The organism is uncultured Desulfobulbus sp., assembly GCF_963662935.2.
Classification (GTDB): Bacteria; Desulfobacterota; Desulfobulbia; order Desulfobulbales; family Desulfobulbaceae; genus Desulfobulbus.
In genome coordinates, this window is the sequence record NZ_CAXXTL010000002.1 from 634,386 (window position 1) to 692,056 (window position 57,671).

A 57,671-nucleotide genomic window follows, 5' to 3' on the forward strand; every position below is an offset into this window, starting at 1 on the left:
TCCGGCGTCCTTTCCATGAATGCACGAAAATCAGCCACCTGCTGATAGGCCTGAAAGAACCCTGCCACGTCCTGATCGGTATGGTCATGGGGCGGCACTGTGGTGAAATCTTCCGGCAACTCGCCATTGTAGACCAGGAGATGACGGTAACTGACGCCGGGATACAGGGCAAGCCGATCGTTGCCGCATTCGGCCTGCAGGGCTGCAATCAACTTCCGGCTTTCCTCAGTGGTGATGTGGCCGCTACTATAATCAACCATGATCATGCGGCCATCACCCGGCCTATCCACATGCACCAGGTTGCACCGAAAGGCGATCTCCTCAGGTGCCAGCTCCACCCCCAGACTGGCCGCCTCAAGCGGCGCCCGGCCGGTATAGTACCGTTCCGGCTCATACCCCATGAGGGAGAGATTGGCGACATCACTTCCCGGAGGATACCCCTCGGGCACTGTCCGCACCAGCAGCATTTCAGCCTGGCGGGCGAGACGATCCATGGTCGGGGTCGCGGCAGCTTCAAGGGGAGTCTGGCCGTTCAGAGATGGAATGGCGACATCACCCATGCCATCACCGATCAACAAAATATATTTCATAGTGTCACCGAAAGTCCATCCCAAGGGAGAGATTACTCCTCCTCGAGAATCCGGATCTTGACCACCGGCGCGGTAACGGTTTTCAACTGGCCGATCTCGCTCAAAGCGCCGCTCACCGCTGATTCCTTGGCGCTGTGCGTGACGATGACCAGAGGCACGGCGCCGACCTTCTTGCGGCCCTTCTGGATCACCGACTCGATACTGATCTCATATTTACAGAGAATACCGGCAATCGCCGACAGAACGCCGGGCTGGTCCAGGACGGTGAGCCGGAAATAATAAGGTCCATACAGTTCATCCATGGGCGTAATCCGCCGGGGCTGCATCTGCTCGGGCAGGTAGGACAGTGCCGGCACCCGGCCGATCGAGCCGCAGGCGATGTTCCGGGCTATGTCAACCACATCGGCGGCCACAGCACTGCCCGTAGGAATCATGCCAGCGCCCTGCCCGTAGAGGAGAACGTTACCGACAGTGTCGCCCTGGAAATGGATGGCGTTGTAGGCACCGCTGATCGAGGCCAAAAGATGGTTCTGCGGTACCATGGTGGGATGAACACGGGCCTCGACATGGTCGCCATGGTTGCGGCTGATGGCCAGCAGCTTGATCCGGCAGCCCAGTTCACGCGCCAGTTCGATATCCATGGGTTCGATCCGGGAGATGCCCTCGGTGGCGATCTGATGATGGGTGATCGGCGTTCCATAAGCGATGGTCATCAGAATAGCGAGCTTATGGGCCGTATCGATGCCTTCGATATCATAGGTGGGATCGGCCTCGGCAAACCCGAGCTTCTGCGCGTCCTTGAGCACCTCGGCAAAGGGGACGCCCTCATCGGTCATGCGGGTGAGGATGTAATTGGCGGTGCCGTTCATAATCCCCATGATCGAGAGAATTTTATTGGCAACCAACCCTTCTTTCAAGGCCTTGATCACCGGGATGCCGCCGCCGACGCTGGCCTCGAAGCCGACCTCGACCCCCATCTTGGCTGCTGCCGCGAAAATGTCAGCGCCTTCCTGGGAAAGCAGGGCCTTGTTGGCGGTCACCACATGCTTGCCGGCGGCTATCGCCTGCATGACAAAGGTTTTGGCCGGTTCAATGCCGCCGATCAGCTCGGCGATGATGTCGATTTCCGGATTATTGATCAGTTCCATGGCGTCCCTGGTCAAGGGAATATCACTGAACCGCTCCGGTAAAACGGTGGTGCCGTGATCGGCGATACCCGCCAAGCGGATCACCATTCCGGTGCGCCTGACCAGCCGCTCCCGCTGCGACAGCAGCACTTCCGCCAACCCCTTGCCCACAGTGCCAAAACCAATCAATCCGACCTTGATTTCCTTCATACCTGTCATCACCCGAAAAAATTGAAGAAGAGACGTATCTGGGCCATTTTCTACCCTCTTTCCCGCGCCTTGTCAAAAAGTATGCTCCGGCCAATCTCTGCTCAAGAATAATCCTCTGCCCGTTCCCGCGTATTACGCATCCGAGCCAAGGTTGTTGTCCGAGCAATAACCCGCTGAATTATTGGCATAAGCCGCAGCTATCACTTCCCTTGATTGCAACCATCATTTTTCGTGGCACATTCATCCAAGGTACTGTATATTCATCGCCCTGATGAGAGGTCATTCATTTTCCGACCCTTTTTTTAGGTAACTATATAAAGATGTTATCCAATCATTCTTTGAATCTAACATGGAGGAAGCCGGCATGAACATCCTTACTTTCGGTCCGAACGGCAGCGGCAAAGGCACCCAGGGCGCCATCGTCAAAGAAAAATACGGCATCGATCACATCGAATCAGGTGCCATTTTCCGCGAGCACATCAAGGGCGGCACCGAGTTGGGCAAAAAAGCCAAAGCCTTTATTGACCGCGGCGACTTGGTTCCCGACGAACTCACCATCCCGATGGTGCTCGAGACCTTGGGTAAATCGAAAGAAAAAGGATGGCTGCTCGACGGCTTTCCCCGCTCTTTGGCCCAGGCGGAAGCTTTGGACAAAGCCCTGAAGGATGCGGGCATGAAACTTGACTATGTTCTCGAAATCACCCTGGATCGGCAGATTGCGAAAGATCGCATCATGGGCCGTCGCCTCTGTGCCAACGATAACAACCATCCCAACCACATCGCCTTTGAGGCCATCAAACCGGTTGAGAAGGATGGCAAACTGGTCTGCCGCGTTTGCGGCGGCGAGCTTTCCGCCCGCGCCGACGACCAGGATGAAGAGGCCATCAACAAGCGCCATAACATCTACTACGATGAAACCACCGGCACCATGGCCGCCGTCAACTACTTCAAGGGCTTGCCCGGCTCTGCGGTGATTTCCGTTGATGGTTCCAAAAACATCAAGGAAGTGTCCGAACTCATCATGAAGCAGTTGCCGTAACCTTCCCATCCATTCGTTGTCAAAAACGTTTTCGTGCCCTCGGGTGCGAAAACGTTTTTTTGTTTGACAGCCTCCTGTTTTCCTTTATGGTTGGAAACATGAAAACACTCCTTTCGACCAATCTGGTCCAGTCCATCATGGCCAAGGAGGCCTTTATTAAAGAGGCCGCTGACGATATCATCCGACTGACCGAGTGGATACGGGAGGTGTTCGAAGATGGCGGCAAGCTGCTTATTTTCGGCAATGGCGGCAGCGCTGCCGACGCCCAGCATCTGGCGGCCGAGTTCGTCAACCGCTTCCTTATCAACCGGCGGCCTTTGCCCGCACTCGCCCTGACCACCGACACCTCGGTGATCACCTCTATAGCCAACGATTTTTCCTACGAGTTGATCTTTGCCAAGCAGATCCAGGCCTTGGGCAAACCCGAGGATTTGGCCCTGGGCATTTCCACCTCCGGCACCTCGGCCAACGTGGTCAAGGCCATGCAGACGGCACGGGACATCGGCATGAAAACCGTGGCCCTCACCGGCGGTACCGCTCGCCCGGGAGGCGACCTGGCCGCCATCTGCGACATGGTGCTCAATGTTCCCTCGGACTCCACCCCCCATATCCAGGAAGCACATCTCTGGGTGGAGCATGTGCTCTGTGAAATCGTCGAAAAACAAATGTTCGGCGCTTCCTGATTCCCTCGATCGGTCCCTTCCACTTTCGCAACAACCATGGCACCCTATCCTCCCCTCCCTCTTGATTTCAGCGGCTTGCACACCTATTCGGTCCATGGCCGCCACTCCAAGGTCAGTGTCGATGACTTTGCCACTCCCGTGTATCCGGGAATGACCGTGCGCCAGCTCCTCGCCGCCCTCCCCGCCCAGTTGGCCGGTATCGATTTTCCGGATCTGGTCCAGCGGATCGGCGAGGCCCATCGCCAACGCCGGCCGGTGATCCTCGGCATGGGCGCCCATGTGATCAAGGTGGGGCTCAATCCGATCCTGATCGACCTGATGCGGCGGGGCATTATCACGGCACTGGCTCTCAACGGTGCGGGCATCATTCACGACGCTGAGATCGCCATGGTCGGCCGGACCTCGGAGGAGGTGGCCGATGTCCTCGGCGCCGGAGCCTTTGGCGCAGCCAAGGAAACCGGGGAAGTGCTCAACGGAGCTATCATCGCTGGGGCCGAGCAAGGCATCGGCATCGGTCAGGCCGTGGGTGAAATGCTCTTGGCCAACCGTTTCCCCCACAACGACATGAGCTTGCTCGCCATGGCCGCTCAGCTGGAAGTGCCGGTGACCGTCCACGTGGCCATGGGCACAGACATCATCCACATCCATCCATCAGTTAACGGTGCGGCGATCGGCCAGGCTGGCCACCATGATTTCCGGGTTTTCTGCCGGCTGGTGAGCGAACTGGAGGGCGGTGTCTATCTCAACGTCGGCTCAGCTGTGCTCCTGCCCGAGGTTTTCCTCAAGGCCCTGACTGTGGTTCGCAATCTCGGCCATCAGGTTAAGCGGTTCACCACCGCCAATTTCGATTTTATCCGCCACTATCGCCCGGCGACCAACGTGGTCCACCGCCCCACCCTGGAGGGCGGCAAGGGGTTCCACTTCACCGGCCACCATGAGTTGATGCTGCCACTCCTGGCCGCCGCCCTTGTCGATGAAATTGACAAATAACCATACGGGCGGTATATGGCCGCTACCGTACTTATCAAAGATCGCTAGCCGCCATTGCCACAGGACCGGTGCATGAGAACATTGCTGCGCATAGGGACGCGCGCCAGCCTGCTGGCCGTCACCCAATCCACCTGGATCAAGAACCAGATTGAACACGCCCATCCTGGAACCCAGGTCGAACTGGTGAAAATAACCACCAAGGGCGACCGTATCCTCGACGTACCGCTGGCCAAGGTCGGCGGCAAGGGTTTGTTTGTCAAGGAAATCGAGGACGCCCTCCTGGCCGAAGAGGTTGACCTGGCCGTGCATTCGATGAAGGATGTGCCCACCGAACTGCCGGCAGGGTTGCATATCGGCATTATCCCGGTGCGTGAAACTCCCAAGGATGCCTTGCTTTCGGTCAAATATGCCTCCGTTGAGACGCTTCCCCAAGGAGCCACTGTCGGCACCTCCAGCCTGCGGCGTAAATCGCAGCTGGCGGCTATGCGGCCTGATCTCAACATTGTCGATCTGCGCGGCAACATCGATACCCGGTTGCGCAAGCTCGACGAGGGTCTCTTTGATGCCATTATCCTGGCCGGGGCCGGGCTGCATCGCCTGGGCTTGGAGCATCGGATCACCACCCTGCTGGAACCGGAGCAGATGCTGCCGGCCATCAGCCAGGGCGCGCTCGGGATCGAGCTGCGCCGTAACGACACCGAGCTGTTTGCCGGGCTGCAATTTCTCCACCACCGCACAACAGCGATTGCCGTTGCCGCCGAACGTGCCTTCCTTCTACGTCTCGAAGGCGGCTGCCAGGTGCCCATCGGTGCCCATGCCACCCTCTCCGGCACCACGATTACCCTGACCGGATTGATTGCCGCTATTGACGGTCGTCGCATCCTCAAGGAAACAGCAACCGGCCCGCTGGATCAAGCCGAGGCACTGGGCCTCTCTTTAGCCGACACGCTGCTGACCAAAGGCGGCAAGGCTATCCTCGACGCGGTCTATTGCGCCGAATCCCCGGCAACGAAATAACCTTTTTCTTCTTTTCTCACAGACGACGGACACCGTGACAACAAACGATTCCCCCCTGCAACCGGCAAACGGCAAAGTCTATCTCGTCGGTGCTGGACCCGGCGACCCCGGCCTGATCACCCTGCGCGGTAAATACCTGCTGGAACGTGCCGAGGTGGTGGTCTACGACTACCTGGCCAACCCCAAACTGCTCAGTTATGTGCCGAAAAACGCGCAGTTGATCTATGCCGGCAAAAAAGGCGGCGGCCTCCATGCCTTTACCCAGGAAGGCATCAACAAACTCCTGGTCGAGCTAGCCAAACAGGGCAAGATGGTAGTCCGCCTCAAGGGCGGCGACCCCTTTATCTTTGGTCGGGGCGCGGAAGAAATTGAAGAGCTGGTTGGCGAGGGTATCGAGTTTGAGGTCGTTCCCGGCGTCACCTCGGCCACCGCCGCCGCCACCTATGCCGGTATTCCCATCACCCACCGCGAGTACACGGCCTCGGTGGCTTTTGTCACCGGCCACGAGGACCCGACTAAGAAATTCTCCAACATCTCCTGGGATAAACTGGCAACCGGTGTCGGCACCATTGTTATTTATATGGGGATCAAAACCCTGCCGAGCATCACCCAAAAACTGATCGACTTCGGCCGCTCCCCGGAAACCCCGGTGGCCGTGGTCCGCTGGGCCTCGACCCCGCAGCAGCGTTCGGTGGTCGGAACGCTGGCCACCATCTGTGATGTCGTGGCTCAGGCCGACATTAAGCCGCCGGCGCTGGTTATTGTTGGCGAGGTGGTCAAGCTGCGCAGTACCATCGACTGGTTTGAAAAAAGACCGCTGTTCGGTAGGCGAATCGTCGTCACCCGGACCCGCGAGCAGGCCAGCGACCTGGTGGCCCTCTTGGAGGAACATGGCGCCGAATGCCTTGAGTATTCGACCATCCACATCGAGCCGGTGGACGATTACCGAATTATCGACCGAGCCATTGCCGAGATCGCCGGGTATCAATGGCTGCTGTTCACCAGCCTCAATGCAGTCACCTATTTTTTCCAGCGGCTGGCCCATCTTGAGTACGACAGCCGTCATCTGGCTGGGACAAAAATTGCCGTGGTCGGCAAGGCTACCGCTGAAGAACTGTTGAAGCACGGTGTTAAGGCCGACCTCCTCCCTGAAAAATTCACAGGAGAAGGGTTGGCCGAATCCCTGGTCAAGACCGAAGTCAAAGGCTGCCGTATCCTCTTGCCTCGGGCTCTGCGGGCCAGCGAAATGCTGCCGGAGATGCTGACCGACGCCGGGGCCGAGGTCACTATCGCTCCGGTCTACCGGAACGTGCCGCCCCAGGGACCCAAGGAGGAGTTGCGTGATCAACTGCTCGAGGGTTCTATCGACCTGGTCACCTTCACCAGCTCTTCCACGGTGACCAATTTTCTCACCATGATCGATGCCGCCAACGACGACGAACTGCACCGGCTGCTTGACCAGGTGACCATTGCCGCCATCGGACCGATTACCGCGGAAACGCTGCGCGAACGCGGCCTGCGGGTGGACATCCAGCCCGAGCGGTACACCATCAGCGACATGGTGCAGGCAATTGTTGCCCACTACAAGGACAAACCGCGCCAGATTGCCTGACCCCCGCTGTTGCCGGATTCACCTGCCCTCAGCGAAGGCCTCCCCACCGCCGGACTCCCAATCCGGCCGTTCGCCAGAGGAACTGGATGACCAAGCCCTCCTCTGCTCCACCTGTGGCGCGGAGGTCACCCACCCGGGGCAGAGTATCACAGTCAACGGCCACCACAATCATGCCTTTTTCAACCCCGCCGGCATCGCCTTCGAAATTCGCTGTTTCAGCCAAGCGCCGGGTGTCGTTTCTCAGGGTGATCCTTCTCCTGAGTTCACCTGGTTTCCCGGTTCCAGCTGGCAAATCGCCCTCTGCGCCACCTGCTACACTCACCTCGGCTGGCTGTTCACCAACGGCAGGTCGTTTTACGGCCTGATCGCCGCCCATCTCATCTAAATCCATTATGTCTAAATCAAGCGAAACGAGAAATCTCCGCCAATAACGAGACTCCTCCTCGCTGTGCTCGTCGAAATTGACATCCGAGTAGATGCAACAATTCAGGATTCACATCGCGGGCCTGGACTGCTCTTTCTTCTCGTGTTTTTCCCTGAAGAATAAGTTTTCTCTTTCCTTTTTTTGTAAAACACATGAAGTTGAGAAAGTCGTGTCGTTCTACCGCACAACTGTTGAGAAACCCCTTTTGTTCTTTTGCAACCCCTTATCCACCCGTAACAGGAGCGCCCACCGTGAACGTTATTCTTTCGCGCACACCCTCTTCCGCCAGGGGCAGAGCCCGCACTTTGGCGGTCTCCCTTGCTGTTTGCTGCTGTTTTCTACTCATCGCCCCATGGACAGGCCAAGCCGCAGCCAAAACAGCCGCACCGGCAAAACGGCAGGCAATCGTCCTCCCGTTCGACGTCGAAATCCCCGGATCCTACGCCTACCTGAAAAACGGGCTTGCCAGCACCCTGGCCAGCCGACTCGCCTCCCGAGCCAATATCGCCGCCGTTGCCCAAGGCTCTGCGTCCGAACAGATGGCCAAGGCGCTGAAATCAGGAGACCATTCGGCTTTTGCTCAGCAACTCCGCCAATCCGGTGCCGACTACCTCATCATAGGATCGCTGGCGCCCAAAGGCGGCCAATTTGAGCTGACCAGCTATGTTTTCTCCCAGGCCTCCGGCCAAGCACCCAAAAAGTTCCTCCAGAGCTTCAACGCAGTCGACGATGCCATGACCGCGGTCGATGAGTTGGCCTGGGACATCAGCGGCGCGGTGTTTGGCAATGCCCGCCCCGAGACTATCGCACAAGCCGGAACCAAACAACCCGGTGGGATGGCCGCCTTTCAGACCGCCCATCCCGACCGCGCCTACCTCGACGGCCAGTTCGCCGGCATGACCACCGGGCTCGAAGCCGGCGGGCAATTCGAACTGGCGAGCAGTTTTCGCAGCAAGAACATTCCGGTAGAAACGATGGACATGAATGCCGGTGACTTGGACGGCGACGGCAAGGAAGAGGTTGTCCTGCTGACCAAATCCAGCCTGATGATTTACCGGTATGAAGACAGCCAGTTCCGCATGCTGGCCACCGTCAATCTGCCCAACCACCTCCGCTACCACTCGGTTACCCTGGGCGATCTGAACAAGAACGGCCTCCAGGAAATCTATATCAGCGGCAGCAACCAGGATCTCCCCGACTCTTCCGCCCTGGAATGGAATGGCAAAAAGGTGACGTTCCTTTTTGAACATGTCCGCTGGTATCTGCGGACCATGACTTCGCCGCGTGAGGCGCCGGTGCTGATCGGCCAGAAGAGTCTGGCTGGCAACCTGGAGAGCGGCGATATCCAGCAGATGAGCCTCAATACAAAAAATACTCTGACCGAGGGCCCACGACTGAACCTGCCCAAGGGGTTAAACATCTTTGATTTCGTCCTGGCTGACCTCGACGGCAGCGGCACCAAAGTTGTTGTCGCCATCAGCAACAACAACCGATTGCAGCTGTACGATTCCGCCGGTTCCGTACGTTGGACCAGTCCAGATACTTGCGGCGCCAGCAACAACTTCTTCGGCACCCTCACCAGCGCCAACAATTCGATTAATTCAGAAAAAGAGACCGCGTGGGTACGAACGCGCATAGTGGTCGCCGATCTCGACGGCGATGGGATCAACGATGTTCTGGTCGGCCGCAACCGCTTGGAAACCGTCACCTTCATGCCCAACCTTCGCTATTTCGACGGCAGTTCTCTTGCGGCTTTTAAATGGGACCGCTTCAGCCTGGTCCGCATCTGGGAAACCAAAAAAATTCCCGGCTACATCACCAACTACCAGGTTACCAACGCTGACAAGGGGAGCATGGAGTTCAGGGTGCTCTTTGCCGAGGCTGAGACCAATTATCCTTTTGTCTTCTGGAGTTCGGCCTCCACCTATCTCAACAGCTACACCCTGCGGGTAAAAACGGTTAACCAATGAGCGTTCGCAGCCGGTTGACAGGCTCACTACCAATGGGCCACTGACTTTTCTCAATGGAATGATTGTATCCACCAAGCCTGTCGAAGAGAGGAATAGCCATAGTTAAAAGGCTATCCCGGCGATCCGAAGATGGGCTCGATATGTCGACAAACACTCTCAGTTAAAATTTTTTTACTGCGGGTAAAAAAAACTTGACGACTAGGTAAAGTTACTCTATCGTGCAACCATAGATGATATGTCTAAAAGGTTTCTCGCGGTTGGGGAAACTCGCAATCAACAACTGATAAAAAGGAGAGGAATATGAAAAAAGTACTTTTGGCAGGTGCGGCCTTGATGCTGGTGAGCGGCATTGCCTCCACCGCCTCAGCCGCTGCAGTGACACCCGGCGTTGTCCTCACTGGAGATGCCCGCGTGCGTATGGGGTACAAAAATGACGCCTATGATTTCAACGACAGCAACGCCGATGGATCCCAGACCAATATGGATTCCCGATTACGTCTCAATATCAAAGGCACAGCTGCCGGCGGTGCCTATGCCTTTGCTCGGATTCGGATGATGGAAAACTTCATGGGAGACATGGACACAGATATCAGCCAAATCAATTCCCAGACACAAAACAACATTTGGGTCGATCAGGCTTACATGGGCATTCCGTTCAATGATACGATCACCCTGGAAATGGGTAAATATCGTTCCACTTACGGTCCTCTGCCGCTAACCTACAACTTCTTCTACGATGACGTCAATTCGTCCGGTGCCCGCGGCATCATTACCGTTGGCGATGTCGTCATCAATCCGTTCGTCGAGTGGATGGATGAAGCCCAGAATGCCACATTCACCACCGTCAGCACCATCGACCGGACAGAAGACAACGATGAGATTCGCTTCGGTGGCCACGTCAAAGCAAAAATCAACAAAGATTGGACCATCGGCGGCATGCTGGGTTACCAGGTGGATAACCGCACCGAAAATACTGGTAGGCTTAATACAGCTGGCACCGCAGTAATTGCTGCCGACATGAATGAGCCTAACGAAGGTTTGTTTGGGTCAGTTTATGTTAATGGGAAAAGTGGTGCATTCGGACTCGTTGGCGAATTGGGCGTTACCGATGGCGACATGAATGGTTTCAACAATTGGCGTGAAGATGGCAACTGGACCTCCAGAAGCTACATGACCACCTTTGGTGTTGTACCCTCCAACAACCAGATCTATGGTGACGCCGATTCGATCGGATCCAATGACACTGGTTTTGGTGGCTACGTTTTCCCCAATTACACCATAGACAAGTTGAACATAGGGCTGAACATTGGTTTCACCCAGAACGGCTTCATGCCTGACCGGGCCTTTGGATTTGTTATGCTCGGCGGCACCGACAACAGCTGGATCACCGCACAGCAAATTGGCGCTACCGGTGACTGGACGTGGGGTGGATTGGTCGTTTCATATCAACTCAATGAAGCGCTCAAACTGACCGGAAATTTGGTTTATGCTGACATTAATCCTTGGGAAGAAGCTGGTGACGGCCCAGGATTTGGAACAGCTGCCGCTACCTCTGCAAATACCGTAGCCCTTGATAGTGCATGGGAGCTTTCAGCAGTTCTCCAATACACGATCAGCAAGGGAATGGATGTATATCTTTCAGCTGGTTACTTGGATCCAAGTTTGACCTATATCAACCCCAATACCGCTCCTCTCGCAGAGGATGCAGCTTTTGGTGCTTTAACCCGATTCGAGCTTAAGTTCTAAGATTCTATAGAACAGCATCAGTCGTAAAAGAATAGGTGTGCCGGAAAATTTTCCAGCACACCTATTCTTGTTTTTTTTTGTTAGTCTTCTCAGCCCCCACCTATCGTATTACCCCACCCCAGGCAAGATAATCGTCGCCTGCATCCCCTCGTTGTTGCCGCTTTGCAGGGTCAAACTGCCGCCGTGGTCCTCGACTATCCGCTTGACCAGGGTCAGGCCCATGCCGGTGCCGATCATTTTTGTGGTGAAAAACGGATCAGCGGCCCGGCCAATGCGGCCGTCCTCCATCCCTTTGCCGGAATCGCGAATAACAATCCGGACCTTTTCCTCCTCCTGCCGCACTTCGATGACCAACTCACCGCCTTGAGGCATGGCCTCGACACTATTGCGGATCAGGTGCACCAGGGCCTGCTGAATGAGTCGGGAATCGATATCGACCATGATATCGCTGGCCGGGGACAGCAGAGTTTGGCGGATTCCCTGCTCTTTCAAGGCCCCGAAATGGAGCAGCAGTGACTTGCGAATCAGCGGCAGCAGAGAGGTCCGTTCGCGAACCGGTTTGACCTGCTCGACAAAACTAAAGAGATTTTCCAGGGTTTTTTCAATTTTTTCCGCTTCGCTGGCCATCATGGCCAGAAACTGCAGCCACTCCTGGTTGTCAATTTTTCGGGCGAGCAAACGGGCGGTGCCGCCGATGGCAGTGATCGGATTGCGAATACTATGGGCCAATTGGGCCGCCATGTGACCGAGAGCCGAATACCGTTCCGCCTCAACCAGCAAGTTTTTATTTTTTTGCAGTTCGCCGGTCACCTCTTCCAATTCCTCAACCTTGCGCTGCATGGCCATATAGAGGCGGCAATGTTCAATAGCTAGGCTGGCCTGGCTGGCAAAGCTCTCCAGGGCATGCACCCTCTCCTCGCTGATGGGACTGCGATCAACTAAATGGTCGGCAATAATCACGCCCAACGCCCGGCTGGGCGAGAACAGCGGCACGATCACAAAGGTGTCTTCCTGGAGCAATCCCAGCAGCTCAAGCGGCACCGGATAGGCACACTGGCCGTTGATCACATTGATCGATTGCCGGCTGCGCACCGCCCTGATCAGAATATGGTCGCTCTCTTTCGCCTCGACCTGCAGGGCGCCAACGATCCGATTGACCTCAACATCCCCCCCGTTTTCGTTGCTCTGAATGCGGGTAAAGAGGTCGTGCAGCCCCAGTTCCTTTTCTTTGACGTCACGCCAGATGCGGCTCCCGTCCTCTCGGTTTCCCGGCCCGATCGCCAGGCGACCCACCAGACGTTCACCGGATTCGTCAAACAAGGCGAGGAAGGCGCGGTTGAACTGCAGGCCCTCTTCAGCCGTGATGCCCACCAAAATGGCGTGGAGGATCTCATCCAGCACGGTCATGCTGAGATAGGCAGAATTCATTTTCATGGCCAGTTCATGGGCCAATTGAATGCGGAAGGTCGCCTGTTCGATTTGCCGCTGGTACTGGCGGTTGCGGATCGTCAATCGCCGTTTTTCCAGAACCCGGCGCAGGGTCGTCAAGAGATCGGTGAACTGCACCGGTTTGGTTAGGTAGTCGTCGGCTCCGTACCGGAGACAGGCAAGCGCCGTCTGCAGGTCGGTAACAGCGGTAAGCATGATCACCGCCAGATCGGGATGTTCCCGTTTCAACTCGGGCAACAGCTTCGTGCCGTCCGCATCGGGCAGGCCAATATCAAGCAGTACCAGGGCAACCTTGTGACTGGCAAGCTGGCGGTGGAGCTCGTCGGCGGTGCCGGCGGTGACCGCAGCGAATCCCTGTTGTTGGAGAAAGTCTTGCAAAAGCAAGACAATATCGGGGAAATCGTCAACAATGACGATACATTCTCCCCCCTCGAGTAACTCATCCTCGGCCACGGCCAAGGGGGGCGTGGAGGATTGCCGTTCAATCATATCTCTCCCTTGTGGTCGAATATTTCTATGCATATGCTGGTAGATAGATTTTGTTTTACCCATGATAAAAACAGGTGTCAAGCCGCCAGCCCCGCCATTCTCGGATTGCCTCCTTTTCCAGGCCGTGGTAAGGACTGAAAAAATTCCCCAATAGGCAGGTTATGACGCATCACCAATCCAAACAAAGGCGCACCCAGAAGTGAGCGATGACGAGTTGCTACGGGTTATTGCCGATTTTCTCTCCCTAGGTCATGTGGACAATATTGTGGCCATGTTCCGCCAGGAGCCATGCTACCTCGCTTGGACAGGGCAGCTACTCGAGGACGAGCGTTTCGCGGTCCGGCTTGGTGTATCAGTGCTCTTTGAACACCTTGTTGAACTCAGCCCGCACCTTCTCCCCCTTGCCGTGCCGGGTTTGATCGGACAGCTACGCCATCCTGTTGCCTGGGTACGAGGCGAAGCGGCCAGTGTACTCGGCCTCGTCGCCACCTCCGAGGCATTGACCGCCCTACCGGCTTTGCTGCACGATTCGTCGCCTCAGGTGGTTGAAATCGTGCGTGATATTTTGGAATCCCCCTCGCATGGATAGGTTTTTCGGTCCACAAGGGGTCCTGGCCGCCCGTCTCGTCCCGTATCAATTCCGTCCCGGTCAACTGGAGATGGCGCAGGCGGTTGCACAACTGCTCGATACGGCAGAAGAGATTCCGTCTGATCAGGCCACGTCCCTGGTGGTCGAGGCGGAAACAGGCCTGGGCAAGACGCTTGCCTACCTGATCCCTGCAGTCCTCAGCGGCCACCGCGTGGTGGTTTCCACCAACACCCGCAACCTCCAGGACCAGATTCTCCAGCGGGAAATCCCCCTGATCCGAGAACATATCGCCCCGGATCTCAAAGCACTGTGCGTCAAGGGGCGGCAAAATTACCTCTGCCTCTATCGCTGGCGCCAACTGCAGGCCAGCGGCCAGGCCGATCTCGTTGCCGGTGGCGAGGAAAAAACCGTCGATGAGTGGGTCGGCGAGACGGTGCACGGTGACCGTTCAGAACTGAGCTGGATCGCTGCCGGATCACCCTTTTGGCAAAAAATCTGCTGCCTCTCGCATTTTTGCTTGGGTGCCAACTGCCCGGAGGCAACTGGGTGTTTCCTCAACCGGTTGCGCCGGGACGCCGCCGCCAGCCGCCTCCTGATCGTCAACCACCACCTGCTGTTTTCTGATCTATCCGTTCGCCGGACCGGGTACGGCGAGGTCCTGCCGAGGTACGAAACCGTTATCTTCGACGAGGCCCATCATGTCGAAAATGTGGCGACCACCTTTTTCGGTTTCACCTTTTCCCGCTATCAGATCCTCGATTTAACCGGTGACGTGGAACGCAGTGGAGAGGCCGATCTGACCGGCGCACGGCGAGAAGCGGTCCTCAATGCGGCCAACCGGCTCAACGGGACCATTGAGCGGTTTGTGACCTCCTTTCCGATGCAAAAAGGCCGCTTTCTCCTCCAGGGACTACTCTCCGAACATCTCGAAATCAGGACAATACGCGAGGATCTCGCGGCAGCGCTGGAACATTTGGGCCTCTGCCTCGAGGAAATCACGGCCACTGAAGGCCCCTGGCAACAGTACGCCGACCGCGCCCGAGAACTGGCGGCGCGTCTGGAGTTGATCACCGTCGAGCAGTTTGACGACTTGGCTCCGGAGGATGTCCATCACACCCACTGGTACGAACGGAGCGACCGTAACCTGACTCTGTACGCTACGCCGATCGATGTGGCGGCAGAGTTGCAATCAACGCTCTTTTCCCTAGTCCGGCACTGCATTTTCACCTCGGCGACCCTGACCACCGGCGGCAACTTCCACTATTTTTTTGAACGCCTTGGCCTGCCGCCGGAGACGCCCACCTTGTCGTTGGCCTCGCCCTTTGACTACCGCGGCCGGACACTCCTCTACATCCCTGGCTCCACTTTTCCCCAACCCACAGCGCCAGACTATCCGCAGGCTCAGCACCAATGCATGGAAACACTCATTACCCATGCCGGCGGCCGAACCCTGGCCCTGTTTACCTCACTGAGCGCCATGGACCACGCCCATCGAGCCCTCCGCGACCGCCTGCCCTATCCGCTGCTCCTTCAAGGTTCGGCCCCACGGCGGGTGCTCCTGCGACAGTTCAGCCAAGAAACCGACTCTGTGCTCTTTGCGGTGGCCAGCTTTTGGGAGGGCGTCGATATCCCGGGCGAATCCTTGAGCCTGGTCATTATCGACAAATTACCGTTTGAAGTCCCAAGCGACCCTGTTATTATGGCCCGCACGAACCGGATAAAGGCCCTGGGCGGCAACCCGTTCAACGATTTCCAGGTGCCGCGGGCCATCCTGACCCTACGCCAGGGGGTAGGCCGGCTGATGCGGACAGCCGACGACCGTGGCGTCATCGCCATCCTCGACCCCCGGCTGTTCACCAAAGGATATGGGCGTCAATTTCTCAGGAGCCTCCCCCCGAGCCCCGTCACCCGGGAGTTGGAGGACGTTGCGGCTTTTTTTATCAACCAGCACGCTATCCAGCGATAGGCGCTCCACCGGAACAATCAAACAACCGCCATGAACCCACCCGAAACCGAACACACCTTGGATTTGCGCGGCGCGTCTGCTGCAATCGCCGTCCGGGTCGAGAAAGCAATGCACGGCGATCTGAAAACTTCGCTGGCCGATTGCGATCCGCTCCTGAGTGAAGTTGTGCACTATACTCTTTTTAATGGCGGCAAACGCGTCCGCCCCCTGCTCACCGTGCTCTGCTCACGATGCTGCGGCCGGGATGACGACGACCTCTATTTGCTAGCGGCAGCCTTTGAATACCTGCATGTGGCGACCCTGGTGCACGACGACGTCATTGACCGAGCGGCACAGCGACGTGGGAAAGAGACGGTGGCCGCCCGGTACGGGCTTGCGGCCGCCATACTGGCCGGTGATTGGCTCCATGCCCGCAGCATGCACCTGATCGGCAAACTCGCGGGGCACGAAGGGCTGGAAATCTTCTGCCGGGCCACGGCCTCCATGGTCAACGGCGAATTCGAACAACTTCGCCACACAGGCAACATCGAGACAAAAGAACACGACTACTTCAGGGTCATCCGCCAGAAAACCGGCAATCTCATCGCCTCCACCTGCGCCATCGGTGCCCTCTTTGCCGGAGCAGACCGCCGCCACCAACAGGCCCTGGCAACCTATGGCGACAACATCGGAATCGCCTTTCAGGTGGTTGACGATCTCCTTGATTTTCAGGGCGATGCCCAAACCACCGGCAAGCAAACCGGCAATGACTTCGTCGAGGGTAAAATCACCCTGCCGCTGTTGCACGCCCTTGATGGGGCCAGTGAAGAAGAGCGGCAAACCATTGACACCCTCATCCGAGGTGATCGGACACAATCCGAGGCCTACCAACGTCTCATGGCTTTCATCGGCCGGCATGAAGGTTTCGCCAGTGCCGCCCGCACCGCCCAGCAGCACATCGCTCTCGCCATCGATGCTCTGGCCCCTTTCTCCACGCCGGACAACGAGGACATAAACGTCACCCTGTTGCAGGGGTTGGCCGATTATATTATCGCCAGAAACAAATAACCGGCCCCGTTGTGCTCTTCCCCCTGTCCCGCCAATCCGCAGACTGCTCGATACTGTTCGTTTTCCTCCTTATTTTTTTTCTGACCGGTTGCCGTTCCCCCGAACAACCCACGGAAAAAAAAGAGGCTGATCACCCAACGGTTCAGACCGCAGCGGAGCCGTTGTCCGTCTCCGCACCCCCGATCGCTCCCCAGCCGCTACCGGTGCCCGCCCCGCCTGCGGACAACGTACAGACAGCAAACCCGGTCGTCGGGCAAGAAGAGGGGGGCGCTCCACCAAACAGGCCCCCCCGGCCGCTGGTCGCCATTATCATCGACGACATGGGCTATAACCGGCAACTCGGCTATCAGTTTCTGCAGTTTGGGGCAAATCTTAGCTTTTCCTTTTTACCGCAAGCGCCTTTCACCGCAGAATTGGTGGAAGAGGCCTTTCATGGCGGGCACGATGTACTGGTTCATCTGCCCATGGAACCAAACGATGAGAAGTTGCGGCTTGAGCCAACCGCTTTATTGGTCAAAGACAGCCCGGAGCGGATCAGACAGAAAACAGAGGCGATGCTGGCGGCGATTCCCCATGCGATTGGCGCCAACAACCACATGGGCTCGCGTTTTAGTGAAAGCGGCCCGGGGATGCGGGTGGTGATCGAAACCCTGAAGGCTCGTTCCCTTTTCTTTGTCGATTCCTACACCAGCGGAGCCTCGCGAGGATTAAAAATAGCACGCCAACTGCATCTGCCTTTCACCCGGCGCCATTTATTTCTTGATAACGTTCAGGATGCGGCTGCAATCTGCCGTCAGATCGACCTCCTGGTCAACTTGGCATATCGCCAAGGCCAGGCTGTTGGCATCGGCCACCCGAACCAGGCTATGTTCGCGGCTCTATCTCAATGCGGGGACGATTCTTTCCAGGGAATTGAGATGGTTGGGGTGCATCGGCTGATGCATTAACTCTCAGGGGTGGGACTGCATCGAAACAATCGAGAACAGCTGACTGATCGAGCCAGCTGTTAGGCCTGCAGATCGGGAACCAAAAAATTGATGTGCTCCTCCTCTCCTGCCATTTCCACGACTTCACCGGCGCCATGCTGTTGCAGCCAGGCCACGACCTCAACCACCAGATGCTCTGGCGCCGATGCTCCGGCGCTGATCCCTACCCGATTGACGCCCGCGAGCCATTGCGGATCGATCTCACCCGCGTGGTCAATTAGGTAGGCTGGCGTTTGCCGCAACTCCGCTACTTCCCGGAGCCGGTTGGAGTTGGAGCTGTTTTTTGAGCCGACGATAAGAACTAGGTCCACCGCATCCGCCAGTTGCCGCACCGCCCCCTGGCGGTTGGTAGTGGCATAGCAGATATCTGTCCGCTCAGGCTCGGAGATCAGCGGAAACCGGACGCGCAACGCCTTGAGCAGTTCCGCGGTGTCATCAACACTGAGCGTGGTCTGGGTGACATAACCGACCTTGGCCGGATCGGTGACACGGAGGCCCGGGATCTCGACAGGTTGGGAAAGCACATGCACCGGCCCCTCAGCCTGACCGCAGGTGCCCTCAACCTCTGGATGTCCCTTGTGGCCAATCACCAAAACATCGTACCCTAGCGAATGCAGGCGGATCATCCGCCGATGTACCTTTGAAACCAACGGACAGGTGGCATCAATGGTCCGTAGCCCAAGTTCCTTCGCGCGCTCCTCAATGGCCCGAGAGACACCGTGGGCACTGAAAATAGTGACCGCGCCCCGGGGAATTTCCTCCAGCTCTTCGACAAAGACCGCACCTCGCTGCCGCAGTTCCTCGATCACATGGGTGTTGTGGACAATTTCATGCAGGACATAGACAGGTGGCTGATACCGCTCCAAGGCCTGGTGCACAATGGCGATCGCCCGGTTGACTCCGGCGCAAAAACCGCGTGGGTTGGCAAGAAGAAGTTCCATGAAAGTTCGTAGGGGTGAAATAGAAGGGTCTGTTTAGCCGGCAAAGACGGGTGCGGATCGAATCAGGTTTCAATTCTCAAGCTTTTTCAATGCATCGCTGACGGCAAGCGGATAAGGATGATTCTTCCGGAGAAAAACCGGCATGTTGTTGCGCGCTTCCCTGGCAGCTTCCAGGCTGTCATACATTCCATAATAAACAAAAATGGCGGGGGGAGTATTTTTTTTACGCAGAACATACAACTGGTCACGTATGGGATAGTATTCGTCCTGAATAAACGTATTGGTGACACTCGCTTGGGCCTGGTCGGACACCAGCATCATCAGTTGAATGGTGTAATTACCCTTGTGAATCCCGGCCAGCCAACTGGCGCTGGCCGCCAGCCGCTCCCGGAAAATCTTTTCGCCGTCTCGTTTTTCCGCACCTCCAGTCGAGGCTGCGCGGACCCCTACCGAACCAGAGACGGACGATGCGACCTCCGTGCTTGGCGAGACAGCCGCCTGGTTCCCTGCCATTTGAGTCGAGGGCGGTGGTTCCTTGCCGCTCCTGCCCATGAGCAGAAAGCCAATTAACAGCACGGCCACCACTGCTCCGGCGAGCGCCCCAGTTAGAAATTTATTATACTGGAGCAACTCGTAGATTTCGATGATCTTGTTTTCCAGGCGGAACCCGTTCTCAGTTTCCGGCTCCTCGGGTTCAACATGGTCGAGCAGCACCATGAATGATTTTTCCGTGCAAGATGCCTGCAACGCTTCCTCGGCAAGGATATTTGTCTTCCGCACGTTGCCGCGGGACACTTCGAAGATTTGAGCTACCGCTGCCTCGGTGAAAATTTCATCATGCTGCTCGCGGCTCATACCGGCGGCATTGAGACGAAAACGAAGATACTGCCGAGTTTCGTTTTCAGTGAGGTCCTCCAAAAAATACCCTGAATGAATATCAACAGTGGTGCAAAATACGGTAAGTTGATCCAGGTTGGCCTCCAACTCCGGTCGTCCGGCGAGGAGAACGGTCAAGTTCTGACTCTCCTTGTCACCGATATGCCGGACCAGCCGTTCCAGGGTGGCCAAAAAAAGCTTTTCCGCCTCATCAATGATCAGCACGACCTTGATCCGCTCGGATCGTTTCCAGTCTAAAAGCCGCTGAAACTCCTCGAGATACAGTGCCGGATCGTGTTTGCCTCGCGGGTCCATGCCCAGATCAATACAGGCAACCTGCAACAGGTCGTCAAAGGAGCCGACCGGATTTTCAACATGGATCACTTCGTATTCAGAGGGCAGCCGATCAACAATCAGCTGACAAATGAGAGTCTTGCCTGCTCCTTCCCGGCCAACCAATTTGATCAGTTGTTTTCCGGCAAGAACATCAAGAATGAGCGACTGGCAGATTTCCTCACGCTTGGCGCCTGGAAAAAAGACCTCGGGGTCCGGTTCTTCCGCAAAAGGGGAGTGGGTGAGATGAAAATGCTCGCGATACATGCGTCTCTACGGAACCTCTTGGGTGGGGGAAATCGGCAGTAACATTTGCCTTGTGGCCGAGCGGTGGCCGTCTCTGCAACACCACGCGGCACGGCACGGCCAATGGCAATACAATGCCGTAAAAACAGAAACAAGTCAATTGATTATCAATGAGTTAGTTGCTTCTACGAATGGCGCTCCGACAAAAAATGATTGTTGCCGGATCACCAATTCAACCAGAGCCGCTCACTGTGCGCGCCCGACATTTCCGCATTTCCGGAACCAAACGTCCCCTGCTTACACGCTCGCATCAAAAACAATAAAAGAGCGCAAAATCAGAAAGAAAATAAGACAATCTCATTCCTCCCGCCCGAAGCCTGCCTGTAATTCCTGTTTCCCGGACCAAATCGCCTGTTTTTTTCGATAAATCGGAAAAAACACAGAGACTAGCGGCCCCATTTACGCAACCTATTGTTTTTATATCGAATTAAAAATGGCACAACAAGTGCATAATGGTAGTCAAAACGTGGGCATTAAATTTCAGAACAGGTTCATCTCAACTCGTTCTTTATATCCACAAGCGGACGAGGGTTAAAGGCAAAAACACACAGGGTTGCCAAGCCACAAATTATAAAACATGGAGAAGATCATGAAAAAAACAATTAAATTCAGCTTGGCAGTGGCAGCAACTCTTCTGCTCAGCAGCAACGCGATGGCTTTACCTTCAGCAGGACAATCCGTAAAATTGTTCAACGGAGTCAATGGCACAACCAACGGGGGAGAATTCAATGTTGATGTCGCAGGGAATTCAATTGCAGTAGACTACACCAGCTTTTGCTTGGAAGTAAATGAATACATAAATTACAACACCCCTTACCACATTGATTCCGTAGCGGATTTTGCAGCAAACGGCGGGGTAGGTGGCGCCACAGATAAAAAAGATTACCTCGACCAAAAAACCAAATGGGTTTACTGGAATTATATCCAAGGGACTTTTGGAAAAAGTGACGTAATTGCCAACGCTGTACAAAGTGCAATCTGGTTTTTAGAGGATGAAATAGATGGGTTGGGCGATTACGCGACTACTGTTAATGATTGGTTAACAAAAGGAGCGGAGAAGGGTTTCACAATTGACGGTATCGTTAAAGTTATCAATCTCTCTGATTCCAATGGCGTCTTTAAGCAGAGCCAGATTATCGGCGAAGCCGCCCCCGTCCCCGAGCCCACCACCATGCTGCTGTTCGGCACCGGTCTTGTCGGCTTGGCTGGCATCGCTCGCAAGCGGAAAAATAGCTGATTTTTTTCACCCATCTGCTGGACACAAGGTAAGCCTTCGGGCTTGCCTTTTTTATTTGCCGTTGTAGGATTCCGGGCGCAAGATTTTCTTTCTCTCCACCCGGATTCGCATGCCTGTTTTTCGCCTGGCCCACAAACCGATCTTTCCCGCCCCTGAACTCGCCGAGCCCGACGGCCTCCTGGCCATTGGTGGCGATCTGAGTCCGGTCCGACTGATCACAGCCTACAGTCAAGGCATCTTCCCCTGGTTCTCTGTTGGTGACCCAATCCTCTGGTGGTCACCAACACCACGGCTGATTCTCTTCCCTGAAGAGTTCCACCTGCCCAAACGACTGCAGCGCACCATCAGAGCGGGGACCTTCACGGTCACCGCCGACACCGCCTTTACAGACGTTCTGGCCGGTTGCGCCAGCGCCTCCGGACGTTTGGAACACGGCACCTGGATTACCCCGGAAATGCAGCAGGCCTACGGTCATCTGCATGAGCTCGGTTTTGCCCACTCCATAGAATGTTGGGTGGATGGTCAGTTGGCCGGCGGCCTTTATGGCGTCTGCCTGGACCAGATATTTTTTGGCGAATCGATGTTTACCCGCGTCACCGGCGCCTCCAAGGTGGCCTTGGCAGCCCTGGTGCGGCAGGCCCAGCGGCTCGGCATTGCCATGATCGACTGCCAGATGACCACCGAGCATCTGCTCCGCTTCGGCGCCAGAGAAATTTCCCGAGAACTCTTCCAAACCCTGTTGGACGAGCACATCGATGGTTGTTTGCCCCAAAAAAAATGGCGCCTGCCCTAGCCGATAAGAAAAAACGGCCGAAACAAACGCCCTCGAAAACACCCCCCTCTCTCCCTGTCCGGTCGGCTCAGGCCACCCGCCCCTGCATCAGCTACTCAATTCATTGAGCGGGTCCCGGCAACGCCCGACCGAACCTCATTGCTCCAGCTCAAACTCGTAGCGGAGACCGGACCGGGAAAAATGCCGGTCAACCTTTTTCAGGCCGTACAAATTGGCGACCTGAAAATTCACCTCCCAATCACCCACCAGTGTTGCCCCCTTCCCCAGATAGACGATATCGATCACCTTCATTTCCTCGGGCGCGACGGAAAGCAGCATGAACAGGCGGTTTCGGGTCGCCTGCATAACAATGATCCGCTGATTTTTCTCGATCCTCGTGTTTTTTAGCTTCCAGCGGACCTCCACAGCATCTTCCCGCTGGAAATTGATTTTCTGCAGCTGGCTGCAGTCCTTGCGGTGCAGCGAAAGGCCGCGCTCGCTGAGCAGACCGATCACACCCTTGTCAAGCGGACCAGGCTTGCAGCAGGCGGACGATTTGATCACCACCGGATCGAGTGTCGTCAAGTCGACCCGGTTGAAGGCGCCGGTGGGCTGAAACAGGGTTGGCCGGCCAACGTAGAGCCCGTTCCTAATCTCATAGATCAATTCCCGCAGCCGAACCCTACCCTCACCCAGTTGCAGGAACAAATCGTCCATGGAATCGATATCGAAATAGGCAAGAACATCGGTCATCCCCTCTTTCTCGACCACCTCAAAAGGTACGCCATATCGCCGCAGTTCCTGAGAAAGCAGCGAAGCGCCGATCTGAGAGGACACCGCCTCCCGCCGGAGACGAAAGGCCTTGGAAAGCTCGGACCTGGCCTTGGGTGTCTGGCAGAGGGTCTGCAAGGCGGGGTCGAAATTGACCTGTCCCTCCTGGCGGATAACCTTAATGACGTTGCCGTCGCGGAGTTGATGGTTAAGCCCGACCTTCTGTTTGCCAATCATGCCGCCAACACAGGTGTGGCCGATGGCGGTATGGACCCGGAAGGCAAAATCAAGCAGGATCGAATTGATTGGCAGGCAGATCAGGTCCCCCTGAGGGGTGTAGGTATAAATTTCCTTGCGGCCACTGGCGGCAATCATGTCCCGGTAGCTGACCGAATCGTCATTGCCGAGAATATCGAACATCTCCTGAATTTCTTTGAAAAACCGACTACTCACCTTGCTGTCGCCACCCCAATCGCGCACCATGCCGCGCTGAGCGCGGCGGGCCATCTCCTCGGTCCGGATCTTGAAAAGATACTTCCTGCCGTTGATATTGGGCCGGGCGTGCAACCCCTGATAGCCCGAGGGCTTAGGATTGGCGATGAAATCGCGGATGGTCCGGGGAATGGGCGGATAGATCTGATTGAGCACCCCCAGAGCTTGGTAACAGCCGCTCCGGGTTTTCATTAAGATCAGAATTTCCTGGGGACTCTCAATCTCTTTGATCAGGATGCGGTTGCGGACATCGAAATATCCCCATAAGCCCTTGGTTCGCAGGGCCACCTTGCCTTCCAGCCCTTCTTGTTCAATCGCCTTCTGGACATTGTCGATGATCTGCAGGACAGCCGGGTCGCTGCGCAGGCTGTTGATATGCACCTGCAACCGGCTGCCCTGACGGGGAAACTTATAGGCCAGCGCCAGATTGTACAACTCCCGCTTAATAGCGAACAGGCCGAGTATGGTGGCGAGGGGGGCATAAATATCGAGGGTTTCGTCGGAGATCTTCTGCCGCTTGTGCTTAGGCATGCTGGAGAGAGTGCGAAGATTGTGCAGCCGGTCTGCCAGTTTGACGATCATCACCTCCAGCTTTGCCGCCGCGCCACTGAAAATTTTTCGATGGACCAGCTTTTTGAAGGTCTGGCGGTCGCCGGTATAATGGGTGACCTTGGTGCACCCCTCGACGATTGCCTCCACATTGGGTCCGAATTTTTCCCGGATCACCTCGCCGGTCACCTCTTCCACATCCTCAACAGTATCGTGGAGCAGGGCTGCGGCCAGAATTTCAGGATTGCGGATATCCAACTCTTCGGCCAGGATCCGGGCCACCGAGCAGGGATGCATGATGTAGGGATCGCCGGAACGCCGCCATTGGTTACCGTGGGCCTCGAAGGCGAAATCCAGCGCTTTCCAGAAGACCTGTGATTCCGACCCGTTGCCGATGAAAGAGTGCATGGCCTGACGGTATGCCTCAAGATCGTATTTAACGTACTGCATCTGGCACCCACCGCCCTTTGGCTTTTCCTTTCTTTACCGCCCAAATGGTGTACAATCGTTTGTTTAAGACAAAAGCTCGAACTTATACTCTAACAGAGACTATCCTGCGGACAAAGAAAAATTCTCGTTCCTCCGGATTTCAAGATATGCACTGAACAGGGGATTAGAAAAGAAATGGCCAGAAAAATTCTCCGCAAAAATAAAGCAGCTGGATTGCCTCGAAAAGCGCGGCGCCGGACAGGGCGCAGCACAGCAACGGGCTCACTGCACGCATCCATCCTGGGCCTGCTTACAGCCCAGGGGCTGCCACTGACCGAAACCGAGATCGCCCTGGCTCTCCACATGGGTGGGGGCCAGTTGCCTGCGCTGCATACGACTCTAGCGCAACTGCTCGAGGAACACAAAATCGAGAAAAAGGGCAAACGTTTTTTCCCAGCCGCTCAAGCCGAACATCTTCGGGCAACGCTTGACCTCACCTCCAAGGGATTCGGTTTTGCTATCCTTGAGGGGGAGCAGCCCAAGGGTGGCAAAGATATTTTTATCGCCCCGCACCACCTAAATGGGGCCAGCCAGGGTGACGCTATCCTGGTCGCCGTCACCGGCACGGCCCGCGGCCGCCGGGAAGGCCGAGTGATCCAGGTCCTCAGCCGAGCCGTCACCCAGCTCTGCGGTCTCTTCACCGCCAGCGGCGCCGGCGGCTATATAACCCCGGACGACGACCGCCTGCCCTATACCCTGCTAATCCGCCGGGGCGACGATCTTGCCGCCGGCAACGGCATGGCGGTGGTGGCGGAAATCATTGATTACGGTTCGGAACGGCAGGGCCCCACCGGCCGAATCATTGAGATCCTCGGTGATGCCCGGACTGTGGGGGTGCAGATCCGGATGGCCATCATTCAATCGGCCCTCCGGGAAACCTTTCCCGCCGAGGTCGAGGCCGAAGCGGCCCGACTGGTTCCGGTGAGCGAATGCACCGAGGGCCGTACCGACCTGCGCCACCTGCCCCATGTAACCATCGACGGCGAGACCGCCCGTGATTTCGACGATGCCATCTGTGTCGAGCGGAAGGGCGACGGATTCACCCTCTATGTTTCCATTGCCGACGTCAGCCACTATGTGCCAACCGGGTCACCGATCGACCGCGAGGCCTACCTGCGAGGGACCAGCGTCTATCTGCCGGACCGGGTTCTGCCCATGCTCCCCGAACGTCTTTCCAACGACCTCTGCAGCCTGGTTCCCGACCAGGACCGGCCCGCCTTCACCGCCATCCTCAGCTTTGATGCCCAAGGTCGAAGGACCGGCGAACGATATGCGCGAAGCCTGATCCGAAGCTGCCGGCGCTTTACCTACACGACGGTCAACCAACTGCTTTTCCTCAATGATCCTGAAGTTCGCACCGCCCATGCCGATCTGGTGCCGATGCTGGAGCAGGCGAAAAAACTCTCTGCCCTGCTCAAGAGCTGCCGAACCGAACGCGGCAGCCTTGACTTTAACATTCCCGAACCCCAAATTGCTCTGGATGGCGAACAGGTCGCCTCAATCACACTGGCCGAGCGGAACCAGGCGCATTCGCTGATCGAGGATTGCATGTTAGCCGCTAACGAGGCCGTTGCCGAGACCTTGGCCAAGGCCAACAAACCGGTGCTTTACCGCATCCACGAGCGACCAGATCCAACGAAGCTGGAGACTTTCACCGACGCTGCCAAGGCGCTGGGTTTGCACCTGCCCCAATCCGAGGTCAACCCTGCCTGGTTTGCCCAGGTGATCAGGCAGGCGCACGGCTCTCCGGCCGAATACATCGTCAACAATCTGCTGTTGCGCACCATGCAGCAGGCTCGGTATTCCCCCGAGAACACCGGACATTTTGGCTTAGCCGCTGCTTTCTACCTCCACTTCACCTCACCGATCCGCCGCTATCCCGATCTGGTAGCCCATCGAGTGCTGCAGGCCTTGTTAACCGGGCAGACAGAACATATCCCCGCGCCGATTCCTGGCGAAGGAAAAACACTGGCAGACGCTGGCCTGCACCTCTCGCAATGCGAACGCAAGGCGATTGATATCGAACGCAACGTCCATTCGCGCTGCTCCGCGCTCTTCCTTATCGACAAAATCGGCGAGACCTTTGGAGCCATCATCTCCGGGGTCACCGCCTTCGGCCTCTACCTCACCCTGGACGAGAGCTATATCAGCGGCATGGTGCCGCTCACCAGCATGACCGACGATTATTACCTGCATGATAGCCGTCGTTATCGCCTGATCGGCGAGCGGAGCAATAAGATGTATCAACTGGGCGATCGGGTGCAGGTACGGCTTGATCATGTCGATCTCCAGAATAAACGGCTGAGCTTCTCCCTGGTCCCGGCAACCGCCGCCAAACCATTGGAAACCAATGGCGTCTGAAAGTTCCGCTCAGGAGGACACCGCCTTGGTTTTGCTTGACGAATATCGGCAATTCAAATAAAAATGGTTGCCTTCATTACCGCTAACATCTCGAAATGCCGGAACCGGCCCCAGCCCTTTCCGCATAATTTCATCCCTTTGAGGTAGACACCATGGAAAACAGCAGCTGGATATCAGACTTCCTTGCCAACCCCTTTCTGCGCGGCCTGAGCATCGGTTTATTGATTGCCGCCATCCTGTGGGCTCGAGGATGGCTGAAAGCCAGGGAACTCAACGGCAATCTCAAAAAACTTCGCGAGCACCTGCACACAAAACTGGAGATCGACTCGGCGGAAAACGAACGGCGCAAGGGCGAGGCGGACAAACTCAAGCAGGAACGCGACAACCTGCGCAACATGGTCCAGGTTCTCAACCAAAAGCCCGGCCGCCAGGAACTGCGCCAGGTGCAGGTCTACCAGAAGGCGATCGAGATTATGTTTGAAAAATCACCCGGTTTTGCCCCTGCCTGGCAGATCACGGTCAAGGAAGCGGAAGAGGAAATCCAGCGGGCAGAGCGCGGCATCATCCCCTTCTTTAAACGCATGACCAGCAGCAGCCCAGGATCGGAAAAGGCCTCGAAAAAAACCCTGGAACTGGAGCAATCCACCGGTCACTGATGCGGCGGTGCAAGCGTTATGACAGTTGAACATTTGCCGGCTGGTCGTTTGGGCCAGATCGGAATCATCCTGGTGGGGCCGAAATTTCCGGAAAACATCGGGGCATCGGCCCGAATCGCCTCCAACTTCGGTATTTCTCAACTCATTGTGGTCAGCGGTGAGGAATTCGATCAGGAACGGATGATGAAGATGGCAACCCACAAGGCCGCCCACCTCATCCGGGAAATGCGCATCTGCCAAACCACGGCCGAGGCGGCGGCCCCTTTCCACTTCATTGTGGGCACCACTGCCCGCCAAGGCCGGCACCGCCCCCAGGATCAAACCCCGCGAGAGGTGATGGCCGAGTTGGCGCCCCTCTTGGCCGGTAACCAGATTGGCCTGATGTTCGGTCCGGAGGATGCCGGCCTCAGCAACGAGGACCTTGACCTCTGTCAGTTTGCTTCAACCATCCCCACCGCGGGCTTTTCCTCGCTGAATCTGGCGCAGGCGGTGGCCATCCACTGCTACGAACTGTATACCGCCACCCGCATCCACCCCTTTGCCGCCATCCCCAAATCGGAATTTGCCAACTCTTACGATCTCGAAGGCATGTACGAACATGTCGAAGAGGCTCTGACAGGGTTCACCTTCCTCCACGACACCAACCGCGTCTATTGGATGCGCAACATCCGCCAGTTCCTCGGACGGATGAGGTTGAAGAAAAAAGAGGCCAGCATGATCCGCGGCGTCTGCCGCAAGTTGCTTTGGCACAACCGCCAACCCCAGACAACAACACCGAAAGAGGCGCATTCTTTCGAGGAAGCCACCCAGTAATTCCGCCCCCTCTCAGACCCCCTGGAGCGGACAAGCCGCGCAGTTGGGATTGTTTTTTTTGCAATAGACATTACCCACCCGCACCAGCAAGGCGTGATACTCGTTGTAGAGCCGGGTATCGCAGGCCAGATTATCCATGAACAATTCCTGAATGGCCTCATACCCGAACTCCTCGTCGATCACTTGATGCCGCACAAAGATGCGGTGAGTGTAGGTATCTACCACAAAAATCGGCAGGTTGGCGGCATAGAGAAGGATGGAATCGGCGGTTTCCCTGCCGACTCCTTTGATGGAAAGCAACTGCTCCCGAAAATGGGGCAGCGGTTGATCGAGAAAGGCCTGCAGGTCGCCGCCGTGGTGTTCATTAATAAAGGTGAGCAGGTTATGAAGCCGGCCGGCCTTGATATTGTAGTAGCCGGCCGGTCGGATATACTCGGCCAAAAGACCGGTGGGCAGGGTTGACAACGCCTCCAGCGACATCAACCCGACCCCTTTCAAGTTGTCGATCGCCCGTTCGACATTTTTCCAGCTGGTGTTCTGGGTGAGGATAGCCCCCACCATCACCTCGAAGGGTGTTTCCGCCGGCCACCAGTGCTGGGGCCCCAGCTGAGCAAGCATCCGCTCATATATGGTCCAAAGGCGGTCGGCGGTCGTCATACCAATACGAGCCAGGGATCGGACAGCATTCAGTCGCCCAGACAGATGCCGATATCGCGGGCAGTCTGCACCTTGTCGCTTTCCAAATCAACCTTTTTCCGGCGGCGGATCGCATCGGCAATAGGAACCGAGGTCATGTTCGGGGGCACCCAGGCCACCATGTGATCAAAAATTCCGGCCTCAGCCAGACGTACCGCTGCCGTACCGAAACGCAGTGCCAGCAGCCGGTCAAAGGTGGTAGGCGAGCCGCCGCGCTGCAAGTGACCCAAGACCAGGGACCGGGTGTCCTTACCCAGACGCTGACGGATCTGGTTGGCCACCCACTCGCCGATGCCGCCTAGCACCACCTCGGATCGCCCCATCTCCCCCTGCCCCTTGCTGATCACCTCGCCGTCTTCGGCCCGCGCGCCCTCGGCGACTACCACAATCGAATAATGCTTGTTGTGCAGTTCGTTATCGGAGATTTTTTCGCAAACCGAATCAAGTTTAAAGGGAATTTCCGGAATGAGGATAACATCGGCACCGCCGGAGATCCCCGAATAGAGAGCGATCCAGCCGGAATCGCGCCCCATGACCTCGACCACCATCACCCGATCATGGGATTTGGCGGTGGAATGCAGTTTGTCGATGGCGTCGGTGGCGGTAGAAACGGCGGTGTCAAAGCCGAAGGTCCGGTCCGTCGCTTCCAGGTCGTTATCGATGGTCTTGGGTACGCCGATCACCGGCATGCCCTTCTGGGCAAAACGATGGGCGATCTCCAGACTACCGTCGCCGCCCACAGCAATATGGCAGAAAAAACCCATCCGGTTAAAACTCGCTAAAATTTTGTCTGATATATCGACAATTTGAATCTCACCGGCAAGGTTTTCCACCGGTTTGGCAAAGGGGTTACCCTTGTTGGTGGAGCCGAGAATGGTCCCGCCTTGGGAGAGAATGCCCTCCACATCCTCCGGGGTCAGTCGAATCAGATCATCTCGATCAAGCAGTCCACCGTATCCGGCCCTGCTGCCGTAGACCTCCCATCCTTTCCTGGTCGCGGAATTGACCACAGCAAAAATAACTGCATTCAAACCTGGCGCATCGCCGCCGCCGGTGGATATAAGTAATTTTTCTCGCATGATGAGGCCCTCGCCCGTGAAGATTTCCCTTACTGCTACAGAAGCAATGATATGAATTGTAGAAAGCAGCACTCGGATTGACAATCTTTTTTCATCCAATAAACCGATTTTATGATAATTTTACCAAATCGCCGGTCGTTTTCCCCCTAATTTCACCTTTCCCGCCTCACCGCATCGCCGTCTTCCCGTTTTTTTGGTCAGCCCTTTCCCTGCCGATGGTAACGTCGACATACTCTCCATTTATGGCTTCACTTTAGCTTTTTCACATGTATCTTTGGTTGACTTGGCTCTCTTCGCGCCTTAATCTTGAAGTCGTAACCCAATCACTTCTTCCCGCTTGTGGAAGGATGCTTATTTACTTTCGAGGAGGCATGAATGTTTGAAGTAACAGCGCTTGCTGTCGATAATCTAAAAGCATATCTGGAGCAGAACAAGATCAGTTCTGCGGTTCGCATCGCCTTGATGCAGGGTGGCTGAAGTGGCCCCTCTCTAGGTTTGGCTCTGGATGAGCCAAAAGAAAGCGATAAGATATTCGAGGAAGGCGGTCTCAAATTTTTAGTGGAAGATTCTCTTCTGGAAAAATGTGGGGCCGTCAAAGTTGATTTCATGGACGCAGGATACCGTTCAGGCTTCTCCATTACCTCCGCCAACCCTCTGGGGAGCGGCGGCAGTTGCAGCTCTGGATCCTGTGGCGGATCGTGCGGTTGAAAAAACCCGCCTCACAGGGTATTCGCAACCCCTTTGCCGGTCAACGGCAAGGGGGTTTTTCTTTTAAACCGCTCGCGCCCCCACCTTGTGCCAAAATCTTGACACGGGCAGGTTCATTCTTATTGTCTTTTGTTATAATTATTTAACATCCTGTTTTCAAAAATAAACACGACAGGCAAGGAGAAAAGAATGCAACTCGACAAATTCACTATCAAATCTCAGGAAGCCATCCAGGCTGCGCAGCAGTTGGCCCAGACTGGCGGCAACCAGGAACTGCAGCCCGAACATCTGCTCAAGGCCATCCTTGAACAACCCGAAGGGGTAGTCGTTCCGGTGCTGCAGAAAATGGGTGTCGACCCGAGCGTTGTCCTCAGCGAAACCAATCAACTCATCAACACGCTTCCCAAGGTCAGCGGGGCCGGGGTCGGTCAGACCTACGCCTCGCAACAGTTCAGAACCCTACTCGATCAATCGTTTAAGACAGCGGCCAACATGCAGGACGAATACGTCAGCCAGGAGCACCTGTTTCTGACTATCCTGGCCGACCGATCGCTGAAGGCGACCGCTCTGCTCAACCGTCTGGGCATAACCTCCGACGCCTTTCTCAAAGCCCTGATAACGGTACGCGGCAACCAGCGGGTCACCGATCCCTATCCGGAAGACAAGTATCAGGCCCTGGAAAAATATGCCCGCAACCTCACCGATGTCGCCCGCAAGGGCAAACTTGACCCGGTGGTTGGCCGCGATGAAGAGATCCGCCGCATTATCCAAGTCCTATCCCGCCGCACCAAAAATAACCCAGTGTTGATTGGCGAACCCGGCGTTGGCAAAACCGCCATAGTTGAAGGACTGGCCCAGCGCATCGTCAACGGCGACATCCCCTCCACCCTGGAAGGCAAACAGGTCATTTCGCTTGATCTTGGCTCTCTGGTGGCAGGTGCTAAGTACCGGGGCGAGTTCGAGGATCGGCTCAAGGCAGTGCTCAAAGAGGTGGAGAAAAAGGCCGGTGAAATCATCCTCTTTATTGACGAGATCCACACCCTAGTTGGTGCCGGTGCGGCTGAAGGCTCGATGGACGCCTCTAACATGCTCAAACCCGCCCTGGCTCGGGGCGAACTCCACTGTGTCGGCGCCACCACCCTGGACGAATACCGCAAATATATCGAGAAAGACGCGGCTCTGGAACGCCGCTTTCAGCCGGTCCTGGTCCAAGAACCAACAGAGGAAGACACCATTGCTATTCTCCGGGGCATCAAGGAAAAGTACGAAGTCCATCACGGGGTGCGCATTCAGGATGCCGCGACCGTGGCTGCAGTCACCCTGTCCAGTCGCTACATTACCGATCGCTTCCTGCCGGACAAGGCCATCGATTTGATCGATGAGGCCGCCTCCCGTCTGCGGATCGAAATCGACTCCATGCCCACCGAAATCGACCAGTTGGAACGGAAAAAGATCAAGCTGGTGATTGAGAAAGAGGCTCTTAAAAAGGAAAAAGACCCTGCTTCAAAAGAGCGACTGACCAAGGTCCAGGAGGATCTGGCCAATCTCGACGATTCCCTCAAGGGGATGAAGGGGCAATGGACCCTGGAAAAGGACATTATCCAGTCCATCCGCGACATCAAGGCCAAGATCGATCAGGCCCACATGGAGGAACAACGGGCTGAACGGGCTGGGGACCTGAGCAAGGTGGCGGAGCTCCGCTACGGCAAAATTGTGCAGTTGACCAAAGAGCTCGAGGCTGCCAACACCCGTTTGAGCGAAATCCAGGAAAAGCACCAGATGCTCAAAGAAGAGGTCTCTCCCGAGGATATCGCCGCGGTCGTGGCCAAATGGACCGGCATTCCAGTGGACCGACTTCTGGAAGGCGAAAAGGAAAAACTGGTGCAGGCCGAAGGAGCACTTGGCGCCCGGGTGATCGGCCAGCGAGAGGCCATTGTTGCCGTGGCCAATGCGGTGCGGCGGGCACGGGCCGGCTTGCAGGATCCCGATCGGCCCCTGGGCAGCTTCATCTTCCTCGGCCCGACCGGTGTAGGCAAGACCGAACTGGCACGGAGCCTAGCTGATTTTCTCTTTGACTCGGAGCAAGCCATGATCCGCATCGACATGTCCGAATACATGGAGAAACATTCGGTGGCCCGGCTGATCGGCGCTCCTCCCGGCTATGTGGGTTATGACGAGGGCGGCATGCTCACCGAAGCGGTGCGGCGGCGGCCGTATTCGGTCATCCTGCTTGATGAGATCGAAAAGGCCCATCCCGATGTCTTCAATGTGTTGTTGCAGGTGCTCGACGACGGTCGAATGACTGATGGCAAAGGCCGAACCGTGGATTTCAAAAACACGATCCTGATCATGACCTCCAACCTCGGCAGCCATATCATTATGGAGTTGGCCCAGACCGACCCCGAGACCATGCGCCGGCAGGTCGACGACCTGCTCCATCGCCAGTTCAAGCCGGAATTTCTCAACCGCGTCGACGAAATCATCACCTTTCATGGCCTGACCCGCGACAACTTGTTCCAGATTGTCGACATCCAGATCAAACGGATGGGCAAACGGCTGGCCGATCGCAAATACAAGGTGACCCTGACCAAGGAGGCCAAACAGTTTCTGGTCGACACCGGCTACGATCCGGCCTATGGCGCACGTCCCTTGAAGCGTGCCATCCAGCGCCACATCGAAGACCGATTGGCTCTTGAAATTCTGGAAGGCCATTTTGTCGAGGGCGATCATATCCTCATCGACCGGGGCCAGGACAATCGCCTTACCTTCGCCAAACAGTAATCCCGCTCCCCCTTCCACTCTCCGTGGAAGGGGGTTCTCTTTTATCATCCTCTGGATCCGCGCAAAACAAGTCTTCCAAAAACAGGCGTATCGTATTAAATTCGTTACCCTACTCGGCAGACAACACTGACTGCCTCTCATGGGGATCGAGAATCCCGAAACTCGGTTGTTCCAAAGACTCCGGCATGTTCACACCCCTGTTGACCTCTTGCCCGCTTGTGTTCCTCTCGTTTGGGGGAATCCGGCGGCGCAAGGATTGCACCCGAGGTTTTTCCCGTTCTCCTTTCCCGATTTGCTCCCTCGGCAGGTTACTTTTCTTTTCCCTGCTGCTGACAACGACCGCCGTCCCGAGTCCCCTTTTCGCCCAACCACCTGTTATCGTCAACATTTCCGGCGACCTGACCGAAAGTCAGCGCCGGAATATCCGCAGTCATCTTTCCCTGACCAGACTCCAGGAAAACGAAATACCCACAGAGGCGATATTCAACCGGCTGTACGGCAAGGCGCGGCAAGAGGCAGCCAAGGCCCTGGAGCCCTTTGGTTATTACACCCCCGAGATTACGCTGGCGCAACAATCAAAGGACGGTACCCGTTCCATCGAGATGGTGGTTGTGACCGGCCCTCCGGTCACCGTCAAAGAGGTGGAAATTACGCTCACCGGCCCGGGAGAGCAGGAGGGAATACTCCGGGAGGCGGCACAACATTTCCCTCTCCACCAGGGAGACGTTCTCGACCATCAGTTGTACGAGGGTGGCAAGGATAAACTGATCGCCATTGCCCTTGAAAGCGGCTATCATCATGCGGCTTTCCGCACCAGCCGGGTGGAAATCAGCAAGAAATCGCTGAGTGCCACCGTGCGACTGCAACTCGACACCGGTCCCCGCTACCTCTTTGGCCCTCTCACTTTTGACGCCGATTTTATCGACCACGATCTCCTGCGCAAAATCTCCCCGGTGCACGAGGGCGATCCTTTTTCTCCCAAAGCTCTGACCCGGTTACGGCAATCCCTATTTAACGCCGATTATTTCAAGACTGTGGATCTTGAATACGATCCCGCCCAGGCCACCTCTTTCAAGGTACCAGTCAAAGTCGTGCTCACCCCCAACCTTGCCCATAAGTACGGCATAGGCTTAGGATACGGCACGGACACCGGCGCCCGGGGCACCCTGGAATACACCAACCGCCACATCAATAAACTGGGCCACCAATTGAACGTCCAATTGCAGCCCGCACAACGCAAGAGTAACCTCGGCGGCACTTATACCATTCCCATCGGCGATCCCAAGAAGGATCGTCTGGCCTTGGCAGGCAAATACGAAACCGAAGAGTTTGACAACACTGATACCGAAACCGTAAACGCCACGGTCAGCCATGATCACTTCCGGGAATGGGGCGAATATTCCACTTATCTCCAATTTCTCGATGAACAGTACAGCATCGGATCGAATACCGATCATGCCTCCCTGGTCATCCCCGGTCTCAAAGGCAGTGTCTTCTGGGCTGACGACCGCATCACCACCAAACGAGGTATCCGGTTCACCGCCACCGCCATCGGCAGCGAAGAGAATGTCCTTGCCGACACTACCTTTCTCCAGACCTCTCTACGCACCAAGGCCATCTACACCCCCTTTGACCAATGGCGGGTTCTAGGCCGAGCCGAAATCGGCACCACCCTGGTCGACGACATCTACGATCTACCGCCCACTCTGCGCTATTACGCGGGTGGGGATCAGAGCGTGCGGGGGTACGGTTATAAAAAAATCGGGCCGGTTGATTCGGAAGGCAATGTCGTGGGGGGCAAAAATTTACTGACCTATAGTGTCGAGTTGGAACGATCTCTTTTCGAGGAATGGAGTGGCGCGCTTTTTTACGATAGCGGCACAGCCATGAACACCTTCTCGAATATCACGCTCCATTCGGGCGCCGGCATCGGTGTCCGCTGGAGTGGCGTTTTTGGCCAAATCCGTTTGGACTTGGCCAAAGCCCTGGACGAAGAAGGCTCCTGGCGTATCCATTTCACCATGGGGGCTGATCTCTGATGAAAAAATGGCTTCTCCGGTTTCTCGGCTCCTGCCTGCTGCTGGTCCCGGCCACACTTTTTTTCTTCTCCGGCACTGATGCTGGACTGCGCTACCTTATCCAGCTTTGCAATCCCCTGACCGCAGACATCCTGACCATCGGTTCTGCTTCCGGCTCCCTCTTCGGAACGCTGCACCTACGGGACATCCGTTATACGGACGGGATCGACACCGTTCTCATTGATTCCCTCCACCTGACTTGGGATCCTTCGCAACTGCTCAACCGCCACATCCGCATACTGAACATCCAGGGCGCAGGTGTTCGGGTGATGCTTGGCAAAAGTAGCGGAGAAACCACCCTCTCCCCTTTTTCCTTACCCGGCATCCTGTCGATCGATGATGTCTCTGCGGAAACAATGACGATTTTCTCTGACCAAGAAGAGGTGTGGAGCCTCCGGACGGGAACAATCAAAAATCTTTCCTACCGGGGACAAACTCTGACCGTTGAAGAGCTATCACTCGCCAACAAAACAATCACGATCCAGGGAAAAGGGCAGCTCCTTACCAGCAACGATTACCCGCTGCAAGGGACACTGGAATCGCACGTGCTTCCTGTCGGCTACGAGCCCATCATCGCTCGCGGCAGAGTGGACGGACCACTCAACACACTGAAAATTGAAGCCGATTTGCAGAACCCCTTCCCTGTGCATCTCAGCGGTCACCTCAACAACCTCCTTGGCTCAACAAATTGGCAGGCACAACTGGAAAGCCCAGAAGTGGTCTTGAAAAAAATCCATCAAGATTGGCCTGAACAACGCTTCACCAAGGTGGTTATTGACGGCCAGGGGACCCTGAATGAATATACCCTGCAGGTGAACTCGCAGGCAGGCCTCCCCCAACTCAAGAAGTTGAGCGGTCTTTCCGCTAAGCTACAGGGAAATGACGACGGCATCCGAATCAGCACCCTGCAACTCACCCAAGGCAAAACCGAACTCTCGGCAAAAGGTAACCTGGCATGGACTCCAGCCTTTTCTTGGCAGGCGGAGGTCAGCGGCTCTCACCTTAACCCGTCTCTTTTCCTGGCGGACTGGCCAGGTGATTTCACCGGGAACCTGACAACCTCCGGACACGTTGGCCCACGCGGACTCGTTGCATCCCTGCATATGCCCGCATTACAAGGAACCTTGCGTGGCTTTCCCCTTGCCGGAAACGGCGAGATCCATCTTCAGGGGAACCAGTTGCACATTCCTCTGCTGGTTTTAAAAAGCGGTAACTCCGCCCTGCGGATCAACGGTAAAGCTGCTGAGACCATCGACGTCGCCCTGCAGATTGATTCCAACAACCTCGCCGAACTCTGGCCGGGCTCTCGAGGCAAGGTCAACGCCTATGGCCGCGTTACCGGCAGATCGGATAAACCGCAGTTGGACATCAAGTGTGCAGGCAACAACATAGCGATTGGCGGTGATAGTGTCCAAAAAATGACCGTGGAGGCAAAAGGTATTCTGGCGCGCGATGGCGTCCTCGACGCTTCGGTCCGGGCGGAACGCGTGCAGCTTGGTCGCATTAATATGAACTTGATTCGGTTGCAACTCAGGGGATCGCTGAATGATCACCGCCTCGAGTTCGAGGGTCATAACAGCGAGCTTTCCACCGGCTTCACCCTTCAAGGGAATTTCAATGCCCCCCTCTGGCAGGGTACGCTCAGCCAATCCCATTTCACCAGCCAGCGATTGGGCGATTGGCGACAGCAGCAGCACACAGCATTGACCCTCTCCACGGAAAAAACGGAAATCAAGCCATTCTGCCTTGCATCGTCCGCCATGAGCACCCTTTGCATGGATGGTTCTTGGCAGGCGTCCGATAGTACCTGGAAAATCCACAGCACTGTCAACTCTCTCCCCTTGGAATTACTGCAAACAGATTCTACGCCTAACTGGCCCATTGAAGGCCGGCTCAATGCCGACTTTGACCTGGCGGGCCAGCAATCTCGAATCTTATCGGGGAAGCTATCATCTACCAGCAATGGGATGAGCCTGCACATCCCTCTGGAGGACGGCGGCACCCATCTAGTGATCTGGCGCAAAAACACTCTGCTGGCCTCCTATGCCAATAACCGGCTGCAAGCGGTGCTGGACAGTGAACTGGCGGACAACAGCCTGGTGCATGCGGATTTGGCTTCAGCCGATTTCCTTCTTGCCGCAGAAAATATCCTGCGCACCCCGATAAACGGCTCGATTCAGTTCCGGCTCCATGATTTAAGCCCACTGACTGCCCTGACCGATCAGAAGATTCATCTTTCCGGATTGTTAAGCGGACAATTTACCGTAAACGGAACACCTGCCATTCCCCTGTTGAATGGCCAGATGGAATTGCTCAATGGGCAGGCGGAAATACCGCCGCTGGGCATCACTCTGACCCCCATTCTGCTCAAAGTCACAGGTGATACCAACGGAGCCCAATTGCACGCCACGGCTCGTTCGGGCAATGGGTATCTCAAGGCGGAAAGTATTCTGCAATTCGGTCAATTGACATCTGGCCCCCACACGATCCATCTTACCGGAGAGGGTTTCAAAGCAGCGCACCTTCCCGGTCTTGATCTCGACGTTTCCCCTGATCTCTTGTTACTCTTCGGCAAACAACAAACAGAGGTACGAGGCACCCTGATCATTCCCCAGGCCCGGATATCTTCGATTGATTTTCATAATGCCACCGCTTCATCTGGCGATATGGTTATCATCGACGAGGAAGATACCCCACCGGCAACGCCCACCGTGCCGCTCCTTACCGACATCACAGTCATTGCCGGTAAGGATGTGCATATTAACACCTATGGACTGAGGGGTGACATTATCGGCAAATTAGCCGTAAAGGGTCAACCTAACCGGCCTCTGATCGGCAACGGAACGCTCTCTGTCCAGAATGGTTCTTTTACGGTCTACGGTAGACGATTAAAAATTGATCTCGGCCGCCTCCTCTTCACCGGCGGCCCCCTGACAAATCCAGGGATCGAACTTCGCAGCGAAAGGAAGGGCGAAAAGGTAACCACGGGTGTGATTGTCGATGGTTTCCTCCAGCGACCGGAAATGCATTTTTACAGTAGCCCTGCCATGGAGCAAGCAGCCATTGTGGCCAATCTGCTGGAAAGCACTGCGGTCGGAGGGGAAACCAGACAAGAAACAGGATTTATAGGAGAAGCTGCGAGCAAAATGGGTTTAGGTGGCATGGTACCGTATCTGCAAAACGTGAAAAAACTAACCATGATCGATGAAATCAAACTAGAAAGTGGGGACGACCACGATTCGTTTTCCTTAGTATTTGGAAGTTGGCTGACACCTGATTTCTATGTGAGCTATGGGAAAGATCTTGTGAAGGAATCCGGTAGTTTCAATACTCGATACACCCTAGGCAAAGGGTTTTTCTTTCTCACAGAAACCGGCTCATCGCACAGTGGCGGAGACATTAAATATGAATTTGAACAATAAACCTGCATCATTCCTTCCCGCCAGAACTTTTGAAGAATGGCTTCGGAAGCTCGCCTGTGCAGACTTGGGATATTGCCATTTAATAGGCTTTGCAGTAGGTTTACTAATTTTTTGATAATTTCACTTTCCATCCAACCCTTACCACGGTGGCTACATGGCTGAAAACATAGAGGATCTAACAGTTAACTACGAAGAAGAAGGCATTCTGGTTGTTCAGGAAATTGACAAAGAAATCCTTTCCAAGGGATCCTGGACAACCATTCTTTATCAATATCGTGATTTTGATAAAACTACCCAACAATACAGCTCTGATAAATTTACCATTCGGCGATATCAGAAAAGAAATGGGCAGTACCAAGCAAAGTCCAAATTTAACATTTCTTCTATTACCCAAGCTGAAAAGATAATCGAAACACTCTCGCGTTGGATAAACAACCCTAAAGCTTGAACACCTGGCGCTGCCTGCCGCACCGCTTTTATCTATTTTTGCATACTTTTCAGGATATTGCCGATTAAAATTACGATTTCATTCTTACCATAGACGTTATTTTTATTGACACACACTGACACTTTCGGTTACTTTATCGCCTCGTTGCTTCGGACAGAAAAAACAAACCGACAACGAATTGCTTCAAGGAAAGCATTTGCAGCAAGCGCCCCGAAAGAAACACAAAGAAAGTGATTGACATCGGAGTGGAAAACAAGTTATAGTGCTGACTCGCAGCAAACACTGCGTGGCACCATCCTGACCGATTGGTTGGGATTTTGATCTTTGAAAACTGAACAGTAAATGAGCGGGCCAAGTAGTACATTGGTTTGATTTGGACAAAGTCCAGTCTGTTAGACTGGCTAGGATATTAAACTGGAGAGTTTGATCCTGGCTCAGAACGAACGCTGGCGGCGTGCTTAACACATGCAAGTCGAACGCGAAAGGGACTTCGGTCCTGAGTAAAGTGGCGCACGGGTGAGTAACGCGTAGATAACCTGTCTTCGTGTCTGGAATAATACACCGAAAGGGGTACTAATACCGGATAATCTTGCTTTTCATAAGTTTTGCAAGCAAAGGTGGCCTCTGGCTTAAGCTACTGCATGAAGAGGGGTCTGCGTACCATTAGCTAGTAGGTGGGGTAAAGGCCTACCTAGGCAACGATGGTTAGCGGGTCTGAGAGGATGATCCGCCACACTGGCACTGGAACACGGGCCAGACTCCTACGGGAGGCAGCAGTGAGGAATATTGCGCAATGGGGGCAACCCTGACGCAGCGACGCCGCGTGAGTGAGGAAGGCCTTCGGGTCGTAAAGCTCTGTCAAAGGGAAAGAAATGTATAATGGCTAATACCTGTTATATTTGACGGTACCCTTAAAGGAAGCACCGGCTAACTCCGTGCCAGCAGCCGCGGTAATACGGAGGGTGCAAGCGTTGTTCGGAATTACTGGGCGTAAAGGGCGCGTAGGCGGTTTGATAAGTCAGATGTGAAAGCCCACGGCTTAACTGTGGAAGTGCATTTGAAACTGTCAGACTTGAGTACCAGAGGGGAAAGTGGAATTCCCGGTGTAGAGGTGAAATTCGTAGATATCGGGAGGAATACCGGTGGCGAAGGCGACTTTCTGGCTGGATACTGACGCTGAGGCGCGAAAGCGTGGGGAGCAAACAGGATTAGATACCCTGGTAGTCCACGCTGTAAACGATGTCAACTAGATGTAGGGGGTGTTGATCCCTTCTGTGTCGCAGCTAACGCATTAAGTTGACCGCCTGGGGAGTACGGTCGCAAGATTAAAACTCAAAGGAATTGACGGGGGCCCGCACAAGCGGTGGAGTATGTGGTTTAATTCGATGCAACGCGAAGAACCTTACCTGGTCTTGACATCCCAGAAATCCCTTGGAAACTTGGGAGTGCTTCCATTAGGAAGAATCTGGAGACAGGTGCTGCATGGCTGTCGTCAGCTCGTGTCGTGAGATGTTGGGTTAAGTCCCGCAACGAGCGCAACCCTTGCCTTTAGTTGCCAGCAGTTCGGCTGGGCACTCTAAAGGGACTGCCGGTGTTAAACCGGAGGAAGGTGGGGATGACGTCAAGTCCTCATGGCCTTTATGACCAGGGCTACACACGTACTACAATGGCCGATACAAAGGGCAGCGACATCGCGAGGTGAAGCCAATCCCATAAAATCGGTCTCAGTCCGGATTGGAGTCTGCAACTCGACTCCATGAAGTTGGAATCGCTAGTAATCGTGGATCAGCATGCCACGGTGAATACGTTCCCGGGCCTTGTACACACCGCCCGTCACACCACGGGAGTCGGTTGTACCAGAAGCAGTTGAGCTAACCGCAAGGGGGCAGGCTGCCAAGGTATGGCTGGTAACTGGGGTGAAGTCGTAACAAGGTAGCCCTAGGGGAACCTGGGGCTGGATCACCTCCTTTATAAGGAAAGTTACAGGCACTGCCTGTACGGGATCAACCCCGCTCGTTTTACTGTTCAGTTTTGAGAGATCAAGGGCATGGGCCTATAGCTCAGCTTGGTTAGAGCGCACGCCTGATAAGCGTGAGGTCGGTGGTTCAAGTCCACCTAGGCCCACCAGGCATGCCGACCAGGAATTGATTTTGGGGGTGTAGCTCAGCTGGGAGAGCGCCTGCCTTGCACGCAGGAGGTCATCGGTTCGATCCCGTTCACCTCCACCACATGAAAAGCGTAAGGTTGCCTGTTGAGAGTATATTTCAACATGCAACTTTAAACTTTTGATAAAGAAGTTTTTTGATCTTTGACAATTGAATAGCAGGGTATTTAAACCGTAGGGTTAATACTGGTGCAAGTGGGTTTTCGGACCTCCGCACAAGGGTATTAAAACTACAAACAAGCGTTTAGAGCTAACTTAGTTTAAAAAAGACTTATGGTTAAGCTACTAAGGGCTGACGGCGGATGCCTTGGCACTAGGAGGCGATGAAGGACGTGGAAAGCTGCGATAAGCTTCGGTGAGCTGCTAACAGGCTTTGACCCGGAGATTTCCGAATGGGGCAACCCGGCAGAGTTCAAACTCTGTCATTCATTACTGAATACATAGGTAATGAAAGCGAACGAGGGGAAGTGAAACATCTCAGTACCCTCAGGAAAAGAAATCAATTGAGATTCCGCAAGTAGTGGCGAGCGAACGCGGAATAGCCCAAACCCATAGGCTTGCTTATGGGGGTTGTGGGGCCCCGACATGGGATTGTGGAGAGATAGCGGAATGGTATGGAAAGGCCAATCATAGACGGTGATAATCCGGTACGCGAAATCTTGAAACACCCTAGGGTGTCCCCGAGTACCACGAGACACGTGAAACCTTGTGGGAATCTGGGAGGACCATCTTCCAAGGCTAAATACTACCTAGTGACCGATAGTGAACCAGTACCGTGAGGGAAAGGTGAAAAGAACCCCGGGAGGGGAGTGAAATAGAAACTGAAACCGTCAGCTTACAAGCAGTTGAAGCATCCATGTGATGTGACAGCGTGCCTTTTGCATAATGAGTCAACGAGTTACCCTACGTAGCAAGGTTAAGCCGATAGGTGGAGCCGCAGCGAAAGCGAGTCTTAATAGGGCGTCAAGTTACGTGGGGTAGACCCGAAGCCGGGTGATCTATCCATGTCCAGGGTGAAGTCTCGGTAACACGAGATGGAGGCCCGAACCATTGTAGGTTGAAAACTGCTTGGATGAGGTGTGGATAGGAGTGAAAGGCTAATCAAACTCGGTGATAGCTGGTTTTCTCCGAAATATATTTAGGTATAGCCTCGCGAGTTGACTGACGGAGGTAGAGCACTGTTTGGGCTAGGGGTCCCACCGGATTACCAACCCCATACAAACTCCGAATGCCGTCAAGTTCTATCGCGGGAGTCAGACTGTGGGAGATAAGTTCCATGGTCGAGAGGGTAAGAGCCCAGACCGTCAGCTAAGGTCCCTAAACTGCACTAAGTGGAAAAGGATGTGAAATTGCGGATACAACCAGGAGGTTGGCTTAGAAGCAGCAATCCTTTAAAGATAGCGTAATAGCTCACTGGTCTAGTGAATTTGCGCCGAAAATGTAACGGGGCTTAAGTGCAGTACCGAAGCTACGGATCGAAATTTCGATGGTAGGAGAACATTGTGTAGGCCTGAGAAGGTGCATCGTGAGGTGTGCTGGAGGTATCACAAGAGCTTATGTTGACACGAGTAGCGAAAATGAAGGTGAAAAACCTTCACGCCGAAAGTCTAAGGTTTCCTGAAGTTAAGTTAATCTGCTCAGGGTTAGTCGGCCCCTAAGGCGAGGCTGAAAAGCGTAGTCGATGGGAAACGGGTTAATATTCCCGTACCGTTGGTGTGGATATAGTACAAGGGGGGACGGAGAAGGATAGGCCATCCGGGCGTTGGTTGTCCCGGTTCAAGCGTGTAGGTGGAGGACTTAGGCAAATCCGGGTCCTTATTAACACTGAGGCGTGATGACGAAGCCCTAAGGGCTGCAAAGTGGTTGATTCCATGCTTCCAGGAAAAGCCTCGTGTACTTTCACACTGGTGACCGTACCGTAAACCGACACAGGTAGACAGGTAGAATATACTAAGGCGCTTGAGAGAACTCTGGTTAAGGAACTCGGCAAAATAGCACCGTAACTTCGGGAGAAGGTGTACCCACATGGTGATCTTTTTTTCAATTGAAAGCCTAGTTGGGTTGCAGTGAAATGGGGGGAGCGACTGTTTACTAAAAACACAGGACTCTGCGAAGTCGTAAGACGAAGTATAGGGTCTGACGCCTGCCCGGTGCCGGAAGGTTAAGGGGACATGTCAGCGCAAGCAAAGCATCGAACCGAAGCCCCGGTAAACGGCGGCCGTAACTATAACGGTCCTAAGGTAGCGAAATTCCTTGTCGGGTAAGTTCCGACCTGCACGAATGGCGTAACGATTTCCCCACTGTCTCAACCAGAGACTCAGCGAAACTGTAGTACCGGTGAAGATGCCGGTTACCCGCAACAAGACAGAAAGACCCCGTGAACCTTTACTATAGCTTGGCATTGTGTTTAGGGATAACATGTGTAGGATAGGTGGGAGACTTTGAAGCGTGCACGCTAGTGTGCGTGGAGTCAACCTTGAAATACCACCCTTGTTATCTTTGAACTCTAACCGCGGTCCCTTACCGGGATCCGGGACATTGTCTGGTGGGTAGTTTGACTGGGGCGGTCGCCTCCCAAAGAGTAACGGAGGCGCGCGATGGTTCCCTCAGGCTGATTGGAAACCAGCCGTAGAGTGTAAAGGCATAAGGGAGCTTGACTGCGAGAGAGACATCTCGAGCAGGTACGAAAGTAGGTCTTAGTGATCCGGCGATTCCGCATGGAAGGGTCGTCGCTCAACGGATAAAAGGTACTCCGGGGATAACAGGCTTATCTCCCCCAAGAGTCCACATCGACGGGGAGGTTTGGCACCTCGATGTCGGCTCATCACATCCTGGGGCTGGAGCAGGTCCCAAGGGTTCGGCTGTTCGCCGATTAAAGTGGTACGTGAGCTGGGTTTAAAACGTCGTGAGACAGTTTGGTCCTTATCTGTTGCGGGCGCAGGATATTTGAGGAGATCTTTCCCTAGTACGAGAGGACCGGGATGGACGAACCAATGGTGTTCCAGTTGTTCTGCCAAGGGCATGGCTGGGTAGCTAAGTTCGGCAGGGATAACCGCTGAAAGCATCTAAGCGGGAAACCCACTCCAAGATAAGATATCCCGTACCGTAAGGTACCTGAAGGCTCGTTGGAGACTACAACGTTGATAGGTCGGGTGTGGAAGTGCAGTAATGCATGGAGCTTACCGATACTAATTAGCCGTGAGGCTTAACCATATCCTTTTTTAAATGAAGTTTACCCTGCTATTTCAATTGTCACAGTTTTAATATTTTTTCGGTGGCCATAGCGAAGAGGTCCCACCCGTTCCCATTCCGAACACGGAAGTTAAGCTCTTCAGCGCCGATGGTACTGCATGGGAGACTATGTGGGAGAGTAGGTCGCCGCCGATTCTTTTCCTAAAAGCCCTATAACTCAGCAATGCTGAGTTATAGGGCTTTTTTTGTGGTCAAAAAGTGGAGCCAGTCACTTCTGACTAATCAAGAGGATCAAATTGATCTTGCGGGGCATAACACATCGGGCATACCCATTGCTCCGGAAGTTCATCAAAGATTGTAGCCGGCGGAATCGCATTCATGGGATCGCCGGCTGTGGGATTATAAATATATCCACAGTTGGAGCAGATGTATCGTTCGTTTGAGGATTCCATATATCAAACCGCGAAATATTTAGCTTGCGGGTGATGGGCAACAATAGCTGAGGTCGTTTGTTCCGGAACCATTTGCATGTTCTCGGTCAACGAAATCCCGATTGCTTCAGGTTTGAGGAAGGCAAATAAGGGTTTATGCGCCTCCAGATCAGGGCAGGACGGGTAGCCGAAACCATAGCGGGAGCCCTGATAATCCTGGGTCACGGCTCCGTAGAGATCTTGTGGTTGCTTACCATCGATACCCAATTCCCGGCGCATTACTCCGTGCCAGTACTCAGCCAGCGCATCGGTCAGTTCAACACTGAATCCATGCAGCATGAGATAATCGTGGTAAGCGTTGGCTTGATACAATCGCGCCGTCTCTTCGCCAATGCGGTCCCCAATGGTGACGATGAAAAATCCGGCTATATCCCCGCCAGCCGCGGCCGATTTAAAGTAATCGGCGATACAAAGAAACGGTTGTTCTGCCTGCCGGGGGAAAGAAAAGCAATGTTCGGTGCGGTCCGCTTCCACAATGACAGCATCTCCCTTTGAATGACAGGGAAAATAACCGTAGCTCACCTTTGGTTGGATCCAGCACTCGGCTAGTGATGTTTGCATTAATTCCTCATACAGCGGCTGGACAGTCCCTTGGATTAAATCCGTATACTCCCCTGCCCCCATTTTGGCCCGCCTATATCCCCAGCGTCCGCGAAAAAGCGCTTGGACATTCATCAAGGGAAACAGAACCGCCGGGTCGATATCCACCACGTACCGTTGCCCAAAAAATGGCGGTGTAGGTACAGGGTTGCTCCGGTCCACCTCTGCCGCCTTCACTCCAGGTTTCATGGGCTTGATAGCAGTCGCCCCATCATAAATTGTCGATGTCAACTTCCCTGCTTCAAATTCCTGCACCGCCTTCAACCCGGCAAAAGCATCGGCACAGTAGACCACCGGGCCTCCATATCCTGGGACACACGACTCAGCCACAAATTTGGGCGTTAAAGCGGCCCCTCCCAACAATATCGGAGCGGTAAGCCCGGCGTCGCGATACTGTTTCATAGACTCCTGCATGACAATGGCCGATTTGACCAATAAGCCACTGAGACCAATAAGATCGACTCGATACTCCCTCGCCTTTTCTATAATCGTTCCCGTCGGCACTTTTATACCAATATTGTACACCTCATAGCCGTTATTGGAGAGAATGATATCGACCAGATTTTTGCCGATGTCGTGCACGTCGCCCTGAACCGTAGCCAGAAGAATTTTAGTCGCTGCACTACCCTCGATTTTATCCATAAAGGGTTCCAGCAGAGTAACCGATGCTTTCATGACCTCCGCCGACTGCAAGACAAACGGCAGCAGTATTTCCCCCTTGCCGAAAAGCTCCCCGACATGGCGCATGGCCGGTACCAGAATCTGGTTGATTATATCAATGGGCTTAAATCGTTCCCTTAATATGGCAAGGATATCATCCAGACTCTCCTTGTCACCGTCCATCACTTTATGAAACAATTGTTCTTCCGTCTTTTTGACGACCCCCTGCTCCTCATCTGCCATTACCTCCTTTTTCCCGCTGAAATGCTCGATAAACCGCATCAGCGGATCTTTTTCCCCTTCGACCTGTCGATTATAGAGCAAATCAAGGCTGATCTCCCTATCTTCCACCGGTATACGGGCCAACGGCACAATCTTAGCGGCATCGACAATGGCGGCATCAAGACCCACAGCCACCGCCTCGTGGAGGAAAACGGAATTGAGGATGCGCCGGGTCTGGGGTGCAAGCCCAAAGGAAATATTACTCAATCCGAGCACCGTCAGACACCCCGGTAATTCAATCTTGATGCGGCGGATCGCCTCCAGAGTTTGGATCGCGGCGTCCCGCAGGCTCTCGTCACCGGAGCCGACGGTAAAGGTGAGACAGTCAAAGAGCAGGTCCTTGGACCGCAAACCACACTCATCAACAGCGATCGCATGGATGGCCTTCGCCACCCTCATTTTATCGTCGCTGCTCATGGCCATGCCTTTCTCATCGATGGTTAAGGCAACGACAGCAGCCCCATACTTCTTGGCCGCCCGACAAATCCTCCGGATGTTGATACCGCCATCCTCCAGATTGATGGAATTGATGATTGCTCGTCCGGGATAAATTCGCAGACAGGCCTCAATGCACTCAGGGGTGGTCGAATCGATCATCAACGGCGCCTTAAGGGAGCTGGCACACAACCGCACCAAGGTGGTCAGATCGGCTTTTTCATCACGCCCGGCATAGGCGACACACAGGTCGATGATATGGGCACCCTTGGCCTCTTGCTCAACAGCGATCTTCAAACAGCTCTCGTAATCGTTGGCAAGTAGAAGCTCGCGAAATTTTTTTGAACCATTGGCATTGGCCCGTTCCCCAATCAGGAGCGGCGGGATCTCCTGTTGCAGTTCAACAGCCTGATAGAGGCTCGACACCGAAGGCTTCATGCAATCACCTCCCGCACCGCTGGCTTGACTCCAGCCAGGCTCCGCACCAGCTGCCGGGTGTGGGCCGGGGTCGTGCCGCAACAGCCGCCGACCACGCTGACCCCGTAGTCGGTGACAAACCGCCTCATCTCACGCCCGTACGTCTCCGAGTCCATAGGATAGCAGGTCTTACCATCGACGACCTCGGGCAACCCCTGGTTGGGCACGCAGGAAATACGCCCAGGCCAGTTGTGGCTGAGGTAGCGGATATGGGATTCCATGTCCAGCGGTCCAGTGGCACAGTTGAGCCCAAAAGAAAAGATGGGGAACGGTTCGAAGGTGACTGCGGCAGCGGCAATATCGGTGCCGACCAGCATGGTGCCGGTTCGCTCAATGGTCACCGAGGCCATCACAGGGATGTCCACGCGTAGCGACTCCAGGGTTTCGAAGCAGGTGGTCATGGCTGTCTTGATCTGGAGCAGGTCCTGGCAGGTCTCGATAATGAGGAGATCCACTCCGGCAAGAACCAACGCCCGAATCTGTTCTTCATAGGCGCTTGCCAAATCGTCCACCGAGATGTGGCCGAGTGAGGGCAGCTTGGTTCCTGGCCCAATCGAGCCGGCGATGTAGGTGTCGGCCTTGCCATCGATGGCTGTGCGGGCGCAATCAACCCCGGCACGGTTGATTGCCTCCACCTGATCTTGCAGGCCGTACTCGTCCAGGACGATGCGGTTGGCTCCGAAGGTATTGGTCTCAATCACCATGGCCCCGGCTTCAACAAAGCCGGTGTGGAGTTGGATGATCTTATCCGAGGCGGTTAGATTAAGTAGCTCGTTGCACCCCTCCTTTCCTTCCCAGGCCGCTGACGGGATGTGCATTTCCTGAAGATTGGTTCCGCAGGCGCCGTCAAGGATCAGCACCTCATGGTCGTGTGGTCGCATGGATAATTTATCTCGTTTGTCGATGAGTGTTCTTTAAAACCAGGAGCTGCAGACGGTCTTCATTTTCTAGAAAGAGGAATAGGGCCCTGGTGATCGTTTCGGTCAGCTCACTGTAAGGATTATGTTGTCGATTCGCATCAAAATTTTTCACAAGAGATGGAAGAGTCGACGCGACCCGGTAGCGAACAGACGACTCACGTGGCAAGGTCTTTGTTGTCAAACCCTTCATTATTTTCTACAGTAGGCCACTTTTTTCGATTTCTCGTTTTTCTGACAAGGGCATTGCTATGAACCCATCGATTACCGCGGTGGTGCTTGCCGCCGGCAAGGGCACCCGTATGAAATCGGCACGCGCCAAGGTGCTGCATGAGGTTTTTTTTCAGCCGATGATCCGCCACGTCCTCCTCGCGGTCAACGAGGCGGGGATCGACCGGTGCGCAGTCATTGTCGGCCATCAGCGGCACGAAGTTTTGGCGATTCTCGACGGCTACCCGATCACGCCGGTTATCCAGGAAGAACAACTCGGAACCGGCCACGCCGTCCTCTGCGCGGAGATGGCCTGCGGCCAAGCGGACTTGGTGATGATACTCTGCGGCGACACCCCGCTTATCCAGGCCTCCACCCTCCGGGCCATGATCGCCGCGCACCGGCAACAACAGGCACCCCTCACCCTTATGACGACCCTGCTCGACCAGCCCTTTGGTTATGGCCGCATCCTCAGCAATGAGCAAGGACAGGTTCTGGCTATTGTTGAAGAAAAGGACGCCACCGAGGAGCAGCGCCGTATCCGGGAAATCAACGCCGGCATTTATTTGGTGGATCGGACCTTTCTTTTTGACGCCCTTTGCCGGGTCGGCACGGACAACAGCCAAGGCGAGGTCTACCTGACCGACATCGTCGCCATCGCTAATAAACAAGGATTATCTGTCCACACCTTCGTTCACCCCCTGGCCATCGATGTCCTGGGCGTCAACTCGCGCATCGAACTGGCCCAGGCGCATGCAACCCTGCAACTCCGCCATAACCGCAACCTGATGCTCGCCGGCGTCACCCTGTATGCGCCGGAAACAACCCTCGTGGCTCCGGATTGCGCCATCGGCCAAGACACGGTCGTCGAGGGTAATGTTCGGATCAGCGGCGGCTCAACCGTGGGCAGGAAGTGCCACATCGGCAGTGGTTGTGTGCTGCATGACTGCCAGCTAGGCGAAGGGGTGAGCGTCGGGGCCAACAGCGTGCTTGAGCATTGTGTCATTCCAGAAGACGGCATGGTACCGCCGCTGACCTATCGAAACGGTTGATACCCCAGCCTGCTCACCATATACACCAAACATCTGTATCAACCTTGAACGACAGGGGAGGCTCCAGGCCCCCGGATACCCTACTCCACCTGCCATTCTGAACGTTTACCGCCCTTCCTTTGGAGCCTTGCGCACAATGACTGATCTTAAAAAAATGTATTCCACCCTTCTCGGCGACTCCTTCCCCATGGAAATGACCCTTTCTTTTGGCGACCAGACGCTTGTCTACCGAAAAAAAACCTGGAAAATCCCCACGGCTGACGGCACCGTCGAAGAACGGGGCCTGCGCTACGGTGAAAACCCGGACCAGGAGGCGGCCCTCTACGAACTGGTGAACGGCAATCTGCTGCTCGGCGACTGCCGCTACATCGAGCCGGGCAACGGCCTGGTCAGTGCCATCACGGTGGATGACATGCTGCAGGTGGGCAAACATCCGGGTAAAATCAATCTCACCGATGTCGACAACGGCCTCAACATCATCAAGTACCTGATTGATAAACCAGCGGTGGTCATCCTCAAGCACAACAACCCCTGCGGCGCTGCCATCGGCTCCAGCCTGGCCGATGCCTACAACCGCGCCAACCGCTGCGATCGAATCGCCGCCTTCGGTGGGGCTGTGGTCACCAGCCGCCCGCTCGACAAACCAACCGCCGAGTTGATGGCGGATAATTACCTTGAAGTGGTCTGCGCCCCGGATTTCGAGGAAGGCACCTTGGAAATACTCGCCCGCCGCAAGAACCTGCGAGTGATCCGCATGGCCGGCATCGCTCGTTTGGCTGATTATGAACATCACCGCTTCGTCGATTTCAAATCACTGATCGACGGCGGCATCATTGTTCAGCAATCGGCGGTCAACTCCATCCGCTCAGCCACAGACCTAAAACCCGCCACCGCCACCTATAAGGGCGTGGCTTATAGCTGCGAACGCCAACCAACACCACGCGAGATCGAGGATATGCTCTTCGGCTGGGCGATCGAGCACGGCGTCACCTCCAACTCGGTTATCTATGTCAAGGACGGCTGCACCACCGCCATCGGTGCTGGTGAACAGGACCGGGTCGGGGTTGCCGAAATCGCGGTGCACAAAGCCTATGCCAAATATGCCGACATCACCTGTTTTGATGCCCATGGACTTCCCTACGTCGATATGGTCGCGGAGATCGAACGTGGCAAGCGGGATAAGTCCGACAAGGAGGCAATCGACGCCAAAGTGCTGGCGGCGCGGGCAGGGCTGCCGGGTTCGGTGATGATCTCCGATGCCTTTTTCCCGTTCCGCGACGCCGCCGATATCGGCATCCGCGAAGGGGTCACAGCCATTCTCCAGGCTGGTGGCTCAATCCGCGATTTTGAATCGATTCAGGCCTGCAACGAGGCCAAGCCGCAGGTTGCGATGATGTTTACCGGCCAGCGCTCCTTCAAACATTAAGCCCGCCGGAATATCAACAACCGGGAGTGGCCTCAGAAGCTGCTCCCGGCCTCACACTTCCTCCCATCCCCCTTTGGCCGCCGAACGCAGGCAGGCCTCACAGACACGAACCGTCGCTACGCCCTCCTCTCCGGGTATCGGGTTGGGCTGCTGCCCCCGGAGACATGCGAGCCAATCCCGCAACAACGGCACAATGGTGCTCACCGGTTCGCTGGTCTCCAGAGGAAGGCGCTGTTGCCCGCAAATCAACTCGCACACATGGTGGACCTGGTCGCCGTGTAACTGTCCCTTACCACCGATGAATTCAAACCGCCCGGATCGGGCCGGCCCGATCTTGGAACAATCCACCGTGCCGATCACCCCGTTCGCCAACTCCACCAGCGCAATCAGCTGATCTTCCAGACGTGAACTGTGCAGACAACGGATCCTTGCCATCACCCGGACGATCTCCTGCCCGGTAATAAACCGGAGGGCATCAAAGACATGAATGGCCGAGTGAAAGGTCACCCCGGATCCGGCCAGCGAAGGGTCGTCGAGCCAGGCCATCGTGGCCGGTTCGAGACGCTGATTGGCCGTAAAACTGTACAGTGCTCCGATGCTGGCCAATTGTTCGCGCAACATCCTAATGACCCGATTATAACGCAATGTCTGGCCGATGGTCAGCGCCACTCCCTGCCGGACAAAAAGGTCGTGGATTGTGATCGCCTCCGGGACGGAAACCGCCATGGGTTTTTCCAGCAGCATTGGTTTGCCGGCCAGAGCACAGGCCGTGGCGACGTCCCTATTCAAACTGGGTGGTAAGGCGGCAATAACGCAGTCGACCTCTGGATCGGCAACTAGGTCGAGCCAATCGGTGTGCAAACGGCAGGCCCACTGAGCAGCCTGAACCTTTCCCTCATCGGAGCGGCGGCTGATTGCAACCAGATCTAGGCCCTCAACATCTTCCAGGATATGCTGAGCATACCGACTGCCGTGCTTACCCGTGCCAATCACACCGACTCTCCACGGGGTCTCTGTTCGATTCATTCGCTTCACTGTGCGCAGTGTTCTTGAGGAGATGTTCCCCTGGTGGATTCCGCTCGATTGGTCAAAAAAATTCCAGGTCAAAAAAGAGTTGCGAACAACAGCAAAAGGCGGCGCCAAAACGGAGATGAGTACAAGCACATGGGGTTGCGGGGCGTCATGGGGCCTGAACTGCGGCCAAGACAACCACCTAAAGTTTCCATTTAACGCAGAGGTCAATAAAGATCTTCACGAGGACTCTCGCAGATTCAGCTCCCTTTCTCGCAAAGGCAGGCCCAGTTGTCCGGCAGGTTCGACGGATCGAGACCCATCGCAATAGCAAAGGTGAGGAGGGCTTCGGCAGAACAGTTGATTGAAGGTGACCGTTTTCCGGAATTCACCTCGTCCAGTTCCAGACGAAGGTAGGCCAATAAGGTCTCAGCGGCGGTCAGTTGGAACTGCTCGTACGGACAACTTATTTTTTCACTGAAGCGGACAAAACGATACCAGTTGTGATTCGCCCGACGGATACCCCGAAACAGCGAAAGATCCCGGTTGACCACATCAAGATCACGAAGAATAATCTCCTGATAGCGTGCCAGAGCCGCTTCGTGCAGCGGCTTGACTTCCGCCAGTGACAAATGGAGCCGAGGACCGTCTTCATCCTCGCACAGATAGTACAGACTGCTATGCAGTGCCACCTCCGGAATCTCGCCGGAATGGCGGACAAGCAGCACCTCTTCTTCCAGGAGAGCGTCGCGCTCGCTGTTGCTCATTGCAACTCCTGGCTGTCGTCGCCATCATCCAATTGATACAACTCACGAATGGTTTTAATCCGATCGGGCAGGCCGACACAGTGGTTGTCGCTCTTCAAATAATGCAGGGGCGGATACACCACCTTTCCGGTAATGGCGGCCACCATCTTCTCCAGCCTCTGGCGCGCCGGTTCATCCATATCCTCAAAGCGGCCCATGGTTTTCTCGACTTCAAAACGCACATGCTGCTCGACCATGCCTCGCAATTGCACGATGGTCGGCGTTGATTCCATGTTTGCCAGCCACTTGCCAAATTTCAACCTTTCCTCTGCAATGATCCGTTGCGCCTTGACAGCCTCTTTGTCACGCTCGGACTTATTCATTGCAACGACACTCTGCAAGTCGTCGATATCGTAGAGGTAGACGTTGTCCAGGTCGTTGATGGCCGGATCAAGGTCCCGGGGCACCGCGATGTCGATTAAAAAGAGTGGCCGATTGCGCCGTTCGCGCATCACAGAACGGACATCTTCTTTATGCAGAATCAAATCGGGCGCCCCGGTTGAACTGATTAGAATATCAACTCGTTGCAGCTGCCCCAACAACTCTTCCAGGGAAACCGCCTGACCGTTGTAGCAGCGGGCCAGGTTGATTGCCCGCTGCAAGGTGCGGTTGGCGACAATGACCTCAGCTACCCCCTGACCGACCAAGTGCTCCGCCGCCAGCTCCGCCATCTCGCCGGCACCAACCAGCATGACCTTTTTCCCGGCAAGATCACCAAAAATTTTTCTGGCCAACTCAACTGCGGCATAACTAATGGAAACCGCATGGGCTCCGATCCGGGTTTCCGTCCGGACCCGCTTAGCCACGGAAAACGATTTGTGGAGCAATTTATTGAGGATAAACCCGCTGCACCCGATTTTGGTAGCATGCCGGTAGGCCTCCTTCAGCTGCCCCAGAATTTGCGTCTCTCCAACAATCATCGAGTCGAGGCTAGCCGCCACCAAAAACAGATGCTCTACCGCCTCGGTGTTAACATACCGGTACACATATTGGTCAAGCTCTGCGGCGGTGATGCTCCTGGCAAACAACAGTTCCAGCACCCGGTTTTGTGCCCGTTCAACATCCGCGCAGGTAAAAAGGACCTCAACCCGGTTGCAGGTGGACAGCAGGTAGTACTCCCGCAATTCCTCCAATTGCCCCAAAGCCCGCAGTGGTTCCTCGTAACCAGACGAAAGAGCCAGCTTTTCTCTGACAGCCAGCGGCGTTGTCTTGTGATTGACGCCGAGCAAGACGATGGCGTCACGAGACATAGGTATGGACCCCTTCCAGGAGAAAAGAAACACCCCAAAGGGTAAACAAAACAGACAGAAAGGCCACGATGCTGAGGATGGCCACCCTCCGTCCCCGCCAGCCGACGGTGAAGCGTTGATGAACAGCGGCGGCGTACAAAAACCAGGTAACAAGGGACCACGTTTCCTTGGGATCCCAGTGCCAATAGGCCCCCCAAGCCTGCTTGGCCCAGAGTGAGCCGGTAATCAAGCCAAGGGTGAACAGAGGGAAACCTACACTAAGGCAGTGATAATTGAGCTTGTCGAGGGCATCCAAGGAAGGCAACCGGGAATAAAATAGCCCAAACCGCTTCTTTTTGATTTCACGTTCCTGCAGCAGATACATAATGCCGCCGATGCAGGCAAGGGCAAGAAAACCATCGGCGAACAAAGCGATCGAGGCATGGACCGGCAGCCACCAGGATTGCAGGGCCGGAGGCAAGGGGACGATACTGCGCGAAGAAAGAGATGCGACCAGCATCAATGCCAGCACGAGAACGCTGACAAAGATGCCCAAATTTTTCATTGTATATCGCCAGCGGAAGGACAGGTAACAGCACCCCAAGGACCAAGCAAAAAACGAGACCGTCTCGTGATGGCTGGTGATGGGAGTGTGCCCGGTTTCGACGGCACGGGCAATGATATTGACGGCGTGGAGAAGAAAGGCGACCAGGAAGATTACTCGCCCGGTTCGACGCAACGCGGGCTTCTGGTTGAGGAAAAACACCAGATAGGCTGCGGCGGCTAACAGATACACCAAGACGCTGCCCTGAAAGAGCAAAAAACTCATGGATTCTCCTTAATCAAGCTCTCCAAATCACGGCCAACCGGTCGACCGAGCACGCTCTCCAGGTGCTGCTGGACATTGTCCCATCGGCGCTCCCTGAGCCAATCGACTATATCGTCATGGAGGATCTTTTGAAACAGAATCTTTGTCTTCTCCGAGTCGCCCTCTTCTGCCAGAATCTGATTACGGAGCAGGGCCGCAAGGGCAGTGAGCAGCCCATACTCCTTGCCAAATTCGCGGTCGAGCCGCTCCCTGACCATGGCCGCCACGGCCGGACTCCTGCCATTAGTGGCAACACTGAGGGTCAGCTCACCCCGGCGGACGGTCGCGGGCACCTGAAAATCGCACCATTCGGGTGCATCGGCGACATTGATGAGCAACCCGGCGGTTTTGGCGTCAAGGTGGATGACCTGTTGCACCTCAGCGTTGTTGGTGGCGGCAAAAACCAAAAAAGCCCCGTCAAGATCGGATGCGGTGTACATTTGCCGACGCCATTCAATGACCTGCAGATCCGCCATCTCAGCCAATCCAGGGGTGACCACCGGACTGACCACCCGGACACGGCCGGTTGCCGCAAGAATCCCCCGGACCTTACGCTCGGCGACCCCACCCCCTCCGATAACCACACAGAGTCGATCGGAAATGTTGAGACAAAGTGGATACACAGTGTGCTTCACCGATCCTTGTTCTGCCGTTATAGACATGCCATCATGGGGTCATCCCTCTTCTGTCCTCGGATAGGAGTCGATCAACCCCGCGGTTGCAACCGGGTGAGGAGAATAATTTTATCCTCATCCAGACTTTTCAGCTTTCGTTGCGAAGCAGAAATACGATACTCCTTTTCGGCCATTTCCAGGAACGGCGCGAGGCTGCGACGATTACTGTCATGCGCCAGATAGATAACACCGTCCGGCTTGAGTGCCTTGCGGAGCACGTTAAGGAGGGGCTTGAAAAATTCTTCCCGGAAAAGAATCTCAGCACCGACGATGACGTCATACTGCTCCATTTCCGGCGGATTGAGCCAATCCAACATGGCAAACCGCACCGTGTCCAATTTACTGGCCGCCGCATTGATCCGTTCAAAATCAAGAATCAGTTCCTCATAATCGGTCAAGGTAACGGAAAAACCGGCGGCAGCAGCGGTCAATCCCGGAGCGCCCAACCCAGCGCCAAGCTCCAGCAAGGTGGTTTCCTGTTCATGGGGTAGTCCGGCGATAAACTCCGACAGGACAATGGCCGCTTCCCACAATCTGATCCAGAAAGGAAAGGTGGAGACATCCTTCAACGGATCCTTGCCTTCAAGTATCTGTTCCAAATCCGTTATCTTGAGCAGTTGCAGTTTATGCTCCCTAATCTTGAGCGGTTCAAACGCCACCGTATAACGATCTTTGACAGTATTGTACAGTGACCGCTCATAGGCCGGCAAGGTCTGGGGATCCATCGTGTTTTCTCTCTTGAACGAAGGAGAGACAGGCAACCAGAGAGCGGCAACGGGATAGTCGATAAAAATATCGACCTGCACCACAGCCCTTCTCTCTATCCAGCCACTCTCGCAATTTTAAAAAAGCTGGGCCAAGCCTGCACCCAATCTTAACCCGTGGTGAATAAAAAAAAAAGAGCGGGTCGATTTTCATCGGCCCGCTCTTGAGATCGGCAAAAACTCTTCAGGCTATCAGCAACCTTCCAGACCTTTCTTGGCTTTCACGGTAACAGTGTCGCCTGCTTTAAAGTCAGCCTTATCACAGGTTATAGTGGCTTTTACGCCATCAACACTGTCAACTGTGCATTTGGCGGCAAAGACTGCACCTGCGCTCAGCACGAAAGCTGCGGCCATCATTGTGATAACGATTTTTTTCATGGTAGTCTCCTTTATAAAATGGGTTGTACAAACCAAACTCATTGCCTCTTTCCAATGGCATAATTTAAGAAATACCGCTCAGATTGTCAACAGCAATCCATCGGGAAAGACAGCAGGGTCGGTGAATCAAAGCACTGATTCGATATCTCTTTCGAGGTGCCCACGAGAAACGAATCCTGGATATTTTTTCACTACCTGACCATCTCTATTGACAAGAAAAGAGGTTGGGATCGCCACCACGTCACCAAAGTTATGCGTTGTTGTTCTGTCCGCCATCAAAACCGGATAGTTGA

General features: G+C 55.1%; 43 protein-coding genes, 2 tRNA genes and 3 rRNA genes (2 of these 48 cut by a window edge). 29 read left to right on the top strand and 19 right to left on the bottom strand.

The window, feature by feature from the left end; translation table 11 throughout:
- Positions 1 to 590: the beginning of a cofactor-independent phosphoglycerate mutase gene (locus ACHZCX_RS07135; protein WP_319586544.1), read on the bottom strand. The gene continues 646 nt to the left of window position 1, outside the view; the window shows 590 of its 1,236 coding nt (coding positions 1–590); the start codon lies at positions 588 to 590; its stop codon lies beyond the left edge, outside the window.
- Between the two features lie 32 nt (positions 591 to 622).
- Complete coding sequence (locus ACHZCX_RS07140) at positions 623 to 1,927, bottom strand: homoserine dehydrogenase (RefSeq protein WP_319586545.1); 1,305 nt, start codon at positions 1,925 to 1,927, stop codon at positions 623 to 625.
- A 364-nt stretch (positions 1,928 to 2,291) separates the two neighbouring features.
- Between ACHZCX_RS07140 and ACHZCX_RS07145 the strand changes: the two genes are divergently transcribed.
- The 8 genes from ACHZCX_RS07145 (at position 2,292) to ACHZCX_RS07180 (ending at position 11,408) form a co-directional block, all read left to right on the top strand.
- Positions 2,292 to 2,966 carry an adenylate kinase gene (locus ACHZCX_RS07145; protein WP_319586546.1) on the top strand — a complete coding sequence of 225 codons (675 nt, stop codon included), beginning with the start codon at positions 2,292 to 2,294 and terminating at the stop codon, positions 2,964 to 2,966.
- Between the two features lie 98 nt (positions 2,967 to 3,064).
- Complete coding sequence (locus tag ACHZCX_RS07150) at positions 3,065 to 3,649, top strand: D-sedoheptulose 7-phosphate isomerase (protein WP_319586547.1); 585 nt, start codon at positions 3,065 to 3,067, stop codon at positions 3,647 to 3,649.
- 36 nt (positions 3,650 to 3,685) lie between these two features.
- A complete protein-coding gene (locus ACHZCX_RS07155) occupies positions 3,686 to 4,639 on the top strand; it encodes a hypothetical protein (protein WP_319586548.1) in 954 nt (317 codons plus the stop codon).
- 72 nt (positions 4,640 to 4,711) lie between these two features.
- Entirely contained in the window at positions 4,712 to 5,656 is a 945-nt protein-coding gene (hemC, locus tag ACHZCX_RS07160; RefSeq protein WP_319586549.1) for a hydroxymethylbilane synthase, read from the top strand.
- Between the two features lie 34 nt (positions 5,657 to 5,690).
- A complete protein-coding gene (gene cobA, locus ACHZCX_RS07165; protein ID WP_319586550.1) occupies positions 5,691 to 7,268 on the top strand; it encodes a uroporphyrinogen-III C-methyltransferase in 1,578 nt (525 codons plus the stop codon).
- On the top strand, positions 7,261 to 7,653 hold the full coding sequence (locus tag ACHZCX_RS07170; protein ID WP_319586551.1) for a cereblon family protein: 393 nt from the start codon (positions 7,261 to 7,263) through the stop codon (positions 7,651 to 7,653). The genes cobA and ACHZCX_RS07170 overlap by 8 nt, the downstream gene beginning before the upstream one ends.
- 290 nt (positions 7,654 to 7,943) lie before the next feature.
- Positions 7,944 to 9,662 (top strand): VCBS repeat-containing protein, encoded by a 1,719-nt coding sequence (locus tag ACHZCX_RS07175; RefSeq protein WP_319586552.1) that lies wholly within the window; start codon positions 7,944 to 7,946, stop codon positions 9,660 to 9,662.
- A gap of 300 nt (positions 9,663 to 9,962) precedes the next feature.
- Entirely contained in the window at positions 9,963 to 11,408 is a 1,446-nt protein-coding gene (locus ACHZCX_RS07180) for a hypothetical protein (protein ID WP_319586553.1), read from the top strand.
- Between the two features lie 108 nt (positions 11,409 to 11,516).
- Here ACHZCX_RS07180 and ACHZCX_RS07185 read toward each other — a convergent pair whose 3' ends face one another.
- Positions 11,517 to 13,346 carry a response regulator gene (locus ACHZCX_RS07185; protein ID WP_319586554.1) on the bottom strand — a complete coding sequence of 610 codons (1,830 nt, stop codon included), beginning with the start codon at positions 13,344 to 13,346 and terminating at the stop codon, positions 11,517 to 11,519.
- A gap of 199 nt (positions 13,347 to 13,545) precedes the next feature.
- On the opposite strand from ACHZCX_RS07185, the gene ACHZCX_RS07190 reads away from it, so the two are divergent.
- The 4 genes from ACHZCX_RS07190 to ACHZCX_RS07205 are packed head-to-tail and all read left to right on the top strand — an operon-like array spanning position 13,546 to position 17,895.
- Positions 13,546 to 13,935, top strand: coding sequence for a HEAT repeat domain-containing protein (locus ACHZCX_RS07190; RefSeq protein ID WP_319586555.1), 390 nt, complete (start codon positions 13,546 to 13,548; stop codon positions 13,933 to 13,935).
- Entirely contained in the window at positions 13,928 to 15,901 is a 1,974-nt protein-coding gene (locus ACHZCX_RS07195; RefSeq protein WP_319586556.1) for an ATP-dependent DNA helicase, read from the top strand. The genes ACHZCX_RS07190 and ACHZCX_RS07195 overlap by 8 nt, the downstream gene beginning before the upstream one ends.
- A 30-nt stretch (positions 15,902 to 15,931) precedes the next feature.
- Entirely contained in the window at positions 15,932 to 16,948 is a 1,017-nt protein-coding gene (locus ACHZCX_RS07200) for a polyprenyl synthetase family protein (RefSeq protein ID WP_319586557.1), read from the top strand.
- An 11-nt stretch (positions 16,949 to 16,959) separates the two neighbouring features.
- Positions 16,960 to 17,895, top strand: a complete 936-nt coding sequence (locus ACHZCX_RS07205) for a divergent polysaccharide deacetylase family protein (RefSeq protein WP_319586558.1) — start codon at positions 16,960 to 16,962, stop codon at positions 17,893 to 17,895.
- 59 nt (positions 17,896 to 17,954) lie between these two features.
- Here ACHZCX_RS07205 and ispH read toward each other — a convergent pair whose 3' ends face one another.
- Together ispH and ACHZCX_RS07215 are read right to left on the bottom strand one after the other, a co-directional pair.
- The gene (gene ispH, locus ACHZCX_RS07210) at positions 17,955 to 18,875 is read right to left on the bottom strand and encodes a 4-hydroxy-3-methylbut-2-enyl diphosphate reductase (RefSeq protein ID WP_319586559.1); all 921 of its coding nucleotides are present in this window, start codon (positions 18,873 to 18,875) and stop codon (positions 17,955 to 17,957) included.
- Positions 18,876 to 18,944: 69 nt separating this feature from the next.
- Positions 18,945 to 20,351: an AAA family ATPase gene (locus tag ACHZCX_RS07215; RefSeq protein WP_319586560.1), complete on the bottom strand. Its 1,407-nt coding sequence runs from the start codon at positions 20,349 to 20,351 to the stop codon at positions 18,945 to 18,947.
- Positions 20,352 to 20,979: 628 nt separating this feature from the next.
- On the opposite strand from ACHZCX_RS07215, the gene ACHZCX_RS07220 reads away from it, so the two are divergent.
- Both ACHZCX_RS07220 and aat read left to right on the top strand, forming a co-directional pair.
- Positions 20,980 to 21,627 carry a PEP-CTERM sorting domain-containing protein gene (locus tag ACHZCX_RS07220; RefSeq protein ID WP_319586561.1) on the top strand — a complete coding sequence of 216 codons (648 nt, stop codon included), beginning with the start codon at positions 20,980 to 20,982 and terminating at the stop codon, positions 21,625 to 21,627.
- A gap of 109 nt (positions 21,628 to 21,736) precedes the next feature.
- A complete protein-coding gene (aat, locus tag ACHZCX_RS07225; protein WP_319586562.1) occupies positions 21,737 to 22,420 on the top strand; it encodes a leucyl/phenylalanyl-tRNA--protein transferase in 684 nt (227 codons plus the stop codon).
- A gap of 135 nt (positions 22,421 to 22,555) precedes the next feature.
- Here aat and ACHZCX_RS07230 read toward each other — a convergent pair whose 3' ends face one another.
- Positions 22,556 to 24,661: an HD domain-containing protein gene (locus tag ACHZCX_RS07230; RefSeq protein WP_319586563.1), complete on the bottom strand. Its 2,106-nt coding sequence runs from the start codon at positions 24,659 to 24,661 to the stop codon at positions 22,556 to 22,558.
- A 174-nt stretch (positions 24,662 to 24,835) separates the two neighbouring features.
- Between ACHZCX_RS07230 and rnr the strand changes: the two genes are divergently transcribed.
- The 3 genes from rnr to ACHZCX_RS07245 all read left to right on the top strand — a co-directional run bounded on the left by rnr (position 24,836) and on the right by ACHZCX_RS07245 (position 28,530).
- Entirely contained in the window at positions 24,836 to 27,061 is a 2,226-nt protein-coding gene (gene rnr, locus ACHZCX_RS07235; RefSeq protein WP_319586564.1) for a ribonuclease R, read from the top strand.
- A gap of 152 nt (positions 27,062 to 27,213) precedes the next feature.
- The gene (locus ACHZCX_RS07240; RefSeq protein WP_319586565.1) at positions 27,214 to 27,717 is read left to right on the top strand and encodes a hypothetical protein; all 504 of its coding nucleotides are present in this window, start codon (positions 27,214 to 27,216) and stop codon (positions 27,715 to 27,717) included.
- A gap of 18 nt (positions 27,718 to 27,735) precedes the next feature.
- A complete protein-coding gene (locus ACHZCX_RS07245; RefSeq protein WP_319586566.1) occupies positions 27,736 to 28,530 on the top strand; it encodes a TrmH family RNA methyltransferase in 795 nt (264 codons plus the stop codon).
- A 12-nt stretch (positions 28,531 to 28,542) separates the two neighbouring features.
- Here the strand turns inward: ACHZCX_RS07245 and ACHZCX_RS07250 are convergent, their stop codons facing one another.
- Entirely contained in the window at positions 28,543 to 29,148 is a 606-nt protein-coding gene (locus tag ACHZCX_RS07250) for an endonuclease III domain-containing protein (RefSeq protein ID WP_319586567.1), read from the bottom strand.
- Positions 29,149 to 29,216: 68 nt separating this feature from the next.
- The gene (locus tag ACHZCX_RS07255; protein ID WP_319586568.1) at positions 29,217 to 30,305 is read right to left on the bottom strand and encodes a 6-phosphofructokinase; all 1,089 of its coding nucleotides are present in this window, start codon (positions 30,303 to 30,305) and stop codon (positions 29,217 to 29,219) included.
- Between the two features lie 375 nt (positions 30,306 to 30,680).
- Between ACHZCX_RS07255 and ACHZCX_RS07260 the strand changes: the two genes are divergently transcribed.
- The 10 genes from ACHZCX_RS07260 (at position 30,681) to rrf (ending at position 45,293) form a co-directional block, all read left to right on the top strand.
- Positions 30,681 to 31,013, top strand: a complete 333-nt coding sequence (locus ACHZCX_RS07260; protein WP_394708774.1) for an IscA/HesB family protein — start codon at positions 30,681 to 30,683, stop codon at positions 31,011 to 31,013.
- Between the two features lie 189 nt (positions 31,014 to 31,202).
- A complete protein-coding gene (clpB, locus tag ACHZCX_RS07265) occupies positions 31,203 to 33,794 on the top strand; it encodes an ATP-dependent chaperone ClpB (RefSeq protein WP_319586570.1) in 2,592 nt (863 codons plus the stop codon).
- Positions 33,795 to 33,979: 185 nt separating this feature from the next.
- A complete protein-coding gene (locus tag ACHZCX_RS07270; RefSeq protein ID WP_319586571.1) occupies positions 33,980 to 35,833 on the top strand; it encodes an outer membrane protein assembly factor in 1,854 nt (617 codons plus the stop codon).
- Positions 35,833 to 39,294 (top strand): translocation/assembly module TamB domain-containing protein, encoded by a 3,462-nt coding sequence (locus ACHZCX_RS07275; protein WP_319586572.1) that lies wholly within the window; start codon positions 35,833 to 35,835, stop codon positions 39,292 to 39,294. The genes ACHZCX_RS07270 and ACHZCX_RS07275 overlap by 1 nt, the downstream gene beginning before the upstream one ends.
- 154 nt (positions 39,295 to 39,448) lie before the next feature.
- Positions 39,449 to 39,742, top strand: a complete 294-nt coding sequence (locus tag ACHZCX_RS07280) for a hypothetical protein (RefSeq protein WP_319586573.1) — start codon at positions 39,449 to 39,451, stop codon at positions 39,740 to 39,742.
- Between the two features lie 411 nt (positions 39,743 to 40,153).
- Positions 40,154 to 41,712, top strand: a 16S ribosomal RNA gene (locus tag ACHZCX_RS07285).
- 79 nt (positions 41,713 to 41,791) lie between these two features.
- Positions 41,792 to 41,869, top strand: a tRNA-Ile gene (locus tag ACHZCX_RS07290).
- A gap of 25 nt (positions 41,870 to 41,894) precedes the next feature.
- Positions 41,895 to 41,970: transfer RNA gene (locus ACHZCX_RS07295), tRNA-Ala, on the top strand.
- Between the two features lie 211 nt (positions 41,971 to 42,181).
- Positions 42,182 to 45,119, top strand: a 23S ribosomal RNA gene (locus ACHZCX_RS07300).
- Between the two features lie 57 nt (positions 45,120 to 45,176).
- Positions 45,177 to 45,293 (top strand): 5S ribosomal RNA (rrf, locus tag ACHZCX_RS07305).
- The 16S, 23S and 5S rRNA genes sit together here with 2 tRNA genes alongside, the layout of an rRNA operon.
- A gap of 83 nt (positions 45,294 to 45,376) precedes the next feature.
- On the opposite strand, the gene ACHZCX_RS07310 is transcribed toward rrf, so the two are convergent.
- The 3 genes from ACHZCX_RS07310 to ACHZCX_RS07320 are packed head-to-tail and all read right to left on the bottom strand — an operon-like array spanning position 45,377 to position 48,924.
- The gene (locus tag ACHZCX_RS07310) at positions 45,377 to 45,550 is read right to left on the bottom strand and encodes a rubredoxin (protein ID WP_319586574.1); all 174 of its coding nucleotides are present in this window, start codon (positions 45,548 to 45,550) and stop codon (positions 45,377 to 45,379) included.
- A gap of 3 nt (positions 45,551 to 45,553) precedes the next feature.
- Positions 45,554 to 48,004 (bottom strand): dihydropteroate synthase, encoded by a 2,451-nt coding sequence (locus tag ACHZCX_RS07315; RefSeq protein WP_319586575.1) that lies wholly within the window; start codon positions 48,002 to 48,004, stop codon positions 45,554 to 45,556.
- The gene (locus ACHZCX_RS07320; protein WP_319586576.1) at positions 48,001 to 48,924 is read right to left on the bottom strand and encodes a homocysteine S-methyltransferase family protein; all 924 of its coding nucleotides are present in this window, start codon (positions 48,922 to 48,924) and stop codon (positions 48,001 to 48,003) included. The genes ACHZCX_RS07315 and ACHZCX_RS07320 overlap by 4 nt, the downstream gene beginning before the upstream one ends.
- Before the next feature lie 287 nt (positions 48,925 to 49,211).
- Between ACHZCX_RS07320 and ACHZCX_RS07325 the strand changes: the two genes are divergently transcribed.
- Together ACHZCX_RS07325 and ACHZCX_RS07330 are read left to right on the top strand one after the other, a co-directional pair.
- Positions 49,212 to 50,222: an NTP transferase domain-containing protein gene (locus ACHZCX_RS07325; protein ID WP_319586577.1), complete on the top strand. Its 1,011-nt coding sequence runs from the start codon at positions 49,212 to 49,214 to the stop codon at positions 50,220 to 50,222.
- A 136-nt stretch (positions 50,223 to 50,358) separates the two neighbouring features.
- Positions 50,359 to 51,648: an IMP cyclohydrolase gene (locus ACHZCX_RS07330; RefSeq protein WP_319586578.1), complete on the top strand. Its 1,290-nt coding sequence runs from the start codon at positions 50,359 to 50,361 to the stop codon at positions 51,646 to 51,648.
- A gap of 51 nt (positions 51,649 to 51,699) precedes the next feature.
- On the opposite strand, the gene ACHZCX_RS07335 is transcribed toward ACHZCX_RS07330, so the two are convergent.
- The 8 genes from ACHZCX_RS07335 to ACHZCX_RS07370 all read right to left on the bottom strand — a co-directional run.
- The gene (locus ACHZCX_RS07335; protein ID WP_319586579.1) at positions 51,700 to 52,641 is read right to left on the bottom strand and encodes a Gfo/Idh/MocA family oxidoreductase; all 942 of its coding nucleotides are present in this window, start codon (positions 52,639 to 52,641) and stop codon (positions 51,700 to 51,702) included.
- A gap of 278 nt (positions 52,642 to 52,919) precedes the next feature.
- A complete protein-coding gene (locus tag ACHZCX_RS07340; RefSeq protein WP_319586580.1) occupies positions 52,920 to 53,426 on the bottom strand; it encodes a hypothetical protein in 507 nt (168 codons plus the stop codon).
- Positions 53,423 to 54,715 (bottom strand): glutamyl-tRNA reductase, encoded by a 1,293-nt coding sequence (gene hemA / locus ACHZCX_RS07345; protein ID WP_319586581.1) that lies wholly within the window; start codon positions 54,713 to 54,715, stop codon positions 53,423 to 53,425. The genes ACHZCX_RS07340 and hemA overlap by 4 nt, the downstream gene beginning before the upstream one ends.
- Complete coding sequence (ccsB, locus tag ACHZCX_RS07350) at positions 54,705 to 55,523, bottom strand: c-type cytochrome biogenesis protein CcsB (RefSeq protein ID WP_319586582.1); 819 nt, start codon at positions 55,521 to 55,523, stop codon at positions 54,705 to 54,707. Before ccsB ends, hemA begins: the two co-directional genes overlap by 11 nt.
- Positions 55,520 to 56,224 (bottom strand): bifunctional precorrin-2 dehydrogenase/sirohydrochlorin ferrochelatase, encoded by a 705-nt coding sequence (locus ACHZCX_RS07355; RefSeq protein ID WP_319586583.1) that lies wholly within the window; start codon positions 56,222 to 56,224, stop codon positions 55,520 to 55,522. The genes ccsB and ACHZCX_RS07355 overlap by 4 nt, the downstream gene beginning before the upstream one ends.
- 44 nt (positions 56,225 to 56,268) lie before the next feature.
- Entirely contained in the window at positions 56,269 to 57,045 is a 777-nt protein-coding gene (locus tag ACHZCX_RS07360; protein WP_319586584.1) for a methyltransferase domain-containing protein, read from the bottom strand.
- Positions 57,046 to 57,192: 147 nt separating this feature from the next.
- Positions 57,193 to 57,378 carry a selenite/tellurite reduction operon protein ExtJ gene (gene extJ / locus ACHZCX_RS07365; RefSeq protein ID WP_319586585.1) on the bottom strand — a complete coding sequence of 62 codons (186 nt, stop codon included), beginning with the start codon at positions 57,376 to 57,378 and terminating at the stop codon, positions 57,193 to 57,195.
- Between the two features lie 126 nt (positions 57,379 to 57,504).
- Positions 57,505 to 57,671: the 3' end of a TlpA disulfide reductase family protein gene (locus tag ACHZCX_RS07370; RefSeq protein WP_319586586.1), read on the bottom strand. Its footprint extends 313 nt past the window's final position; the window shows 167 of its 480 coding nt (coding positions 314–480); its start codon lies beyond the right edge, outside the window; the stop codon is at positions 57,505 to 57,507.

Bases quoted from the DNA above. Each gene is read 5' to 3' on its own strand.
- ACHZCX_RS07275 (WP_319586572.1), top strand. From the start codon at position 35,833: ATGAAAAAATGGCTTCTCCGGTTTCTCGGCTCCTGCCTGCTGCTGGTC.
- ACHZCX_RS07255 (WP_319586568.1), bottom strand. From the start codon at position 30,305: ATGCGAGAAAAATTACTTATATCCACCGGCGGCGGCGATGCGCCAGGT.
- ACHZCX_RS07185 (WP_319586554.1), bottom strand. From the start codon at position 13,346: ATGATTGAACGGCAATCCTCCACGCCCCCCTTGGCCGTGGCCGAGGAT.
- ACHZCX_RS07270 (WP_319586571.1), top strand. From the start codon at position 33,980: ATGTTCACACCCCTGTTGACCTCTTGCCCGCTTGTGTTCCTCTCGTTT.
- aat (WP_319586562.1), top strand. From the start codon at position 21,737: ATGCCTGTTTTTCGCCTGGCCCACAAACCGATCTTTCCCGCCCCTGAA.
- ACHZCX_RS07140 (WP_319586545.1), bottom strand. From the start codon at position 1,927: ATGAAGGAAATCAAGGTCGGATTGATTGGTTTTGGCACTGTGGGCAAG.
- ACHZCX_RS07315 (WP_319586575.1), bottom strand. From the start codon at position 48,004: ATGAAGCCTTCGGTGTCGAGCCTCTATCAGGCTGTTGAACTGCAACAG.
- extJ (WP_319586585.1), bottom strand. From the start codon at position 57,378: ATGAAAAAAATCGTTATCACAATGATGGCCGCAGCTTTCGTGCTGAGC.
- ACHZCX_RS07155 (WP_319586548.1), top strand. From the start codon at position 3,686: ATGGCACCCTATCCTCCCCTCCCTCTTGATTTCAGCGGCTTGCACACC.
- hemA (WP_319586581.1), bottom strand. From the start codon at position 54,715: ATGTCTCGTGACGCCATCGTCTTGCTCGGCGTCAATCACAAGACAACG.
- ACHZCX_RS07150 (WP_319586547.1), top strand. From the start codon at position 3,065: ATGAAAACACTCCTTTCGACCAATCTGGTCCAGTCCATCATGGCCAAG.
- ACHZCX_RS07325 (WP_319586577.1), top strand. From the start codon at position 49,212: ATGAACCCATCGATTACCGCGGTGGTGCTTGCCGCCGGCAAGGGCACC.
- ACHZCX_RS07280 (WP_319586573.1), top strand. From the start codon at position 39,449: ATGGCTGAAAACATAGAGGATCTAACAGTTAACTACGAAGAAGAAGGC.
- ACHZCX_RS07240 (WP_319586565.1), top strand. From the start codon at position 27,214: ATGGAAAACAGCAGCTGGATATCAGACTTCCTTGCCAACCCCTTTCTG.
- ACHZCX_RS07220 (WP_319586561.1), top strand. From the start codon at position 20,980: ATGAAAAAAACAATTAAATTCAGCTTGGCAGTGGCAGCAACTCTTCTG.
- ACHZCX_RS07330 (WP_319586578.1), top strand. From the start codon at position 50,359: ATGACTGATCTTAAAAAAATGTATTCCACCCTTCTCGGCGACTCCTTC.
- ACHZCX_RS07320 (WP_319586576.1), bottom strand. From the start codon at position 48,924: ATGCGACCACACGACCATGAGGTGCTGATCCTTGACGGCGCCTGCGGA.
- ACHZCX_RS07310 (WP_319586574.1), bottom strand. From the start codon at position 45,550: ATGGAATCCTCAAACGAACGATACATCTGCTCCAACTGTGGATATATT.
- ACHZCX_RS07355 (WP_319586583.1), bottom strand. From the start codon at position 56,224: ATGTCTATAACGGCAGAACAAGGATCGGTGAAGCACACTGTGTATCCA.
- rnr (WP_319586564.1), top strand. From the start codon at position 24,836: ATGGCCAGAAAAATTCTCCGCAAAAATAAAGCAGCTGGATTGCCTCGA.
- hemC (WP_319586549.1), top strand. From the start codon at position 4,712: ATGAGAACATTGCTGCGCATAGGGACGCGCGCCAGCCTGCTGGCCGTC.
- ACHZCX_RS07195 (WP_319586556.1), top strand. From the start codon at position 13,928: ATGGATAGGTTTTTCGGTCCACAAGGGGTCCTGGCCGCCCGTCTCGTC.
- ACHZCX_RS07180 (WP_319586553.1), top strand. From the start codon at position 9,963: ATGAAAAAAGTACTTTTGGCAGGTGCGGCCTTGATGCTGGTGAGCGGC.
- ACHZCX_RS07230 (WP_319586563.1), bottom strand. From the start codon at position 24,661: ATGCAGTACGTTAAATACGATCTTGAGGCATACCGTCAGGCCATGCAC.
- ACHZCX_RS07340 (WP_319586580.1), bottom strand. From the start codon at position 53,426: ATGAGCAACAGCGAGCGCGACGCTCTCCTGGAAGAAGAGGTGCTGCTT.
- ACHZCX_RS07215 (WP_319586560.1), bottom strand. From the start codon at position 20,351: ATGTATCGCGAGCATTTTCATCTCACCCACTCCCCTTTTGCGGAAGAA.
- ispH (WP_319586559.1), bottom strand. From the start codon at position 18,875: ATGGAACTTCTTCTTGCCAACCCACGCGGTTTTTGCGCCGGAGTCAAC.
- ACHZCX_RS07145 (WP_319586546.1), top strand. From the start codon at position 2,292: ATGAACATCCTTACTTTCGGTCCGAACGGCAGCGGCAAAGGCACCCAG.
- ACHZCX_RS07250 (WP_319586567.1), bottom strand. From the start codon at position 29,148: ATGCTTGCTCAGCTGGGGCCCCAGCACTGGTGGCCGGCGGAAACACCC.
- ccsB (WP_319586582.1), bottom strand. From the start codon at position 55,523: ATGAGTTTTTTGCTCTTTCAGGGCAGCGTCTTGGTGTATCTGTTAGCC.
- ACHZCX_RS07245 (WP_319586566.1), top strand. From the start codon at position 27,736: ATGACAGTTGAACATTTGCCGGCTGGTCGTTTGGGCCAGATCGGAATC.
- ACHZCX_RS07200 (WP_319586557.1), top strand. From the start codon at position 15,932: ATGAACCCACCCGAAACCGAACACACCTTGGATTTGCGCGGCGCGTCT.
- clpB (WP_319586570.1), top strand. From the start codon at position 31,203: ATGCAACTCGACAAATTCACTATCAAATCTCAGGAAGCCATCCAGGCT.